45 protein-coding genes (1 of these 45 running past the window's edge) are annotated in these 57,671 nt (G+C 75.4%); 22 read left to right on the forward strand and 23 right to left on the reverse strand.

Features of this window, described 5'->3' with window-relative positions:
* The first annotated feature begins 750 nt into the window (after nucleotides 1–750).
* From GQ466_RS19305 to GQ466_RS19330, 6 genes are all read left to right on the forward strand, one after another.
* Nucleotides 751–2,211 carry a flavin-containing monooxygenase gene (locus GQ466_RS19305; protein WP_161104393.1) on the forward strand — a complete coding sequence of 487 codons (1,461 nt, stop codon included), beginning with the start codon at nucleotides 751–753 and terminating at the stop codon, nucleotides 2,209–2,211.
* Nucleotides 2,212–2,220: 9 nt separating this feature from the next.
* Entirely contained in the window at nucleotides 2,221–2,988 is a 768-nt protein-coding gene (locus GQ466_RS19310) for an SDR family NAD(P)-dependent oxidoreductase (RefSeq protein ID WP_161104394.1), read from the forward strand.
* 106 nt (nucleotides 2,989–3,094) lie between these two features.
* Nucleotides 3,095–4,039, forward strand: a complete 945-nt coding sequence (locus tag GQ466_RS19315) for a DMT family transporter (RefSeq protein ID WP_161104395.1) — start codon at nucleotides 3,095–3,097, stop codon at nucleotides 4,037–4,039.
* 9 nt (nucleotides 4,040–4,048) lie between these two features.
* Nucleotides 4,049–4,786, forward strand: a complete 738-nt coding sequence (locus GQ466_RS19320; protein WP_161104396.1) for a serine protease — start codon at nucleotides 4,049–4,051, stop codon at nucleotides 4,784–4,786.
* Nucleotides 4,787–4,795: 9 nt separating this feature from the next.
* Nucleotides 4,796–5,731, forward strand: coding sequence for an NAD-dependent epimerase/dehydratase family protein (locus GQ466_RS19325; RefSeq protein ID WP_161104397.1), 936 nt, complete (start codon nucleotides 4,796–4,798; stop codon nucleotides 5,729–5,731).
* A 10-nt stretch (nucleotides 5,732–5,741) separates the two neighbouring features.
* Nucleotides 5,742–6,062, forward strand: a complete 321-nt coding sequence (locus tag GQ466_RS19330; RefSeq protein WP_161104398.1) for a co-chaperone GroES — start codon at nucleotides 5,742–5,744, stop codon at nucleotides 6,060–6,062.
* Here the strand turns inward: GQ466_RS19330 and GQ466_RS19335 are convergent, their stop codons facing one another.
* Nucleotides 6,063–6,854, reverse strand: a complete 792-nt coding sequence (locus GQ466_RS19335) for a class I SAM-dependent methyltransferase (RefSeq protein WP_161104399.1) — start codon at nucleotides 6,852–6,854, stop codon at nucleotides 6,063–6,065.
* Nucleotides 6,851–8,014: an alpha-hydroxy-acid oxidizing protein gene (locus GQ466_RS19340; RefSeq protein ID WP_202420798.1), complete on the reverse strand. Its 1,164-nt coding sequence runs from the start codon at nucleotides 8,012–8,014 to the stop codon at nucleotides 6,851–6,853. Before GQ466_RS19340 ends, GQ466_RS19335 begins: the two co-directional genes overlap by 4 nt.
* Nucleotides 8,015–8,298: 284 nt before the next feature.
* Between GQ466_RS19340 and GQ466_RS19345 the strand changes: the two genes are divergently transcribed.
* From GQ466_RS19345 to GQ466_RS19355, 3 genes are all read left to right on the forward strand, one after another.
* The gene (locus tag GQ466_RS19345; RefSeq protein WP_161104401.1) at nucleotides 8,299–9,576 is read left to right on the forward strand and encodes an acyltransferase domain-containing protein; all 1,278 of its coding nucleotides are present in this window, start codon (nucleotides 8,299–8,301) and stop codon (nucleotides 9,574–9,576) included.
* Between the two features lie 5 nt (nucleotides 9,577–9,581).
* Nucleotides 9,582–14,999, forward strand: coding sequence for an SDR family oxidoreductase (locus tag GQ466_RS19350; RefSeq protein ID WP_161104402.1), 5,418 nt, complete (start codon nucleotides 9,582–9,584; stop codon nucleotides 14,997–14,999).
* A 96-nt stretch (nucleotides 15,000–15,095) separates the two neighbouring features.
* Nucleotides 15,096–16,202: an NsdA family TPR-like regulatory protein gene (locus GQ466_RS19355; protein ID WP_161104403.1), complete on the forward strand. Its 1,107-nt coding sequence runs from the start codon at nucleotides 15,096–15,098 to the stop codon at nucleotides 16,200–16,202.
* A 9-nt stretch (nucleotides 16,203–16,211) separates the two neighbouring features.
* On the opposite strand, the gene GQ466_RS19360 is transcribed toward GQ466_RS19355, so the two are convergent.
* Nucleotides 16,212–17,558, reverse strand: coding sequence for a hypothetical protein (locus tag GQ466_RS19360; protein ID WP_161104404.1), 1,347 nt, complete (start codon nucleotides 17,556–17,558; stop codon nucleotides 16,212–16,214).
* Between the two features lie 247 nt (nucleotides 17,559–17,805).
* On the opposite strand from GQ466_RS19360, the gene GQ466_RS19365 reads away from it, so the two are divergent.
* The 3 genes from GQ466_RS19365 (at nucleotide 17,806) to GQ466_RS19375 (ending at nucleotide 21,982) form a co-directional block, all read left to right on the forward strand.
* The gene (locus tag GQ466_RS19365) at nucleotides 17,806–19,194 is read left to right on the forward strand and encodes an NsdA family TPR-like regulatory protein (RefSeq protein ID WP_161104405.1); all 1,389 of its coding nucleotides are present in this window, start codon (nucleotides 17,806–17,808) and stop codon (nucleotides 19,192–19,194) included.
* A gap of 73 nt (nucleotides 19,195–19,267) precedes the next feature.
* The gene (locus tag GQ466_RS19370; RefSeq protein WP_161104406.1) at nucleotides 19,268–21,058 is read left to right on the forward strand and encodes an APC family permease; all 1,791 of its coding nucleotides are present in this window, start codon (nucleotides 19,268–19,270) and stop codon (nucleotides 21,056–21,058) included.
* A 57-nt stretch (nucleotides 21,059–21,115) separates the two neighbouring features.
* The gene (locus GQ466_RS19375; protein WP_161104407.1) at nucleotides 21,116–21,982 is read left to right on the forward strand and encodes a glycosyltransferase family 2 protein; all 867 of its coding nucleotides are present in this window, start codon (nucleotides 21,116–21,118) and stop codon (nucleotides 21,980–21,982) included.
* A 4-nt stretch (nucleotides 21,983–21,986) separates the two neighbouring features.
* Here GQ466_RS19375 and GQ466_RS19380 read toward each other — a convergent pair whose 3' ends face one another.
* The 4 genes from GQ466_RS19380 to GQ466_RS19395 all read right to left on the reverse strand — a co-directional run bounded on the left by GQ466_RS19380 (nucleotide 21,987) and on the right by GQ466_RS19395 (nucleotide 28,186).
* Entirely contained in the window at nucleotides 21,987–22,352 is a 366-nt protein-coding gene (locus tag GQ466_RS19380; RefSeq protein ID WP_161104408.1) for a hypothetical protein, read from the reverse strand.
* Nucleotides 22,353–22,427: 75 nt separating this feature from the next.
* Entirely contained in the window at nucleotides 22,428–24,014 is a 1,587-nt protein-coding gene (locus GQ466_RS19385; RefSeq protein WP_161104409.1) for a Na+/H+ antiporter, read from the reverse strand.
* Between the two features lie 24 nt (nucleotides 24,015–24,038).
* Complete coding sequence (locus GQ466_RS19390) at nucleotides 24,039–27,053, reverse strand: AAA family ATPase (RefSeq protein ID WP_161104410.1); 3,015 nt, start codon at nucleotides 27,051–27,053, stop codon at nucleotides 24,039–24,041.
* On the reverse strand, nucleotides 27,050–28,186 hold the full coding sequence (locus GQ466_RS19395; protein ID WP_161104411.1) for an exonuclease SbcCD subunit D: 1,137 nt from the start codon (nucleotides 28,184–28,186) through the stop codon (nucleotides 27,050–27,052). The genes GQ466_RS19390 and GQ466_RS19395 overlap by 4 nt, the downstream gene beginning before the upstream one ends.
* A 150-nt stretch (nucleotides 28,187–28,336) precedes the next feature.
* On the opposite strand from GQ466_RS19395, the gene GQ466_RS19400 reads away from it, so the two are divergent.
* Entirely contained in the window at nucleotides 28,337–29,023 is a 687-nt protein-coding gene (locus GQ466_RS19400; RefSeq protein ID WP_337193546.1) for a RibD family protein, read from the forward strand.
* Nucleotides 29,016–29,483, forward strand: coding sequence for a deaminase (locus GQ466_RS19405; RefSeq protein ID WP_161104412.1), 468 nt, complete (start codon nucleotides 29,016–29,018; stop codon nucleotides 29,481–29,483). The genes GQ466_RS19400 and GQ466_RS19405 overlap by 8 nt, the downstream gene beginning before the upstream one ends.
* Nucleotides 29,484–29,490: 7 nt before the next feature.
* On the opposite strand, the gene GQ466_RS19410 is transcribed toward GQ466_RS19405, so the two are convergent.
* From GQ466_RS19410 to GQ466_RS19420, 3 genes are all read right to left on the reverse strand, one after another.
* On the reverse strand, nucleotides 29,491–30,441 hold the full coding sequence (locus GQ466_RS19410; RefSeq protein ID WP_161104413.1) for an AMP-binding protein: 951 nt from the start codon (nucleotides 30,439–30,441) through the stop codon (nucleotides 29,491–29,493).
* 74 nt (nucleotides 30,442–30,515) lie between these two features.
* Nucleotides 30,516–32,030 (reverse strand): AMP-binding protein, encoded by a 1,515-nt coding sequence (locus GQ466_RS19415; RefSeq protein WP_161104414.1) that lies wholly within the window; start codon nucleotides 32,028–32,030, stop codon nucleotides 30,516–30,518.
* A 101-nt stretch (nucleotides 32,031–32,131) separates the two neighbouring features.
* A complete protein-coding gene (locus GQ466_RS19420; RefSeq protein WP_202420799.1) occupies nucleotides 32,132–34,609 on the reverse strand; it encodes a LuxR C-terminal-related transcriptional regulator in 2,478 nt (825 codons plus the stop codon).
* 184 nt (nucleotides 34,610–34,793) lie between these two features.
* Between GQ466_RS19420 and GQ466_RS19425 the strand changes: the two genes are divergently transcribed.
* Genes GQ466_RS19425 through GQ466_RS32880 form a run of 5 tightly spaced genes read left to right on the forward strand, consistent with a single transcriptional unit; the run spans nucleotide 34,794 to nucleotide 41,741 of the window.
* Nucleotides 34,794–36,005, forward strand: coding sequence for a hypothetical protein (locus GQ466_RS19425; protein ID WP_161104415.1), 1,212 nt, complete (start codon nucleotides 34,794–34,796; stop codon nucleotides 36,003–36,005).
* Complete coding sequence (locus GQ466_RS19430) at nucleotides 36,002–36,541, forward strand: hypothetical protein (protein WP_337193547.1); 540 nt, start codon at nucleotides 36,002–36,004, stop codon at nucleotides 36,539–36,541. The genes GQ466_RS19425 and GQ466_RS19430 overlap by 4 nt, the downstream gene beginning before the upstream one ends.
* Nucleotides 36,534–37,178 carry a DprA-like winged helix domain-containing protein gene (locus GQ466_RS19435; protein ID WP_161104416.1) on the forward strand — a complete coding sequence of 215 codons (645 nt, stop codon included), beginning with the start codon at nucleotides 36,534–36,536 and terminating at the stop codon, nucleotides 37,176–37,178. The genes GQ466_RS19430 and GQ466_RS19435 overlap by 8 nt, the downstream gene beginning before the upstream one ends.
* Nucleotides 37,175–40,195, forward strand: coding sequence for a chromosome partitioning protein ParA (locus tag GQ466_RS19440; protein WP_161104417.1), 3,021 nt, complete (start codon nucleotides 37,175–37,177; stop codon nucleotides 40,193–40,195). The genes GQ466_RS19435 and GQ466_RS19440 overlap by 4 nt, the downstream gene beginning before the upstream one ends.
* Before the next feature lie 37 nt (nucleotides 40,196–40,232).
* Complete coding sequence (locus tag GQ466_RS32880) at nucleotides 40,233–41,741, forward strand: nitroreductase family deazaflavin-dependent oxidoreductase (protein WP_161104418.1); 1,509 nt, start codon at nucleotides 40,233–40,235, stop codon at nucleotides 41,739–41,741.
* On the opposite strand, the gene GQ466_RS19450 is transcribed toward GQ466_RS32880, so the two are convergent.
* The 3 genes from GQ466_RS19450 to GQ466_RS19460 all read right to left on the reverse strand — a co-directional run bounded on the left by GQ466_RS19450 (nucleotide 41,738) and on the right by GQ466_RS19460 (nucleotide 45,266).
* Entirely contained in the window at nucleotides 41,738–42,232 is a 495-nt protein-coding gene (locus tag GQ466_RS19450; RefSeq protein WP_161104419.1) for a VanZ family protein, read from the reverse strand. The genes GQ466_RS32880 and GQ466_RS19450 overlap by 4 nt on opposite strands.
* Before the next feature lie 61 nt (nucleotides 42,233–42,293).
* A complete protein-coding gene (gene lon, locus GQ466_RS19455) occupies nucleotides 42,294–44,690 on the reverse strand; it encodes an endopeptidase La (protein WP_161104420.1) in 2,397 nt (798 codons plus the stop codon).
* Between the two features lie 183 nt (nucleotides 44,691–44,873).
* A complete protein-coding gene (locus tag GQ466_RS19460; protein WP_161104421.1) occupies nucleotides 44,874–45,266 on the reverse strand; it encodes a DUF2267 domain-containing protein in 393 nt (130 codons plus the stop codon).
* Nucleotides 45,267–45,410: 144 nt separating this feature from the next.
* Between GQ466_RS19460 and gad the strand changes: the two genes are divergently transcribed.
* Entirely contained in the window at nucleotides 45,411–46,784 is a 1,374-nt protein-coding gene (gene gad, locus GQ466_RS19465; RefSeq protein WP_161104422.1) for a glutamate decarboxylase, read from the forward strand.
* A gap of 4 nt (nucleotides 46,785–46,788) precedes the next feature.
* On the opposite strand, the gene GQ466_RS19470 is transcribed toward gad, so the two are convergent.
* The 4 genes from GQ466_RS19470 to GQ466_RS19485 form a co-directional block, all read right to left on the reverse strand.
* Nucleotides 46,789–48,048 (reverse strand): MFS transporter, encoded by a 1,260-nt coding sequence (locus GQ466_RS19470; RefSeq protein WP_161104423.1) that lies wholly within the window; start codon nucleotides 48,046–48,048, stop codon nucleotides 46,789–46,791.
* Between the two features lie 1,048 nt (nucleotides 48,049–49,096).
* Nucleotides 49,097–49,597 (reverse strand): GNAT family N-acetyltransferase, encoded by a 501-nt coding sequence (locus GQ466_RS19475; protein ID WP_202420800.1) that lies wholly within the window; start codon nucleotides 49,595–49,597, stop codon nucleotides 49,097–49,099.
* Nucleotides 49,594–49,932, reverse strand: coding sequence for a DUF3817 domain-containing protein (locus tag GQ466_RS19480; protein WP_161104424.1), 339 nt, complete (start codon nucleotides 49,930–49,932; stop codon nucleotides 49,594–49,596). The genes GQ466_RS19475 and GQ466_RS19480 overlap by 4 nt, the downstream gene beginning before the upstream one ends.
* Before the next feature lie 49 nt (nucleotides 49,933–49,981).
* Nucleotides 49,982–50,338 carry a hypothetical protein gene (locus GQ466_RS19485; RefSeq protein WP_161104425.1) on the reverse strand — a complete coding sequence of 119 codons (357 nt, stop codon included), beginning with the start codon at nucleotides 50,336–50,338 and terminating at the stop codon, nucleotides 49,982–49,984.
* A 341-nt stretch (nucleotides 50,339–50,679) separates the two neighbouring features.
* Between GQ466_RS19485 and GQ466_RS19490 the strand changes: the two genes are divergently transcribed.
* Together GQ466_RS19490 and GQ466_RS19495 are read left to right on the forward strand one after the other, a co-directional pair.
* Nucleotides 50,680–51,990, forward strand: a complete 1,311-nt coding sequence (locus tag GQ466_RS19490) for an SWIM zinc finger family protein (protein WP_161104426.1) — start codon at nucleotides 50,680–50,682, stop codon at nucleotides 51,988–51,990.
* Nucleotides 51,987–54,581, forward strand: coding sequence for a DUF6493 family protein (locus GQ466_RS19495; RefSeq protein ID WP_161104427.1), 2,595 nt, complete (start codon nucleotides 51,987–51,989; stop codon nucleotides 54,579–54,581). Before GQ466_RS19490 ends, GQ466_RS19495 begins: the two co-directional genes overlap by 4 nt.
* On the opposite strand, the gene GQ466_RS19500 is transcribed toward GQ466_RS19495, so the two are convergent.
* The 6 genes from GQ466_RS19500 to GQ466_RS19515 form a co-directional block, all read right to left on the reverse strand.
* Entirely contained in the window at nucleotides 54,582–55,484 is a 903-nt protein-coding gene (locus tag GQ466_RS19500; RefSeq protein WP_161104428.1) for an oxidoreductase, read from the reverse strand. It abuts the gene before it with no gap.
* A gap of 83 nt (nucleotides 55,485–55,567) precedes the next feature.
* Nucleotides 55,568–56,056, reverse strand: coding sequence for a glutathione peroxidase (locus GQ466_RS19505; RefSeq protein WP_161104429.1), 489 nt, complete (start codon nucleotides 56,054–56,056; stop codon nucleotides 55,568–55,570).
* 37 nt (nucleotides 56,057–56,093) lie between these two features.
* Complete coding sequence (locus GQ466_RS30905) at nucleotides 56,094–56,261, reverse strand: hypothetical protein (RefSeq protein ID WP_168212230.1); 168 nt, start codon at nucleotides 56,259–56,261, stop codon at nucleotides 56,094–56,096.
* Nucleotides 56,262–56,483: 222 nt separating this feature from the next.
* Nucleotides 56,484–56,639, reverse strand: coding sequence for a hypothetical protein (locus GQ466_RS30910; protein ID WP_168212248.1), 156 nt, complete (start codon nucleotides 56,637–56,639; stop codon nucleotides 56,484–56,486).
* A gap of 151 nt (nucleotides 56,640–56,790) precedes the next feature.
* Nucleotides 56,791–57,078 carry a hypothetical protein gene (locus GQ466_RS19510; RefSeq protein ID WP_161104430.1) on the reverse strand — a complete coding sequence of 96 codons (288 nt, stop codon included), beginning with the start codon at nucleotides 57,076–57,078 and terminating at the stop codon, nucleotides 56,791–56,793.
* 125 nt (nucleotides 57,079–57,203) lie between these two features.
* Nucleotides 57,204–57,671, reverse strand: the final stretch of a protein-coding gene (locus GQ466_RS19515; protein ID WP_161104431.1) for an LCP family glycopolymer transferase. Its footprint extends 591 nt past the window's final position; the window shows 468 of its 1,059 coding nt (coding positions 592–1,059); the start codon falls outside the window, past its right edge — the gene reads right to left on this strand; it ends in the stop codon at nucleotides 57,204–57,206.

Here is a 57,671-nt window from a genome sequence, read left to right on the forward strand (position 1 = left end):
CGCCAGCGTTCGTCCTGAGCCAGGATCAAACTCTCCATCAAGGCCTACACGACACACCCAGGGGGCGAACCCCGGACGCGCCAAACCTTAAGGGATCGAAATCCCAGCATGCCGACCCCGAGATCGGCTTGCCTCAAAGAAATCCCAGACCACCACGCGAACGCGGCGGTCTCGGGGACGGCCCGAACCAATGTCGGGCCGTATAAAGGCACTGGCTTTTAACACGCTGTTGAGTTCTCAAGAAACGGACACCCACCGCGCTCCCACCACTCACATGGTGTTCGCTCCGGGGCGACGTTTTCTACTTTATCAGATCCGCTCGGACTGTCAATTCCGGGCTTTTCTGATTCCTTTGCGTCGGGTTCGCTTTCGCGTTCCGTCCGCAACGGCTCCGCTATTTCACCAGAGATCCCGCGGATGTCAAACCCGCAATTCCCGGCGCACCACAACACACCAGACACGGCGCAAGCCGACACTGGAGAAGGTTGTCGTGGAGGTCCCTCGGGATCGGTCATCGCGATGCACGCGACGTCCCGCACCCCATCGGGGGACAAGCGATAAACCTACGCGCCCGCGCGGCCGATGTCAAGGCGGGGCGCGCGGGCGTTGTCCGGGCGTGTGTCAGGTGGGGTGGACGGCGGGGGCGGCGGCGCTGGAGGATGCCGCACCGGACGCGGGGGTCGCTTGGTGACCCAATGGTCACTTACGCTCGGGAGCGGCCGGGTCGTCCAGGAGCTGGGAGCCGCGAACATGGATGGACCGCACGAGGTCGTGATCATCGGCGCGGGGTTCGGCGGTGTCGGCATGGCGATCACGCTCAAACGCGCCGGCGTGGAAGACGTGGTCGTCCTGGAGCGGGCGGAGTCCCTGGGCGGAACGTGGCGGGACAACACCTACCCCGGTGCCGCGTGCGACGTCCCGTCCCATCTGTACTCGTTCTCGTTCGCACCGAAGACGGACTGGTCCCGGCGCTTTCCACCCCAGCGGGAGATCCTCGGTTATCTGGAGGACACCGCGCGGAAGCACGGCGTCCTGTCGCACATCCGGTTCGGCGCGGACGTGCGCGGCGCGCGGTTCGACGAGCACGCGGCCGTCTGGCGGGTCGACACGAGCGCCGGCGAGGTCGCGGCGCGGGTGTTGGTCTCGGCGTGCGGGCAGCTCAACCGGCCGGTCGTCCCCGCGATCGAGGGCAGCGCGGAGTTCCAGGGCACGGCGTTCCATTCGGCGCGGTGGGACCACCGCGCCGATCTGCGGGGCAAGCGCGTCGCGGTGATCGGGACGGGTGCGAGCGCGGTGCAGATCGTCCCGTCGCTGGCCGGACGCGTCGCGCGTCTCGACCTCTACCAGCGGACGCCCCCGTACGTCATCACCAAGGCCGACCGCGCGTACCGACTCTGGGAACGCACACTGCTGGGCGCGTTCCCAGGTGTCCACACCCTGAGCCGGGCGAAGACGTACGCGCAGTACGAGGCCCGCGCGCTGGGGTTCGTGGTGAATCCGAAGCTCATGGGGTTCATGCGCGGCCGGTTCCTGCGGCGGCTGGCGGAGCAGGTGCCGGACGCGGAACTGCGGCGCAAGCTCGTCCCGGACTACCCGATGGGGTGCAAGCGCGTCCTCATCTCCGACGACTACTACCCGGCGCTGACCCGGCCGGACGTCGATCTGGTCACCGATCCGATCGCGCGCGTCACCGAGCACGGCGTCGTCACCGAGGACGGGACCGAACGCCCCGCCGACGTCATCATCTACGCCACCGGATTCGCCGCCACCGACTTCCTCGCGCCCATGCGGATCGAAGGCCGCGACGGACGCGAACTCAGCGAGGAATGGCGACACGGCGCCCAGGCCCATCTCGGCATCACCGTGGCCGGTTTCCCGAACCTCTTCCTGCTCTACGGCCCGTACACCAACCTCGGCCACAACAGCATCATCTACATGCTGGAATCGCAGTTCCGCTATGTGAGCGCGTGCGTCCGGGCGATGCGGCGGCACGGACTGGCGTCGATCGAGGTGCGTCCGCGCGTCCAGGAACGGTTCGTCCGGGCGATGCGGAAGCGGCTGAGCGGGTCGGTCTGGGAATCGGGCTGCACGAGCTGGTACCAGACGGCGGACGGCACCGTCGTCAACAACTGGCCGGGGTTCACCTTCGCCTACCGGCGCGCGACGCGGCGGCCCGACCCCCGGCACTTCCGGGTGCGCCGCGCGGCTTAGGGTCGGATCATGCCGACTGCCTTCATCACCGGCGCGACCGCCGGGATCGGCGCCGCGTTCGCCCGGCGCCTCGCGTCCGACGGATTCGACCTCGTCCTGCTGGCGCGGAACGGCGAGCGTCTGGACGCGTCCGCGCGGGACCTGTCCGACCGGTACGGCGTGCGCGCCGAGACCGTCGTGGCGGACCTGGCGACGGACGCGGGAATCGAGACCGCCGAGAAGCGCGTCCGCGACGGCGTGGACCTGCTCGTCAACAATGCCGGGTTCGGCAACAAGGGGACGTTCCTGGACGTCCCCGTGAACGCCGAGACGACGATGCTGAAAGTGCACTGCGAGGCGGTGCTGCGGCTGACGCACGCGGCGCTGCCGGGAATGCTGGAGCGCGGCCGGGGCGGAATCGTGAACGTGTCGTCGGTGGCGGCGTTCGCGACGCGCGGCACCTATGGCGCGTCCAAGGCGTGGGTGGTGAGTTTCAGCCGCGGCGTCGCGCACGACATCGCCGCCAAGGGACGGCCGAACGTGCGCGTCATGGCGCTCTGCCCGGGATTCGTGCGGACGGAGTTCCACGAGCGCGCCGGAATGGACGTCCAGGGAATCCCCGAGTTCATGTGGCTGCCGCAGGACAAGGTCGTGGACACCGCGCTGCGGGATCTGCGGCGCGGCGTGGACATCAGCGTGCCGGGCGCGCAGTACAAGGCGATCGTCGCCCTGTCGCGAGTGGTGCCGCAGGGATTGGCGGGGCGTCTGTCGTCGCGGGCCGGGCGCCGGTACGACTGAAATTGCGGAATCGGCGACCGTGCGTTGTCATCCGGCGATCTAGCCGGGCGCGGGGGCGGCGGGCAGGCTGGACGGTCGCCGTCCGCTCGCCGAGAGGAACTCCCGCATGGGCGACTCGCTGGGCAATTTCGTCCTGGCACTGCTCGCGTCCAGCGCTTATTACGTGGCGTTCGTGATCTTCCGGTCGGCGGCGGAGAAGATGCCGCCGCTGCGCGGGAGCCGGCCGTTCACGGTGGCCCGGTCGATGCTGTTCAGCCCGGTGTGGGTCGGCGGCGGGCTGGTGCTGGTGATCGGGCTGGGGTACGAGGTCGTCGCGTTCACGGTGATGCCGATGACGCAGGCGCAGCCGGTGTTCGCGGTGAGCCTGGTGCTGCTGTTGGTCTACACGGCGTTGTTCCTCGGCGAGAAGATGAGCGGCCGGGAGTGGACGAGCATCGCGCTGTTCGTCGTCGCGACCGTGCTCATCGGGCTGTCGGCGCGGACGGACGGCGTCCTGCGCGTCCAGCTCCACGCGACGGACGTGCTGCGGGCGCCGTGGATGATGGTCGCGGTGATGGGACCGGCGCTGGTCATCGCGGGCCTGGTGTGGCTGGTCGGGGACCGCAGGGCCAGCGGACGGCACGCGCGGCGCCTCGCCGGGGTCGCCTACGGGATCGGGTCGGGGGCGTGCGCGGGGCTCGCCGAGGCGGGCATCCGAGGCATGGCGATCCTCTACCACGACACGCAGAGCGTCGCGGCGGTGGCGCGGTCGCCCTATCCGTATCTCACGGTCGTGTTCGCGGGCATCGCGCTGGTCCAGCTCCAGGTGGCGGTGCAGCGGTGCCGGCTGTCGGTGGTGGCGAGCGTCCTGACCGTCATCGGGCGGACGTACCTGCTGATCAGCAGCATGATCCTTTTCCAGGAGCGGTGGCCGGGCGATCCGGTGCCGTACGCGCTGCGCGGCGTCGGGCTCGTCCTGGCGCTGGTCGCGCTGCTGCTGTTCCCCCGGTATGAGAACGCTCCGCGCGGGGAAAACGCCGGAGCGGGTGCGGGGCGGCGGTCCGTCGCCTAGATTGCCGGAATGGACCTTCTCCCCCGGACCCTGGTCGCCCTGGGAGTCGCGGCGGGGGTCATGGGGGCCGCTCCGGCGGCGGCCGTGGTGGGCGGGGCGCCCGCCGACGCGTCCCGGTACCCGTGGCTGGCGTCCGTCGGGTCGCCGTTGTTCTTCGTCCGGCCGGGCGGGCAGTTCTGCGGCGGCGCGCTCGTCGCGCCGGACCGGGTGCTGACGGCCGCGCACTGCGCCTCCCTGTTCAAGTTCGCGCCGGGGCTGATGACCGTGACGTTCGGACGGTCCGACCTCGCGTCCGGCGGCGGCGAGCGGATCGCCGTGAAGAAGATCCGCATCGACGCGCGGTTCCGGGAGAGCGACTTCCGGGGCGAGACCGTCGAGCACCACGACCTCGCGGAGCTGACGCTGACGCGGCGGGTCGCGCGGACGCCCGTCCCGGTCGGCGCGGCGGGCGGGACGGGCCGGGTCCTCGGCTGGGGTCTGCGCAGCGAGAAGGACCTGTTCAACACGCGTCTGTACGCGGCGGACGTCCCGCTGCCCGGCGACGCGGCCTGCCGCCGGGCCTACGGCGGCGCGTACGACGCGTCCGACATGCTCTGCGCCGGGTCCCCGGCCGCCGACACGTGCCAGTTCGACAGCGGCGGGCCGCTGCTCGCCGGCGGGCGGCTGGTCGCGCTGACGTCGTGGGCGTACGGGTGCGCGCGGCCCGGCTACCCCGGCGTGTACGCGCGGGTGGCGCCCTTACGGTGAGGAGTTGACATGCGGGTCCTGGTGACGGGCGCGGGCGGTTACGTCGGGTACGCGGTGGCGCGGCGGCTGGCGGCGGACGGGCACGAGGTGTCCGGGCTCGTCCGGGACGTCCGGCGGGAGGTGCCGCCGGACGTGGCGCCGGTCGCCGGGGATCTGCTGGACCCGCCGGGGCTCGCGGCGGCGCTCGCCCGGTCGTCGTTCGACGGGGTGTGCCATCTCGCCGCCGCCACCCGCGTCCGCGCCTCGTTCGAGAACCCGCTGGGGTTCTTCGCCGTCAACGCGACCGGGACCGCGAACCTGCTGGCCGCGCTGCCCGCCGGGGGACGGCCGCCGCGCGTGGTGTTCGCGTCCACCGCCGCCGTGTACGGGCCGTCCGGCGGGGAGCCGATCGGCGAGGACCGGGTGCCCGATCCGCGCAGCCCGTACGGGGCGTCCAAGCTCGCCGCCGAGCACCTGCTGCGGTTCCACGCGCGGACGGGCGCGATCGGCGTGACGGTGCTGCGGGCGTTCAACGTCGCGGGATCGGTCGACGGCCGTCCCGACCCGGACCGGACGCGGCTCGTCCCGGCGGCGCTGGAGGTCGCGGCGGGCCGTTCGGAGCGGCTGGCGGTGCACGGGGACGGGTCGGCGGTCCGCGCGTTCGTGCACGTGGACGACCTCGCCGCCGCGTACGCCGCCGCGCTGTCGGCGACCGTGCCGGGCGCGGACCGCGTCTACAACGTGAGCGGGGACGAGGCCGTCGGCGTCGCGGCGGTGGTCGCCGAGGTGACGGCCGTGACGGGACGGCCCGTGCCGGTGGAACATCGTCCGGCGCGGCCCGAGCCGTCCCGGCTGGTGGGCGACGCGTCGCTGATCCGCCGCGACCTCGGCTGGCGTCCGCGCCGGTCCGCGCTGACCTCGATCGTCACGGACGCGTGGTCCGCCGCGGTCGCGCGCCGCGGCTAGAATCTGCCGCGTGTCCGCCGCCAAGTTCGAGATCCAGATGCTGCACGACCGCGTCATGATCCGGAGCGAGAAGGACGCGGGCGAGCGCCGCAGCAGCGGCGGCATCGTGATCCCCGCGACGGTCGAGCAGTCCAACCGCCTCGTGTGGGGCGAGGTGTGCGGCGTCGGCCACCACGTCCGGACGGTGAAGGTCGGCGACCGCGTCCTGTACCACCCCGACGACCAGTTCGAGGTCGAGGTGCAGGGCGAGAGCTACCTCGTCATGCGGGAGCGGGACCTGCACGCCGTCGCCAACGAGCGCCCCGAGCACGGCACCGGCCTGTACCTCTGATCAGCGGGTCGCGGTGACGGTGACGGTCGCCATGCCCGGTTCGATGAGGCCCGGGCGCGACAGCCGGTCGATGACGGTGGTCACGTCGTCCGGGCCGATGCCGGGCAGGGCGCTGATCGCCGGACCCAGGTGCTGGATGGTCATCCGCCAGAACCGGCCCATCGGGGTGTCATGGACCGCGGTGGGGCACGTGATGCGCATCTCGACGTCGGTCAGGCCGCGACCGGCCACGTCGTAGGGCAGGTCGAGCGGCCACTCGCAGTCGGTGCCGATCCGCTCCGCGAGCACCGTGAACACGCCCAGGGACACCTTGCGGTAGGCCTCGTCCCGTGCCGCCCACAGCGGGAACAGGGCCGACTCCTCCAGGACCAGCCGGCCGCCGGGGGCCAGCCATCGGGCGATGTCCGCCAGGACGCGGTCGCGCTCGGGGAGGTGGACCAGCAGGTAGCGGGCATGGATCAGGTCGAAGGACGCGTCGGGGAACGAGTCGGACGTCACGTCGTGGCGGACGTACTCCAGGTTGGGGTGGTCGGAGGCGTCCAGGAACCGCAGGTCCAGGTCGGTCGCGGTGACCTGCGCGGCGGGGTGGCGTTCGGCCAGGCGGCGCGCGACCGATCCGGTGCCCGCCGCCAGTTCCAGGCAGCGGCGCACGGGACGGCGCGGCAGCGCGTCCAGGGTCGCGAACGAGACCGGATCCAGCGCCGCGCACAGCGCCTCCAGGCGCTCCCGCTCGTCGGCGTCTTCGTGGCCGAAGACCGTGTCGCCGTAGCGTTCGGCGTTGCGGGTCGTCATGCCGTCATTCCTTTCTCGGTGGGCGGAACGGCGCGGACGTCGGCTTCCGACAGGGACGCGCAGGTCCGGTGGCCGGTCAGCGCGAGCGCGCCGGTGAACTCTTCGCGCAGGCTGCGCAGGACGTGTTCGACGCCCGCCTGTCCCCCGACGGCGAGGCCGTACAGCCAGGGGCGTCCGATCATCACGGCGTCGGCTCCGAGCGCCAGCGCGATCAGCGCGTCGGTGCCGGTGCGGACGCCAGAGTCGAACAGGACGGGGACGCGTCCGCCGACCGCCGCCGCCACCGGGGGCAGGCAGTCCAGCGCGGCCACTCCGGCGTCGAGCTGCCGGCCGCCGTGGTTCGACACGATGAGGCCGTCGACGCCCTCCGCGCACAGGCGGGTCGCCTCGTCGGGGCGGCACACGCCCTTGACGACGATCGGGAGGCTGGTCCACGACCGGAGCAGCGCCAGGTCCTCGGGCTGGAGCGCGGGCTTGGTGAAGACGCGGTTCCACGTCTCGGCCGCCGCCGCGACCATCTCCGGGGTAAGGCCGTCGGGCACGGATCCGAACCCCGCCAGCTCCCAGAACCGGCGGTCCGAGACGTAGTTGCCGAGGCCGTGCGCGTGCTGGAAGGGGAAGAAGCCCGAGGACAGTTCCCGCGTCCGCCACCCCGCCACGTGGCAGTCGCCCATCACCACGATCGCGGTGTATCCGGCGGCCTCGGCCCGCTCGATCAGGGAGCGGGCCAGTTTCTCGTCGTCGGGCCAGGCGAACTGGAACCATCGTTGCCCGTTCGGTGCAGCCTCGGCGACGTCCTCCAGCGGGGTCGACGTCACCGCCGACAGCACCTGGACCGCTCCGACCCGCTCGGCCGCCCGCGCCGCCGCCGCCTCGGCCTCGGGGTGCGCCAGCTCGGCCACCCCCGCCGGGGCCAGCATCACCGGCATGCTCATCGGGGTGCCCAGCACGGTGCGGGACGGGTCGGCGGGCGCTCCGTCGCGCAGCACCCGGTAGGTCAGCCCCCAGCGGCCGAACGCCGCCTCGTTCGCCGCCACGGTCCGCTCGCGGCCCGCGCCGCCCGCGATGTAGTCGAAGTGTTCGCGCGGCATGTCGCGCCGCGCCGCCTCTTCCAGTCCTTTCGGGGTGAAGGGGAACGGACTCCCTCCGGCGGCGAACACCTGGGTTTGGTAACTGCCCGTATAGGCCACAGCACCGTCTCCTCTCGTTGACGTCTTCCACCCCAGTAGTTCGCCGACCGCCGGGCGGATCAACGAGATCCCGCACCCTGACATGTCACGCCTTGGGAGAACGTCACGCCTTCTCGTCGGGCGCTCGTCCGCGCAGGGCGTGACAACCGGAAAAGGCGTGACATGTGGACCGCGCGACGTCCTGGCAAGGAAATCCGGGGGCGGAGTAGGCAGGGAAGAAGAACCCCCTGCCGTCATCGTCATGAAGGACACGCATGCCAATCGAAGCGAAAACGACCATCGCCGGCTCACACGTGAACGGGCACGGATTGCCCGGGAAGGCCGTCCGGCGGAGAACCGCCGTCGTCTTCCCGGGGCAGGGCGCTTACCGGCCGGGCATCCTCCAGGAGCTGCGCACCGCCTCGCCCGAGTCCGGCGCCGTCCTGGAGGAGATCTCCGCCGCGCTCGACGGCGGACTCGACCGGCTGCTCGGCAGGGACAGGGACGCGTCGCCCGAAGACCTCGCGGCCGACGCGCCGGACCTGCTCCAGACGGCCGTCTTCGCCGCCTCGGTCGCGCTCTGGGCGGCACGCCACCGCGACCTGCCGGACGACGCCGTGCTGGTCGGGCACAGCCTCGGCGAGATCGCCGCCGCCACCTGCGCGGGAGCCTTCTCGATCGCCGACGGCGCCCGGATCCTCCAGGCGCGCAACGACGCGCTCATGGACCTCACCGTCCGCGACGGCGGCATGGTCGCACTCGGACTCGACGACGCGCGGGCCTCGGCCCTGCTCCGTTTCGTGGACGACCCCACCCTCGCCGTGGCGTGCCGGAACGCGCCGGACCAGACGGTGGTGTCCGGCTCGTCCGGCGCCCTGGCCCGCGTCGGGGAGACCGCGCGGGCCCTGGCCGTGCCCGCCGCCGCGCTCCCCGCGCCGTTCCCGTTCCACGGACCGCGCATGGCGCCGGTCGCGGCCCGGCACCGGGAGCTCATCGACGGCATCCCGCAGCGGCCCCTGTCCTGGAACCTCTACTCCACGCTGCGCCGCCGGCACCTGACCGACGCCGACGACATCGGCGCGACGCTGGTCGACCAGGAACTCGTCACCGTGGACTTCCTGGACGCGGTCCGGACGCTCCACGCGCACGGCGTCCGCGACTTCGTCGAATGCGGGGCCGGCGAGACCATGGTCCGGGCCGTGCGCCGCAGCGTGCCCGCGGTCGACTGCCGGACCTGGGACGAACGGCAGGAACACCGGCCGGCACCGCCGGTCGAGCGGTCCCCCGCGCCGGACGAGCCGCCGGAGGACGTCCTCGACGCCCTGCGCGCCCTCTACGCCGAAGTCCTCGGCTACCCGGTGGAGGTCATGGCGGACGACGCCGACCTCGAAGCCGACCTCGGCGTCGACTCCCTCAAGCAGACCGAACTGCTCGTCCGGGCGGCCGGGCGGTTCGGGCTGCCCGAGACCGGCGATCTCAAGGTGTCCGACCTCCCCACGCTGGCGTGCGTGGCCGACGAGGTCCGCCGCCGCCTCGACCACGGGACGCGGTGAGGGCCATGTCGGAGTTCGACGGCAGGACCGTGCTCGTCACCGGGGGTGGCCGCGGGATCGGCAGGACCATCGGCGCCCGCTTCGCGCTCGACGGCGCCCGCGTCTTCCTCAACTACTTCCACTCCCGCGAGGCGGCCGAGGCCACGGCCGCCGAGCTGACCGAGGCCGGGGGCCGCGTGGAACTGCTCCACGGCTCCGTCGCCAAGCCCGACGACCTGTGCCGCATGATGGACCACGTCCGGGCCGCGGCGGGCGGCCTCGACGTCCTGGTCAACAACGCCGCGCTGGGCACGCTCGCGCCCATGCGCGAGCTGACGGAACGCGCCTGGACGCAGAGCTGGCAGACCACCGTGCAGGGGACCGTCGACTGTTCGCTCCTCGCCGCCGAGATCATGCGGCCCGGCGGCGCGATCGTCACGATGTCCTCGATCGGCGCCGGTCTCGTCCTCGGCAACTACGCGGCGCTGGGCATCGCCAAGGCCGCGGTGGAGTCGGCGACCCGCTACCTCGCGGTCGAGCTGGCCCCGCTCGGGATCCGGGTCAACTGCGCGTCGTGCGGCATCATCGAGAGCCCGGTGCTGGGGAAGTTCCCCGAGTCGGACGAGCTGCGCGACGTCGTCGCGGCGGCGACGCCGTTCGGCCGCCTCGCCGAGCCCGACGAGTACGCCGACCTCGTCCTGTTCCTCGCCTCGGAGCGGGCGCGGTGGATCACCGGTCAGACCGTGCTCGCCGACGGCGGGCTCAGCCTCGGCGCGCCCCTGCTGACTCCGCCGACACACCGGGCCCCGAAACCGGCTCCCGTCGCGTCGCCCGAGCCGGTGGACGCGGGCGAGGCGATCGCCATCGTGGGGACGGGCTCGGTGGTGCCCGGCGCGGACGGCTCCGACGCCCTGTGGAAATTGCTCACCTCCGGGGATCCGGTCTTCCGGGAGCCCGGACGGCGGTGGTCGGACAGCTACCACGCGCCCGACCTCATCTACGCGCGGGAGCTGGGGTTCGTCACCACCGACGAACCGGACCGTGCCGAGGACTACAACACCACGTGGCTGCGCAGGGCCCTTGCGGAGGCCTGGGACGGCGTGGTCAGCCGTCCGGACGACAGGACCGCGCTCTACGTCGGGGCGACGCCCGACGGGAGCCAGCACCTGGAGGAGTCCGTGGTCCTTTCCGCTCTGCGCCGGGGCCTCGCCGGAGCGCCGGGCGCCGAGGAGGTGATCCGAGCGGCGCGCGAGCACCTGCGCCATGCCGCGCCGGATCCCGTCCGCTGTCTTCCGCACGTCGCGGTCACGGCGGCGGCCGAAGCCGTCCTGCCGCCGCGCTCCGACGTCACGGTCGTCGACACGGCGTGCAGTTCGTCGCTGTACGCCGTCGACCTCGGCATGCGCCGCCTGCGCTCGGGCGCCTGCGACGTCGCCGTCTGCGGGGGCGCCTTCGCCCTCACGCCGCGGTCGGTGGCGCTGTTCGCCGCGCTGCGCGGGCTCAGCCCCACGGGCGCCGTGCGCGCCTTCGACGGCGCCGCCGACGGGACGCTGTTCGCCGACGGCGCCGCCGTGGTCGTCCTGAAGACCCTGGAGCGGGCGCGTGCGGACGGGGATCGGGTGCTCGGCGTCCTCACCGGCCTCGGCACGTCCTGCGACGGCAAGGGCAAGGCGATCTACGCGCCCAGCAGCCGGGGGCAGGTCCTGGCCGTCCGGCGCGCCTACCGGGCGGGCCCGTCGCCGGAGGACGTCTCGTGGATCATCGCGCACGGCACCGGGACGCGGGCCGGGGATCAGGCCGAGTTCGCCACGCTGGCGTCGGAGTTCGCGCACGGTCTCGTGCTGACGTCGAACAAGTCGCTCATCGGGCACACCGGATGGCCGTCGGGCGTGCTGTCGGTGATCCACGCCGTGGAGGGGCTGCGGCGCTCCGCGATCCCCGCCCAGCGGCCCGCCGTCACCGCGCCCAGCCCGGACCTGCCCGCCCGGTTCACCGTCCCGGACGGCGAGGTGCCCTGGCCCCGTCCGGACGCCGGTGTCCGGACCGTGGCCGTCGACTCCTTCGGCTTCGGCGGCACCAACGCCCACGCCGTGATCACCGAGGACCATCCCGGGCTCCAGGCGAACCCGAGGCCGGCCGAGCGGGATCCGGTCGTGCTGGTCGGCTGGAACGCCGTCGTGCCCGGACGGCCGTCCCGGCAGGACGTCGCGGACTGGCTGGTCTCCGGCGCGGGCGAGACTCCGGCGGCGTTCGCGACGGTGCCCCCGGTGCCGTTCCGCATGCTCCGGACGCCCCCGGCGACCCACCGGACCCTCGACCCGGCGCACCGGCTCGCGCTGCTGGCGGTCGACGGGCTCCACGACGAACTCGGCGCGTTCTGGTCCGAGGTCAAGGACACCTGCGGAGTGATCGGTGCGCATTGCGGTCTCACCTCGCATGCGGCGCGGCACACCGTCCGCTACGCGCTGGACGACCTCCGCGGCGCCGTGGGGCGCGCCGCGTCGTTCGACCGCTTCGCCGCCGAGGCGCGCGACGCCGTCGAAGAGGCCACCGAGGACTCCTTCCCCGGCGGCATGCCGTCGGTGATGCCGGCGCGCGTGGCCGCCGCGCTGGACTTCCACGGCCTGGCGATGAACTGCGACACCGGCACGTGCTCCGGCGTGGACGCGCTGCGGGCGGCCTGCGATCACCTGGCCTCCGGCGACCTCGACCTCGCCCTGGTGGTCTGCGTCAACGCCCACAGCGACGCGGCGTGGGCCGACCTCGTCCTGCCCGCGTTCGACGACGGCGTCGCCGAGCTGGGCGAGGCGGCGGTGTGCTTCGCGCTGACGCGGCGGTCCCACGCCCTGCGCAACGACCTGCCGGTGCTCGCCACGCTCGGCGATGCGACCGGCGTCAGTGCGGAGGGCTCCCGTCCCCGGCCGCTCGAACGGCGCAGCTACATGGCGGCCGACTCCGCCTTCGCGGTGCTGGCCCACGTCCTGCGGCGGGAGGACGCGACGGTGTGCTGGACGGACCCCTTCACCGGCCGCACCGCGCGCCTGGCCGTCGCCGCTCCCGCTCCCCCGGCGTCCGAGGTCGTGCATCGTTACGCCCTCGCGCACCGGCCCGTCCCGGCCGTGGCCGCCGAGACGGCGGTCGAGATGTTCCCCGACCACTGCCTCGTGCTCACCAACGGCCCGGAACCGCCCGCGACGCTCCCGCCGCACACGCTCGTCGTCTCCACGGCGGACGTTCCGGGGCGTCCCGGCGTGCACACGGCCGTGCCGGACGAGGGCGTCATCGCCGGCCTGGTCACGGCGACGGGCTGGCGGCCCCGGCACCTGCGGATCGTCGCCGACGCCGACGCCGACGTCCTGGACCTCCACGACCTGGCCTTTCTCGCCCTCAAGGAGTGCTTCGACGACCTCGGGCGCGGCAGCGTGGCGACGCTCGTGCACAACGCGGTCGCCCACGGGCAGCCGGTCGCCCGGGCCGGACTGTTCACCGGCTTCGGCAGGACGGTGGCCTGCGACCTTCCGGACGCCACGGTCCACTGCGTCCTGTCCGACGCCGACATGCCGGAGAACGGCCTGCGCCATTGGGCCGAAGAACTCGGACGGCACTCCACCACCGGGACCGTTCTCCGCATCGGCGCCGACCGGTTCGAGCCGCTGCCCACGCCCGCGCCCGAACCACCGGCGACGCCGTCTCCGCCGCTCGACGACTCCAGCGTCATCGTCGCGGCGGGCGGGTCGCGCGGCATCACGGCGGCGCTGCTGGACGATCTGACGCGCGCCGTCCGGCCGAAGATCTGGATCCTCGGGCGCGGCGAGATCACCGGCGGCCCGGCGCTGCCGCCCGGCACGTCGCGCAGCGACCATCTCCGCGCCCGCAGACGCGACGACCCGTCCGTCTCGGTCGCGGCGGCCAGCCGCGAATACGACCGGCACGTCGAACGGCAGGAGACCCTCGACACCCTCCGGGCGCTGCGGGACCGGTGCGGCGCCGACCGCGTGACGTACCTGACGTGCGATGTCCGGGATCGGGCGGCGGTCCGGCGGAGCGTCGAACAGATCCTGGCGGAGGACCCGGTCATCGACCTGCTGCTGTTCGCGGCGGGCGTCAACCGGTCCACCGAGACGCGCCGCAAGTCGCTGGAGGAGTTCCGGCTCGTCCGGGACGTCAAGGTCCGCGGGCACGCGCACCTGCGCGACGCCTTCGGCCCGCGCCGGCCGCGGACATGGATCGACATGGGCTCGGTCTCGGCGTTCACCGGCCAGCCCGGCAGCACCGACTACACCTCCGCCAACGACTACCTGGCGACCGCCGCCCAGCAGGCGAACGCGGAGGGCTTCGACCACCGCACCATCGCCTGGCCCATCTGGAAGGAGACCGGGCTCGCCTCCGGCGCGATCATGCGCGAGCAGCTGGCCCGGCAGGGCTACACCGCGATCACGACGGCGGAGGGCGTCCGGCAGTTCCGGCACGTCCTGGCCGGGCCGTCGCATCCGCCGTGCACGCTGCTCCTCGGCCCGCTGGACGCGGAGGTCGCCGACCGGCGTTTCCCGGGCGTCATGGCCGCGGCCGACGCACCGGACCACCCGCTCCTGAGCGAGGCTCCGTCCGGGGCGGGCGACGTCGGGTGCAGCCTCGACGTCGCGCGCCACGCCTACCTCGACGACCATCTGGTCGACGGCAGGCCGACCGTTCCGGGCGCCTTCCTCGTGGAGGCGGCGGTCGAGGCCGCGGCGGCGGTGTGCCCGGGGCGTCTCCCCGTCCGCGTTCTCGACGGGATCTTCGAGGGCTTCCTCAAGGCGCACCCGCGCACCGGCACCGTCGACTTCCGGATCAGGACCGCGATCGACCGCTCCGACGACCGGGAGACCCACGTCGCCGTCACCTTCCACAGCGACCTTCCCGGCGGGCTCGCGAGCCGTCGGCACGCCCGCTGCACCGTGGTCCTCGCCGACGCCGCACCGGACGCGCCACGGCATCCGATCGTCGTCCCGCCCGGCGCCGTGCCGCTGCCCGACCCGTACCACCTGCCGAACGGCTCGATCGTCCTGCGCGGGGCCTTCGCCACGACCGCCGCCACCTCCGTGCACGACGGCACCGCCTACGGCCGCTTCGCGCCGCCCGAACACGTCCACCGGCCGCCCTTCACCGGCTTCCGCACACCGGCGCTCCTGCTCGACGCGCTCGCCCGGATCGCCGTTCTGCTGGAAGGGACGGCGACCGACCTCCCGGTCCACGCGCTCAAGTCCTTCCGGGAGATCACCTTCCACCGGACGGGCAGCGATCGCGACGTCGCGGACCGGGCCGTCCTGCTGAGCGCCGTGCGGGACCACGGCTGTTCGTGCACCGCCGCCGACGAGGAAGGGGAGGTCGTCCTCACGATCCGCGGTCTCGAAGGCCATCCGAAGGGCGTGGCCCGCCTCGACCCGGCCCCGGATCGTCCTTGACAGATTTTGTTACGTCTGCCAGAAACGAGAAGGACGGCCCGCGCAGGACGATGCCGCGTTCGCCGAGGCCGCCTCCTCCGACTCGGGAGCGTTGCCATGACGCTGTCACGTCCCCCCGGCCGAGGACCGAACGGCGCGTTGCGGAGACTGCTCGCCGAGGCGCTGGCGCGCGGGCTGGGCCGACGGGTCACGGCCGCCGCGCCGACTCGGGACCCGGTGACCGTCGACGCCCCGCCGGGCGGCCCGATCGCTCCGACGGCGCCGCCGCGCGGCACCGGCCGCGCCCGCGCGCACCCGAGCACGCCGGCGCCCGACGCCGAGGCCATGGTGCGCGCGTTCGCCACCATCGACGACGGCTTCGGCGGCGGCCACTCCCGCGTCGCGCTGGCCGCGTACCTCGCCCGCGACATCGCCCCCCGGCTCGGCGACATCGGCGCCGGCGGGGCGGCGCGCAGCGGGCTCTGGTCGGCCGCGACCCGGCTGACCTACCGATGCGGGTTCATGTGCTTCGACGAGGAACTCCCCGATCTCGCGCAGCGCTACTACCGCGTCGCGCTGGACCTGGCGTCCGCGGCCGGGGACGCCGCCGCCCGCGCGGTCGTCCTGCGCACGATGTCGAACCAGGCCCGGCTGCTCGGCCACCGCCGCCGCGCGGTCCATCTCGCCGAGGCCGCCGTGGTGACCGGCGGACGGGCGGTCCCCCCGGCCCGCAGCGCGTTCCTGCTCGGCCAGGTCGCCGTCGCGTCGGCCGCCGCCGGTGACCGGACCAACGCGGTGTCGTCGCTGAGCGCGGCGGAGCGCCAGTTGAGCCGCGCCACGTCGCAGTCGGCGGCCGAGGACGCGGCGATGGGCGGCTACCATCTCGCCGCGCTGTGGCACCAGCAGGCCGCCGTCCGGGCCCTGCTGGGCGACCGGGCGGGCGCCGTCTCGGCGCTCGCCGTCTCCCTCGCGCACCGTCCGGCCCAGGAACGACGGTCCCGCACGATCACCCGGGCGCGTCTCGCGGAACTCCAGCTCGCCCAGGGCGAGGTCGAGCAGGCGGTCGGGACCTGGCACGCGTTCCTGGACGACTACCGCCACCTGCGCTCGGCCCGCGCCACCACCGCGCTGCGCACCCTGCGCTCCCGGCTCGCCCCGCACGCGGCCGACCGGGACGTCGCGGGGCTCCTGGCGCGCGCCGGCGCCGAATCCCGGCCGCGCTGACCCGGGCGATCAGACGAGCGAGTCGGGACGTTCCGCGACGGCACCGCCCGCCGGAGCGTCCTCGACCGGCCCGGCGGCCCGGACGGGGTAGGGCGTGGTGTCGACGGAGCGCCGCCGGCACGTCAGCGGCCCGAGGCCCGCCAGCGCCGCGACGACCTGCTCCCGCAGCCCCGCCGGGGCCGACCGGGTGACGACGAGCCCGAGCGCGGTGGCACCGGCCAGCGGCTCGGCCTCCAGATCCGCCAGACGGGTCACCACCCGCACCGCGGGGAAGCGGGCCGAGCGGCGGGCGACCCGCACGTCCGGATCACGCTCGTCGGCGGCGAGGACGAAGGTCAGCTCGCTGCCGGACGACACCGAGGCGATCGTCTGCGCCCGGTCGGACGCGGCGTCGCACAGCACGTCGAAGTGGTGCCCGGCCAGCTCCGGGACGTGGTCGCGCAGCGCCGTCACGATCGGCAGGGCGTCCTCGACGGCCATGCCGGGGTCGATCACGAAGGACACCGCGTCGCGCGCCCGGGCCGCCGCCGGGACGTCCGCCACGTCGTGGACGACCTCGGCGGCGGGGCCCGCGCAGGCCGTCAGGACGGGGAGCGACGCGTGGCGCCGGTCCCCGATCACCACGACGCGATCGCCCCGGGCCGCGTAGGCGGCGGCGTCGGCCTGGACGGCGGTCACCAGCGGGCACGTCCCGTCGATCACCCGCAGCCGCCGCCGGGCCGCCTCCGCCCGGACCGCCGGGGGCACGCCGTGCGCGGGGAACGCCACCGGGGCTCCGTCGGGCACCGCGTCGAGGTCGTCGACGCAGACCACGCCGGCCTGTTCCCACCCCGTCGGCCACGGCGCGCCGGTGACGGGACGGCCGACGACGAACACCCGGCCGCCGTCCGATCGGGTCGCCGCGCGCGCCATGCCGTCGATCATCCGCGCCGCGCGCCGTCCGCCCCGGCACAGGGCCGGCATGTCGGTCACGAGCAATCGGCGGCTCCGCAGCAGCGCCGTCCATCGCCCCATCGCCGCGCTCACCGCGGCCGAGGCGACGCCGTCGTCGCGATGGGCCACGAGCGCGAATCCGCCGACGCCGCCGTCGCGGCCCACCCACGAAACCGCGGACAGGACACCGGCGGCCGACGGCCCCGCGCCGATCTCCCCGCCGCCCGGCACCGCGCGCAATTCCACGACGCGATCATTTCCGGCGCCGCGCGCGAGCGTTTCGGACATCCATTCGACCAGCAAAGGGGCGGCGTCACAGCGGACCACGCCGCGTTCCGGATCAGTGAACCACGGCAGGACCAGCACGCACCCGATCCGGCCGTCGGGGACCCGGACCTGCCGCCGCTGCAGAGTTAGTTTCATCACGCTCCACTGAACGCGCCAACGTTAACACGGGCCCGCGTTGATCACATTGCACGGCACAAAGAGCAGGGAAGGTATAGCGCATTCACGCCCGGCGGCCCAGAAATATGTCTCGCTTGAACGGCATGTCTCGCCTGCGGTCGACGCGACGGAGGATTGAACGCAAAGAATCCAGGTACGATCCGCCCATGACTCCCAAGGCGAAGAACCGTCGGGAGCGCGACAATCCCCCTAGTGGAGCACGGAAATGGCGGATTCCCGGATCCCCAACCCTTTGCTGCGCGCCCTGCTCGACGAGACCGGATGGAGCGGTGCCGAGCTGGCGCGGCACGCCGCCGCGGTCGCGGCCGAACAGGGCTCCCCGCACACCTTCGACCGCAAGACGGTGTCGTTCTGGCTGACGGGGCGCCGTCCGCGACCGCCCGTTCCGGCGATCGTGGCCGAAACCTTCTCCCGTGCCCTCGGCCGCCGCGTGACCGTCGCCGAGACCGGTCTGGCCCGCGCGGCGCCGCGCCCCTCGGCCGCCCGCACGAGCCCGCACGCCGGACCGTCCGACCCCGCGGCGGCGCTGCGCGACCTCGGCCGGACCAAGCATCACGGGCCGGCGGACGCCGCGTACCGCCTCGCCCTGCTCGACGTCCCGACGTGGACCCGGGCCGCGGGCGGACGGACCGCGCCGACCATCCCGACGGACCAGGCCGAGACGGTGACCGCGCCGCAGGTGGAGACGGTCGAGCAGATGGTGCGGCTGTTCCTGGACAACGACGGCGCGTTCGGCGGCGGCTACGCCCGCGGGCCGCTCGCCGCGTACCTGGCCCATGACGTGGCGCCCCTGCTTCGGGCGTCCGCCCCGCCGCCGCTGCGCCTGCGGCTGCTCCGCGCCGCGACCCGGCTGACCTATCTGTGCGCGTTCACCTGCTTCGACGACGAGGAGCACGCCCTCGCCCAGCGCTACCACCGCGCCGCCCTCGACCTGGCCGTCGAGGCGGCGGACCCGGCGGGCTACGCTGTCGTCCTGCGGGCCATGTCGGTCCAGGCCCGCTCGCTCGGGCACCACCACGAAGCCCTCGTCCTCGCCGAGAACGCCGCCGCCACCGGGCAGCGGAAGGCGGGCCCCGCCCGGCACGCGTTCCTCCTCGGCCAGGTCGCCGTCGCCGCCGCGGCCGAGGCCGACCGCTCGACCGCGCTCTCGGCCCTCGCGGCGGCCGAACGCCTGCTGGACCGGTCGACCTCGCGGTCCACGGCCCACCAGGTCCGGCCGTCGCAGACCGCGCCCGGGCCCGCGGACGTCATCGGGGGCTACCATCCGGCCGCGCTCGCCCACCAGGAGGCCGCCGTCCGGGCGCTGCTCGGCGACCTCCGGGGCGCCATCGCGGCGCTGAAGACCTCCCTGCGGCACCGGCCGTCCGACGAGCGCCGGTCCCGCGCGGTCACCACCGCCCGCCTGGCCGAACTCCAGCTGCGGACCGGGCACCTCGACCAGGCCGTCTGCACCTGGCACGCGTTCCTCGACGACTATCCCCATCTGTCGTCCGGCCGGGTGACCTCGGCGTTGCGCACCATGAAGGCCCACCTGCGTCCCCACGCCGACAACGCCGGAGCACGCCACCTCCTCGCCCGGGCCGCCGAGCTGTAGGCGGCATGGGCGCGGGTCGTCCCGGGTACATGATCATCGCCGCGCCGGGGGGCGCGCGGCGGGGGGTGGCCGCATGCCGGGACGGATCGCGCCGCGCGTGCCGCCGCGGCGGGCCGAGCGGGAGCGGCTCGGCGCGTTCGGCGGGCTGGCGGCGCTCTCGCTGGACGCGCTGAGTTCGGTCGCGTACGGGCCGGAGGCGATCGTCCTCGTGCTCGTCGCGGCCGGGACGTCGGCGGTGCGGCTGACGCTGCCGGTCGCGGGCGCCATCGCGGTGCTGCTGGCGGTGCTCGTCGTGTCGTACCGGCAGGTCATCGCCGTCCATCCGAACGGCGGCGGCTCGTACGCGGTCGCCAAGAGCGAGCTGGGCGGGCCGGTCAGCCTGCTGGCGGCGGCGAGCCTGGTCGTCGACTACGTCCTGACGGTCGCGGTGAGCCTGTCGGCGGGCGCGGCGGCGGTGGTGTCGGCGTTCCCAGGGCTGTCGGGGCACATGCTGACGCTCGCGCTCGGCGGGCTCGCGGTGCTGACGGCGGTGAACCTGTGGGGCATCGCCGAGAGCGCGCGGGTGCTGATGCTGCCGATGGCCGCGTTCGTCACGGTGATCCTCGCGGTGATCGTCACCGGGCTGGCCCGGGGGCATCCGGCGGCGGCGGTCGGCGGGGCGCCGGCCGTGCACGCGGCGGAGGCGGTCGGGTTCCTGCTCGTCCTCAAGGCGTTCTCGGCGGGCTGCTCGGCGCTGACGGGCGTCGAGGCGATCGCCAACGCCGTCCCGGCCTTCCAGGAGCCCCGGGCGCGGCGGGCGCAGCGCACCGAGATGATGCTCGGCGCGCTGCTCGGGACGATGCTGCTCGGGCTCGCGCTGCTCATCACCCGCGACCACGTCGCGCCGCGCGCGGGCGTGACCGTCCTCGCGCAGCTCACGGCGGGCGCTTTCGGGACGGGCCCGCTCTACTACGCCGCGAACCTCGTCACGACGCTCGCGCTCTGCCTCGCCGCGAACACGAGCTTCGGCGGGCTGCCGGTGCTGCTCAGCCTGCTCGCCAAGGACGGGCGGCTGCCGCACCTGTTCGCGCTGCGGTCGCGGCGGCCGGTGTACCGGTTCGGGATCGTCGCGCTCGCGGTGTGCGCGGCGGTGCTGCTCCTCGCGGTGGACGCCGAGACGTCCCGGCTCATCCCGCTGTACGCGATCGGCGTGTTCATCGGGTTCACGGTCAGCCAGACGGGCCTCGTCCGGCACTGGCGGACGAGGCGTCCCCCGCGCTGGGCGGTGCACGCCGTCCTGAACGGCACCGGGGCGCTGCTGACGGCGACGGCGGCCGTCGTGTTCCTCGTCACCAAGTTCCTTGAGGGCGCGTGGGTCGTCGCCGTGATCATCCCGCTGCTCATGCTGCTGTTCTCGCGGATCCAGGGCTACTACCACGCGGTGGAACGGGAGCTGGCCGCGGGCGAGATCGTGCCGCCGCCGCGCGCCACCGCCGGGCTGGTGATCGTCCCGGTCGGCGGCATCGACCGGCTGACCGCGCAGGCGCTGCGGGCCGCGCTGACGCTCGGTCCTGAGGTCGTCGCGATCGCCGTCCACGACGACCCCGAGCGCGGCGCGGCGTTCCGGGACCGGTGGAACCGGTGGGGCCCGGGCGTGCGGCTGGAGACGCTGAGCAGCCCGGACCACACGGTCGTCCACCCGATCGTCGGCTACGTGAAGGAGCGGCGGGACCGGCAGGTCGCGGTGCTCGTCCCGGAGGTCGAGCCGCGCCGGTGGCGGTTCCGGCTGCTCCAGGACCCGCGTCCGGTGATCCTCGCGACCCTGCTGCGCGCCGAGACGGACGCGATCGTCTGCACCTACCCCTACCGGCTGACGTCGCGGTGACCGTTTCCGGCGCGCGGGCGCCGGGTAGGCGGCCGGTCCGACCTGGAGGGAGCGACGATGACGGCCGCGACGACGATCGTGATCGCGACCCGGGACCGCCGCGACCCGCTGCTCCGCACGCTCGGCGAGCTGACCGCGCTGCCGGACCGGCCGCCGGTGATCGTGGTGGACAACGGCTCGCGCGACGGGTCGCCGGACGCCGTGCGGGACGCGTTCCCCGGCGTCCGGGTCGTCGGGCTGCCCCGCAACCACGGCGCGTGCGCGCGCAACGTCGGCGTCCGGCTCGCGACGACGCCGTACGTGGCGTTCAGCGACGACGACTCGTGGTGGGAGCCGGACGCGCTCGGCGCGGCGGCGCGGCTGATGGACGCCCATCCCCGGCTGGCCGTGCTCATCGGCCGGATCCACCTCGGGTCCGGGGACGTCGACGTCGTGTCGCGGAAGATGCGCACCGCGCCGATCGGACGCGCGCCGGATCTGCCCGGGCCGTCCGTGCTGGGCTTCCCGGCGTGCGCGGCGGTCGTGCGGCGCACGGCGTTCCTCGCGGCGGGCGGCTTCGACGACCTGCTGTTCTTCGGCGGCGAGGAGAGCCTACTCGCGCTGGACCTGGCGGCGGGCGGCTGGGGCCTGGCGTACGCCGACGAGGTCGTCGCGCGGCACTCCCCCGCGTCCGGACGGGACGAGACCCCGCCCGAACGCTGGGCGCTGCACCGCCGCAACGACCTGCTCGTGACGTGGATGCGGCTGTCCGGTCGACGCGCGCTCGCGCGGACGCTGGGGCTCGCCGCGCAGGCCGTCCGGGACCCGGCGGCGCGCAGCGCGTTCGGCGGGCTGCTGCGCCGGCTGCCCGCCGCGCTCGCACGGCGGCGCCCGGTGCCGCCGGCCGTGGCCGGGGGCGTCCGGGCGCTGCGCGAGCTGGAGTGACGCCCTAGTCCTGCCGGTTCGGGTTCTCCAGCCGGAAGAAGTTGCTCGGCGTCCCGTCCTTCTTGTGCTCCTGGTAGAGGAAGTTGAGCCTGCGCTCCTCGAACGTCCGGAACCAGTCGTCCCAGGAGATCTCCTGGAGGTCCTGGCCGCCGTAGCCGGGGAAGTCCAGCAGCAGCCGCCCGGGACGGCCGTCGTACTCGCTGCCCGGGACGGTCGCCGGACGCGCCCCGCGCTCCTCGGCCCACTGGCGGATCACGCCGTGGTCGGTGGTGATCAGGCTGCGGCCCTCCCGCTCCTCGTGCTCGTCGGGGGAGGTCACCACCTGCTGGTACGCGTGCTCGCCCTGGATGTCATGCCCCTGTGCGGACATGGTCGTCCTCCTCTCGCGGTGCTCCGGACGCCGCCCCTCCCCGGACGCGGCGCTCGGCAAACCCCGCAGGGCCGCTCAGGGCCGCTCGGAGCGCAGGTCGAGGCGGCGCATCAGCCGGTCGACCAGATCGGGCGGCATCGCGCCCTCGCGGCGCGCGGCGAGGGCCTCGCGGCGGCCGGCGGCCAGGACGTCCTGCTGGATCTCGCGCATCATCCCGGCCTTGCGCATCGTCCGGCGGGCGCCGGCGAGAACCTCCTCGTCGGCCGCCTCGGGGTCGGCCTGCGCGAGACGCTGGACGAACGCGCCGCGCAGCCGCTCGTAGACCTCGTCGGGGATGTCGTCGCGGGACCCGGCGATCTCCTTCAGCCGGGCCAGCTCGGCGCGCAGAACCCGCGTCATCAGCTCGCGCTCCAGGCGGCGTTCGACGGCCGTGTCGGCGGTGACGCCCGTCCAGCGCACGACGAGCGGGAGCGTCGGACCCTGGACGAGCAGCGTGAACAGCACGACGCCGAACGCCGTCACCATGATCTCCGAGCGGTACGGGAACGCGGCGCCGTGCTCGGTGGTGAGCGGCAGCGCGAGGGCCAGCGCGACGGACGCGACGCCGCGCATCCCCGCCCACCACGTGACGATGGTCTCCTGCCAGGTGTACGGCTCGTCCACGGTGTGCTCGCGCCGGCGGCTGGTGAACGCCCACCAGGTGACGAGCAGCCACGCCAGCCGCAGCAGCACGACCACGGCGACGACGGCGGCGGCGCTGCCGAGCATGCCGGTCCAGGACGTCCCGGTCGTCGCGAGGACGGTCGCCAGCTCCAGCCCGATCAGGCCGAACGCGAAGCCGCTGACGAGCAGTTCGATGACGTCCCAGACCGAGTCGCCGACGAGCCGGTAGGAGCTGTCGTCGGTCGCGGCGGCCTGCTCGGTCAGGTACAGCGCGGACACCAGCACCGCGAGGACGCCGGACGCCTCGAACGCCTCCGCCAGCCCGTAGGCCGCGAACGGGACGAGCAGGCTGAACGCGACCTTCCACACGGCCTCGTCCAGGTGCTCCATCAGCCGGCTCGCCGCCCAGCCGAGGACCGTTCCACCCGCGACCGCGATCAACGCCGACAGCAAGAACGCGCCGACCGCGTGCCACGCCGAGAAGTGGCCCGTCACGACCGCCTCGACCGCGACGCCGTAGACGACGATCGCGGTGACGTCGTTGAACAGGCCCTCGCCCTCCAGCACGGACACCAGGCGGCGCGGCAGGCCCAGCCGGGACGCCAGCGCCGTCGCGGCGATCGGGTCGGGCGGGGCGACCAGCGCGCCGAGCGCGACCGCCGCCGCGACCGGCACCGCCACGTGCAGGGCGTGGAACGCCGCCGCCACGGCCGCCGCCGTGACCAGCACCAGCGCGACCGCCCGCGCGGTGATCGCCTGCCAGCTCGCCGCGAACTCGCGGAACGACGTGCGGCGCGCCGCCGCGTACAGCAGCGGGGGCAGGACGAGCGGCAGGATGAGCTTCGGCTCGATCCGGATGTTCGGGACGGCCGGGATCACCGCGAGCACGCAGCCGAACACCGTCATGGTCACGGCCGGGGCCAGGCCGATCCGGCGGCTCAGCGGCTCGGCGAGCACGGCGCCGAACAGCACGACGAACAGCAGGGCGAGCTGGTCCACGTGATCAACCGTAACCCGGACGGGTCAGACGCGGACGTCCGTGGTCGATCCGGCGCGCTCCTTGCGGACGTGGAGCTGCGCGGGCACGCGGGCGCGCAGCTCGGCGACGTGGCTGACGACGCCGACGGCCCGGCCGCCGTCGCGCAGGCCGTCCAGGACGTCCATCACCTCGTCGAGGGTGTCCTCGTCGAGGGTGCCGAAGCCCTCGTCCACGAACAGCGTGTTGATCTCGGTGCCGCCCGCCTCGTCGGTGACGACGTCGGCGAGGCCGAGCGCGAGCGCGAGCGAGGTGATGAACGACTCGCCGCCGGACAGGGTGGCGGGGTCGCGGGTCTGGCCCGTCCAGGCGTCGGCGACGCGCAGGCCGAGACCGCCCGCGCCCCGGCTGCGGTCGCCCGCGGCCTTCTCGACGGTGTGCGCGAGGACGTACCGGCCGGACGACATGCGGCCGAGCCGTTCGTTGGCGGCGTGGACGACCTGCTCCAGCCGCGCCGCGAGGACGTACGCCGACAGCGACATGTCGCGCCGGTTCGCCGGGTCCTTGCCGGACGCCAGGCCCGCGAGCCGCGCCGCGACGGCGTGTTCTTCGGCGGCCGGACGCCAGGCGTGGAGCGCCGCGCTCAGCTCGGCGCGGAGCTGGTCGAGGCGGGCGCCGCGGCGGCGGGCCTGGTCGGCGGCGGACGCGGCGGCGGTGCGGGCCGCCTCGGCGACGGCGAACGCGTTCTCCAGCGCGGGCAGGTCGGGGGCGGGGCCGTCGGCGGCGGCGCGCAGCTCGGCGTTGTCGAGTTCTTCGCGGACGAACGCCTCTTCCCGGTCGAACCGCCGCTGCCGGTCGCGCAACGGGGCCTGCTGCTCGTCGGTGAGCGCCGCCGCGCGGGCGTCCTCCGGGGTGCGGAAGCCCTCGTCGGCGAGGGCGGCGTCGGCGGCGGCGCGGGCGGCGGCCCGTTCGTCGCGGGCGATCACGGCGTCGCGGGCGGCGTCGGCGGCGGCGCGCAGCGCGTCGGCCTCGTGGCGGAGGCGGTCGACGCGGGCGTCCAGGGACGGGTCGTCGCCGCGCGCCCGGTCCAGCTCGGCCCGCAACCGGTCCTGCTCGGCGGCGTGCTCGGCGGCCCGGGCGCGGCGCGTGGCGAGGGTGCGCGCGATCTCCTCGGCCTCGGCGCCGGCGGCTTCGAGTTCCTTCTCCTCCGCGCGCAGGGCGGTCTCGTGGGCCGTCTCGTCGGCGGCGCGCCCGGTCGTCTCCGTCAGCTCGGCGCGCGCGTCGGCGAGGACCGTGTCGAGGTCGGCGACGGACGCGTCGCCGACGCTCTCCACGAGCGCCGCGTGCTCGGCCGACAGTCGGCTGACCTCGTTGTGGGCCGCGTCGCGGGCCCGGTCGGCGCGGGCCGTCGCCTCGCGCGCCCGTTCGATCTCGTCCTCGTCGGGGATGACGGCCGTGGACACGGCGGGCGCGGGGTGCTCGGCCGAACCGCACACCGCGCACGGCGTCCCCTCGCGCAGCTCGCCCGCGAGGACGGCGGCCATGCCGTCCAGGCGCGCCTGGAGCAGGTGTTGCGCGACGTCCTTCACGCGCTGGGCCTCGTCCACGGCGGCGCGGTGGGCGTCCTCGGCGGCGGCGAGGTCCAGGGCGACGCGGTCGCGGCGGCGGGCGTCGTCGCGGCGGCGTTCGGCGTGCTCGGCGGCGGCGCGCAGGCCCGGGACGGACGCGGCGGCCCGCTGCGCCGCCGCGAGCGCCGTCCGGCGCTCCTCGACGCGGGCGGGCAGCGCGGCGAGCGCGGCTTCCGCGCGGCGCGCCCGCTCGGTCAGCGCGGCGATCTCGCGGTCGGCGCGCTCGCGCTCCCCGGCGAGTTCGTGCAGGCGGCGGACGGCGGAGCGGCGGGTCTCCAGCGCGGCGACCTCGTCGCGGCGGTCCCGTTCGGCCTTGCCGAGGACGTCGTCGGACGCGCCCGGCGGCAGCAGCACCGCGACCCGCTCCCGCGTCTCGTCTTCGCGCCGGGCGGCCTGCACGGCGCGGTGGCGGCGGTCCTCGGCGGCGCGCAGCAGCGGGAGGACGCGGTCGGCGCGGGCGGCGGCGTCCAGCCGGGACGCCAGGTCCGAGCGTTCCGCCGCGCGCTCCTCCAGCGCCTGTTTGCGGGCGAGGGCGGCGGCGCGGCGCGTCTGGGCCTCGGCGCGGACGCGCGCCGCGTCGAGGGCCGCGCGCGTCGCGTCGAGCGCGGCGGCCGACGTCCGAGCGGCGTCCGCAGCCGCGTCGGCGGCCACGGCGAGGTCGGCGGCGAGGCCCGCCGCCCAGCCGGGCAGGACGTCCAGGTCCAGCGGGACCGCGTCGCCGGGCCGGGGCGCGGGCACCTGGCCGCGCGGTCCGAGCGGCGCGGGCGACCCGGTGGTCTCGGCGATGCGGTCGGCGACGGACTGAGCGGCGGCGCTCAGCTCGTCCGCGCGGCGGTGCGTCGCCTGGCGGCGGTCGGCGAGCCACTTCTCGACCTGGGTGAACACCTCGGCCGCGAACAGCTTCTCCAGGACCTTGCGGCGCTCCTCGGCGCCCGCGCGCAGGAACCCGGCGAACTCGCCCTGCGGCAGCAGCGCGACCTGGCAGAACTGGGCGGGGTTCATGCCGAGCAGCCGGGTGACGACCTCGCCGGCCTCGTCCAGCCGGGTGGACAGGGCCGTCCACGCGCCGCGCTCGAACTCCTGGAGCAGGACGCGCGCCTTCTCGCTCGTCGTGCCGGTGCCGCGCAGCTTCGGGCGTTCCCACGCGGGCGACCGGGTGACGCGCAGCCGCCGTCCCCGGATCGTCGTCTCCAGCGAGACTTCCGGGGCCGTGCCGGGGGCGGCGTGGTCGCTGCGCAGGTTCTTCGCCGCGTTCCGGACGCCGGGGACCTGGCCGTAGAGCGCGAAGCACACCGCGTCCAGAACGCTGGTCTTGCCCGCGCCCGTCCGGCCCCGGATGAGGAACAGGCCCGCGTCCGACAGCGCGTCGAAGTCGATGTCCTCGGTGCCGGAGAACGGGCCGAACGCCGTGATCGTGAGCCGGTGCAGCCTCACGCGCGGGCCTCCTTGCGGCGGACGTCGCCGAACGCCTCGTCCAGCAGCGCCCGCTCGGCCGGTCCCGCGGCGCTCCCGGTGACCTCGGCGACGAAGTCCGCGGCGAGGTCCAGGGCGGTCTTCTCGCGGTGGCGCTCGGCGAACGTCCGGACGGGGCGGTCGTCGCCGCCGCGCGGTTCGTAGCCGAGGACGAGCGTGTGCGGGAACCGGCGGCGCAGCTTCTCCATCGCGCCGGACGGACGGTCGGCGTCGGTCAGCGTGATCTGGACCCAGCGGTCCTCGTGGTCGGCATAGCGGTCGTTCGACAGCAGGTCGTCCAGCGTGCCGGTCAGCCGCCCGAGACGGCGCGGCACCGGCGCCTCCACGAACTCGGCGGCGACCTCGCCGTCCGCGCCGAGGTCCACCAGCCACGAGCCCTTCACGTGCCGGGCCTCGGAGAACGAGTACGCCAGCGGCGAGCCCGAGTAGCGGACGCGGTCGGTCATCGTCTGCCGACCGTGCAGATGCCCGAGCGCGACGTAGTCCACGCCGTCGAACACCCCGGCCGGGACGCTCGCCGCGCCGCCGACGCTGATGTCGCGCTCGCTGTCGCTGGCCTCCCCGCCCGTCACGAACGCGTGCGCGAGCACCACCGACCGCGTCCCCGGACGGGTCGCGAGGTCGGCGCGGACGCGGCGCATCGCGGCGGTGAGGGCGGCGGTGTGCCCGCGCTCGTCCAGTTCCCACGGCGCCCGGACGAGTTCCGGTTCGAGATACGGGATCCCGTAGAACGCGACGCCGTCCACCAGCACCGGTTCCCCGACCGTCGCGAAGTCGGTGCGGACGTGCACGCCCGCCGCGTCCATCAGCGCCGACCCGAACCCGAGGCGCCGCGTCGAGTCGTGGTTGCCCGCGATGAGCACGACACGGACGTCCAGCGAGGCGAGCCGGGCCAGCGTCTCGTCCGCGAGCTTCACCGCCTCGACGCCCGGCAGCGCCCGGTCGTAGACGTCGCCGGAGACGACCACGCAGTCCACCCGTTCCGCGCGCACCGTGCCGACGAGATGGTCGACGAAGGCCGCCTGCGCGGAGAGCAGGTCCTCGCGGTGGAACGAGCGGCCGAGATGCCAGTCGGACGTGTGGAGGATTCGCATGTCGGGACGACACCCTAGGGACCGCCGCCGACAGTCGCTCGGTGAAACGCCGATCGCCCGCAAAGCCGGGGAAATGTCGGATTTCCCGTACCGCGCGGCCGGGCGTGAGAATCTCTCCTGATCAACGGGCGGTTCCCCTACAGTGATCACGTGAGCGACCGCCCCTACACGCTGCTGAGCTGCGCGATGTCGGCCGACGGCTACATCGACGACGCCTCCCCCGAGCGGCTGCGGCTGTCCAGCGCCGCCGACTTCGACCGCGTGGACGGCGTCCGCGCCACCTGCGACGCGATCCTCGTCGGCGCCGAGACGATCCGCCGCGACGACCCGAAGCTGCTGCTGCGCTCCCCCGCGCGGCGCGAGCGGCGCGTCGCGCGCGGCGTCCCCGGCGACCTCGTCAAGGTCACGCTGACGTCCGGCGGCGACCTCGACCCGGCCGCGCGGTTCTTCACCACCGGGGACGTCGCCAAGCTCGTCTACACGCGCGCCGACGTCGTCCCGGCGCTCGCCGAACGGCTCGGCGACGCGGCCGAGGTGATCGACGCGGGCGACCCGGTGAGCCTGCCGCGCGTCCTCGCCGACCTGTGGACGCGCGGGATCCGGCGGCTCATGGTGGAGGGCGGCGGCGGCATCCACACCCGGTTCCTCACCGAGGACCTCGCCGACGAGCTGCAGCTCGTCGTCGCGCCGTTCTTCCTCGGCGACCCGGCCGCGCCCCGGTTCGTCCGGCCCGGCGTGTTCCCGCAGAGCCCGCGCCGACCGATGCGGCTGGACGCCGTCACGCGCGTCGGCGACCTCGCGCTGCTGCGCTACCTGATCGGCGGTGCCCGTGGCTGAACCGCAGGCCCCCGGCTCGACCGACGCCGACCTCGTCTGGCTGGACCTGGCCTGCGACCTCGCCGCGCTGTGCCCGCCGTCGGAGTCGGCGTTCTCGGTCGGCGCGGTGATCGTCGCGGCGGACGGCACGCGGATCGCGCGCGGCCACTCCCGCGAGGACGACCCGAAGGACCACGCCGAGGAGTCCGCGCTGCGCCGCGTCCCGGCCGGGACCGACCTCGGCGGCGCGACCCTGTACAGCAGCCTGGAGCCGTGCGGGCGCCGCGCGTCGCGGCCCCGGCCGTGCGCGGACCTGATCCTGGCCGCCGGGATCCGCCGCGTCGTGTTCGCCTGGAGCGAGCCGGACGTGTTCGTCCCCGCGACCGGCGCCGACCGGCTCCGCGCGGCGGGCGTCGAGGTCGTGGAGATGCCCGCCCTCGCCGCCCGCGCGAAAGAACCCAACGCCCACCTGCTCGGCTGAGCCCGGTTCAGCCGATCGACACGACGATCCAGCCCCGGCGGGCGCGGCACGCGGCGAGGACGTCCGGGTCGGGGCGCCCGGTGACCAGGAGCCGGACGTCCCCGACCGGGATCTCGGCGTGGCCGAAGGCCAGCGCCCGCAGTTTGGCGGGAGTGACCACCGCCGTCGTGGCCCGGTGCCGGCCGATGGCGGCCAGCAGCTCGGGCAGACCCGGCTCGGGCACGGCGACGAGCGTCGCGCCGTGCAGCAGGCACAGGTCGACCAGGCCCGTCCACGCGGGGGTGGAGCAGTCCCCCGGGTGGCAGGCCAGGACGTCATCCACGCCGAGCCCGGCCGTGCCGCCGAGGCGGTACAGATCGGCCAGTCGCTCGGCGTGGGTGATCCCCTCCGGTGGGTCGCAGAGGCGCAGCGCGAGGTCGCGCAGCGGGTCGGCGGGCGCGATCGGACCCGGTCCCGGGTCGGGCGCGACGGGAGGCGCGCCCGCCTCGACCAGCCGCGCGAACGGCGTCGCGCCCGGGACGTTCCCGAACGCGAACACCTGCCGGACGTAGGACCGCTCGGTCGCGGCCAGCGCCTCGGCGGCCGTCGCGGCGCCGGTCAGCAGGAAGCGGGCGCCGCACTCGGTCATCATCGCGGCCAGCTCGGGGACCTCGGCGTTCGCGGGCAGCGGCGCGGGCACGGCGCCCGCGGCGGCGACCGCGTGGACGGCGAGCGCGTGGTCGCAGACGCCCGTGACGTGGATCGCCGCGACGTCCCCGGTGCGCACGCCGAGGCGGCGCAGGCCGGTCGCGGCGGCGGGCACCGAGGCGGCGAACCGGCCGTAGTCCAGTTCGCGGTGCGGGTCGACCAGGGCGGGACGTCCCGAGCCGCGCTCGGCGTGCTCCCGGGCCGCCGCGAGCACCGCCTGGGTCACCGTCGTCTCGGATACGGCCGCGTGGCCGAACTGTCCGTCGAACATGCGCCGAACGTACGCGCGGCGCCGTCGCCACCACATCCGCAGAAGTGTGTAAGGGGGTGTGTAGGTCAGCGGTGTCATGATCCGAGTCCCGCCCGCTCCAGGAGGGCGCGGCGGCGGACGCGCCCGCCGGGGCCGCGCGGGATGGCGTCGACGACGTGGACGGCGGCCACGCCCCGGCTCGGCGGGACGTGCGCGTTGACGTAGGCGAGCAGGTCGGCGGCGGGCACCGGCTCGGCGAGGACGGCGAACGCGTGCGGGACGAGCCCGAGGTCCAGGTCGGGGGCGGGCGCGACGGCCGCGTCCCGGACGGCGGGGTGCGCGGCGAGGACGGCGTCCGGTTCGGGCTGCGGCTCGGGCCGCCGCCCGCCGATGCGGCCGAGGACGAACACGCGCCCGTGCTCGTCGGCGAACGCCGAGTCCCCGGCGGGCAGCCAGCGCGACGCGTCGCCCGCCGCCGGGACCCGCACGCACAGCTCGCCCGGCTGGTAGGCGGACTGGTCGTCGCCGGTGGCCGGGTCCACGACGCGCCAGGACACGCCGGGCAGCCCGCGCCCGACCGAGTCGGCGGTGCACTCCTCGGCGGCGCGCAGGTTGAGGTGGGTGAGGCCGCCCGCCTCGGCGAGCCCGTACGCCTGCCGGACGGGACAGCCGAGCCGCTGCGCGAGGGCGCGGGCCGTCCGCGCGTCGAGCGGCCCGGCGGTGACGACGATCGCGCGCAGCCGCAGCCGGTACCGGGAGACGGCGCGGTCGTAGGCGAGCATCGTGGCGCGTCCGGGGTCGAGGAGCGCGACGGTGACGTCGTGGTCCTGGAGGGCGCGCAGCAGGTCGTGGTGGCCGCCGCCGGGCAGCGCGACGACGGTCGCGCCGAGCCGCAGCGCCGGGTTCAGCAGCCCGTTGAGCGCGAGGACGTCGGCGAACGGCACCGCCGACAGGACGGTGTCGGCCGCGCCGATCATGCCCGCGTCCGCGACGCGCAGCAGCCCGGCGACGACCTCGGCGTGGGTGAGCGGCACCGGGCGCGCCGGCCCGCCGTCGCCGCGCGTGCAGACGAGCAGCGCGGTGTCGCGGGCGGCGTCCACGTCGACGTCGGGCGCGGCGCCGCCGGTGAGCAGCGCCGCGAACGGCTCGGTCCCGGGGACCGAGCCGAAGCAGAACACCCGGCGCAGGCCCGGGACGGTGCGCGCGGCGGCGCGGACCTGGTCCAGCGGCGCGCCCGGCCACGTGACGAGCGCCTGCGCGCCCGCGGCGTTGAGCAGCCGGGACAGTTCGGTGCACGTCGCGGTGACGCGGACCGGGAACGGCACCGCGCCGGCCGCCGCGACGGCGTGCAGCGCGAGCGCGAACTCGGGCCCGTCGGGGAGGTGCAGCGCCACGACCGTCCCCGGGCCGACGCCCTCGCGGGCCAGTCCGGACGCGGCCGACCCGACGGCGGCGGCCAGTTCGGCGTGGGTCGGTCCGTGGCCGGTCACGGCGTCGAGGACGGCCGTCCGCGCGCCCCGGACCCGGTCGTCCGCGGCGCCGAACACGGCCCGCGCCATCGTCATGGTCATCGTCATCAGGGCGCCCCCGCCCGAACCGAGGGAGATCATGGGGCGACCGTAGGCGCGCATCCGCACGGTGCGCATGCTCCAGAGTGCGCAACCGGTTGCGTATTCGGCGGCGGGTGCCGTGTGTACGCATATCCGGCGGGTTAGCTGCGGGTTTCCTCGGAGATATGGTCCACTGCCCAGGCGGCGACCTGAGCACGCGACGTGAAGCCCAATTTGCCGAGAATGTTGGTGACATGCCGCGCGACGGTCGCCGGACTGATCACGAGTTCGCCCGCGATGCCCCGGTTACTGAGGCCGCGCGCGACGAGCCGCGCGATCTCCCGCTCCCGGGCCGTGAGCGTGCTGGCGGGGGTCGCGGCCCCGGCGGGCGCGTCGCCGGGGGCGTCCGGGACCACGCCCCCCGAACCGCCGCCCGGACCGTCGCCGGGACCCGCGAGCGCCCGCGCGATCGCGTCCTCCGGCGTCGTCACCCGGCCCTGACCCCAGAGCTGCGCGACGACCGGCTCGCCGAGCCGCCGCCGGATCGGCTCCAGCAGCCCCTCGACGCGCGCGCCCCCGCCGGGCCGCGGGTCCGGCGCGGCGGCCTCCTGCAACGCCGCGCCCGCCCCGGCCAGCAGCACCGCGCCCCGCTCGTCGCCCTCGCGCGCCGACAGCTCGGCGAACGCGATGAGCGAGCGCGCGACGTCCGGGCGGATGCCCGCCGACCGGCTCAGCTCCAGGCTCTCCCCGAGCGCCGCGCGCGCGGCGCCGGTGTCGCCGCGCGCCAGCGCGACCCGGCCGAGCCCGGCCAGGGCGCGGGCGCGCTCGGGCCGCGCGCCGACCGCGACCAGCGCGGGCAGCGCGGCGCCGTAGCAGGACCCGGCGGCGGCCAGGTCCCCGCGCAGCGTCGCGACGCGGCCGAGCCCGATCAGCGCGTGCGCCGCGCCCCAGAGCTGCCCGATCTCCCGCATTCCGGCCAGGCCCTGTTCGAGCAGGTCGCGGGCGTCGCGCAGGCGGCCCTGCCGGATCCGCAGCCGCCCCCGGACGATCCGCCCGTAGGCGCGGTTCCACTCCTGGCGCTCGCCGCGCGAGACGGCGTCGGCCTCGTCCAGCCGGACGGTCGCCTCCGCGAACCGGCCCGCGACGATGTCGGCCTCGGCGAGGGTGTTCAGCGCGACGGCCGTCATGAAGTCGTCGCCCGCCTTGCGGCACGGCTCCAGGGCGCGGCCGGCGAACTCGGCGGCGGTGCGGTAGTCGCGGGCGCCGATGGCGAGCTGCGCGCGGCCCGCGAGGCCCGGCCCGTGGACGAACGCGGGCGCGTCCAGGGCGCCGACGAGGAACCGGTCGGTCATCTCGATCCACTCGCCGAGCCGTCCCCGGACGATCCAGAAGGTGCGCAGCGCGGTGCAGAGCCGCAGTCCTTCTTCGTACTCGTGCCGGTCCAGCGACCAGGACAGCACCGCCCGGACGTTCTCCATCTCGGCGTCGTAGCGCTGGAACAGCGCGACGCGCTCGTCCCACGTGGCGGGGATCTCGGCGAGGGCGATCTCGGCGTGGCGCTCGGCGTCCTCCAGGACGGCGTCGCGGTGCCGGGTGCGGACCTCGGCGTCCTCGCCCGCCGCGACGAGCCGTTCGGCCGCGTACTGGCGGATGCTGTCGGGCAGCCGGAACCGGGTCTCGCCCGCGACCTCGTCGGCGACGACGGCGAGGGACTTGTCCGACAGCGCGGTGAGCAGGTCGAGCGGGTCGTGCCCGTCCAGGCCGGTGAGCGCGGGCGGGTCGTCGCGGCACACCTGCTCGACGCGGGTGAGCGTCCAGCCCGCGAACACCGACAGGCGGCGCAGCAGGACGCGCTCGGCGTCGCCGAGCAGTTCGTAGCTCCAGTCGATCGCGGCGCGCAGCGTCCGCTGCCGGGGCGGGGCCGTCCGGTCGCCCGCGCTGAGCAGCCGGAACCGGTCGGTGAGACGGTCGGCGATCTGCTCGGCCGACAGCACCCGCACGCGCGCGGCGGCCAGTTCGAGCGCGAGCGGCACGCCGTCCAGCGCGCGGCTGACGGCGGCGACGGCGCCGGTCACGGTGAAGTCGGGCCGGACGGCCCGCGCCCGCTCCACGAACAGCCGCTCGGCCTCCGCCGGTTCCAGCGGCGGGACGCGCCACACCGTCTCGGCGGCCATCCGCAGCGGCTCCCGGCTCGTCGCGAGGATCCGCAGCCCCGGGCAGCGGTTCAGCAGCACCCCGGCCAGCGCCGCGCAGTCGTCCACGAGGTGCTCGCAGTTGTCGAGGACGAGCAGGACGCCGCGCGTCCCGATCGTGTCGGCGATGACCCCGGCGGGGGCGCGGTGGTCCTCCTCGGCGATCTCCAGCGCGGCGGCGACGCGGCGGCCGACCGTGCCGGGCGGGCCGTCGGCGGGCGCGTCGGACAGGTCCACGAACCACGTCCCGCCGGGATGGTCGGCGCGCAGCGACCGCGCGACGCGCACCGCGAGCCGCGTCTTGCCGATCCCCCCGGGCCCGCACAGCGTGACGACGCGCAGCGACCCGAGCAGGTCGCGCAGGTCGGCGACGTCCCGGTCGCGACCGACGAACACGTCGGTCTCGGCCGGGAGGCTGCTCCCGCCAGGAGGTTTCTGCGTCGTCATACGCCCAGTTTCCGCGGCCCGTGCGTGCGCACCGCCGAGTCTTTCACCGCGCGCGGGTGATCGTCTCCCGATTCGGCGGGCCGGTTGCGGATTCCGTGCCGGGCGGGCGGCGCGGGACGGGCGGAACACGCCGGTCAGGCGGCGATTCCCGTTCTGTCGGCGGGCGGGTCTACGGTAGGTCGCCGTGTCCGCAGTCGATCCCGAACCCGTCCCGAGCCTGGACGACGCGCTGGAGGGCGAGGCCGTCCTCGGCGTGTACCGGCAGATGTTCGCGGCCCTCGCCCGCGACGGCGGCGCCGTCGTGGACGACCCCGAGCTGGTGGACGTCGCCGAGACGCTGCTGGCCGCGTTCGCCGACGCCGGCGAGGACGGCCTGAGCCGCGAGCAGATGCGGTACGTGTGCCGCCGCTACCCCGCCGAGGTGTTCGAGAACCGGCTGCGGGTGCTGAAGGGCCTCGGCGCGGTGCGGGAGGTGTTCCCGAAGCCGAACCAGCTCCGCTACCGGGCGTCGTTCACGAGCGTGGTCGGGCTGATGTTCGTCCGGCGGATGATGCTGGACGGCGGCCAGAGCGAGATGCACCGCCTGCTCGCGCTGGAGCAGCTGAACGTCGCCGACCCGCGCATGACGCCCGCGCAGGCCCGCGCGGGCGCCGAGGGGCTGGCGCGCGCGTTCCGGCTGTGGAGCGTGGAGCTGCTGACGCTGACGAACGGCACGATCGAGGAGCTGCGCGAGCAGGCGCCCAAGCTGTGGGGCGCGGACGAGATCCTGGCGGGCGCCGAGCGGCTGCACGGCGCGATCCTGCGCCGCTGGCCCGAGCTGGACCGCACCTGCACCGAGCTGCGCGCCGCGCTGTACGCCTACGGGGACGCGTCGCGGCGGGCGGCGGCGCGCCTGTCGGACTCGGCGGGCCTCACCCGGAACCTGACGCTGCTGCCGCCCGAGACGTGGCGGACGTTCGCGCGGACGGCCTCGCGGGACGAGCTGGCCGCCGTCCTGGACGGGTTCGTGTTCGACGCGCCCGCCCCCTGGCACGAGCCGTCGGCGGTGGTCGCGGCGGTGGCGGACGCGCCGCGCGCGGTGCCGGTGCGTCCGGCGCCGCCGCGTCCGTCCGGGCCCGACCCGGGGCTCGCCGACCGCGCCGACGCCGGGACCGCCGACGCCGACCGGCTGCGCGAGGTCGCCGAGCAGGCGCTGCGCGGCCGGGACCGCGCCGACGTCGCGGACCTGCTGGACGGCGACTGGCCCGCCGCGCGACGGCTGCTGGCCGACCTGTCCTCGGCGCACCTGCATCCCGCGCTGCCGTACCGGCTCGTCTGGGGCGACGGGCTGGCGGCGCGGCCGGGCGCGGCGCCGTCGTGGGTGTCGCCCGGCGTGTTCGAGCGGACGGACCGGTGAGCGACGAGTGGGCGCCCGGCATCCTCGCGCGGGCCCGGGCGCGCGTGACCGGCGCGGTCTCCGTCCCGGCCGCCGAACCCGTCCCGCCGGGGCTGGCCGCCGTGCCGGACGGGCCGCGCACCTGGCTGCTGCCGTCCTGGCCCGACGGCGCGACGCCCGCCGTGCTGGAGCAGTACGAGCTGGCGCCGATGCCGCTGGACCGGTCCGGCCAGGCGCGCCGGGTGCTGGCCGCCGCGCTGCGCTGCTGCTGGGCGAACCTGGACGACGCGCCGTGGCCGGGCGTCCCGGCGCCCGTCCCGGCGGTGCTGGACGTGTACGCGGGGATGACGCGCGGGGACGCCGCCCTCGCGGGCCGCTGGGCGACCGGGGAGCTGCGGCGGCTCGCCGACACGGGCTGGCTGGTGCTGGACGAGGCGCGCGGCGTCGTCCGGACGGGTCCGCGCACCGCGCTGTGGCCGCACGAGGCGCTCGGCCCGCTGCGCGACCTGCTGCGGCGGATGCCGGGGCCGTCGCGGGAGGCGCTGGGCGATGAGTGAGCTGTTCGACCCGCTGCTCGCGCCCTACGACGAGCGGCGCCGCGCGGAGCTGGTCGCGGCGTACATGGCGGTGGAGCACGCCGCCGCGCCGGTGCCCGAGGTCCGCTTCCCGGCGCTGCGCGAACCGGCGCTGCGCCGGACGGTCGCGGCGATGCTCGCGCTGTCGGGCCGGACGCTGGTGCGCGGCGCCGACCGGGACTGGACGTCGGGCTACCACGACGACGTCGCCGCCGCGCTCGCCGCCGACCCCGCCTGCGTCCTCCCGGTGGAGGACCGGGCGGTGCTGACGCTCGTGCTCGTCCACTCGGTGGCGATCCCGCGCGCGACGGGCACGCTCGGCGAGGACACGTGGCTGTCGCCGTACCCGGCGGCGGCCGACGAGCTGCGCCGCCGCTCGCAGCTCCCGGTGGGCGAGCTGGAGGCGGCGCTGCGGCGGCTGCGGACGGCGGGCCTCGTCACGCAGGTGAAGGCGGGCGGGGACGAGGCGGGCGGCTACGTCCCCGGCCCGCAGTTCCACCGGCTGACGCCGGGTGCGCGCCGCCGTCTGCAAGAGGAACTGATCCTGGCGGCCGGGCCGGACTCGCCGCTGGCCGCCGCGATCCGCGCCCGCCGCCGGAGCAACGAGGAGGCCTCATGACCGCCGTCACCGACGCGCTGGTGCCCGAGCCCGCCACCGGGGGCGAGGACGTCGTCGGCGACCGCGTGCTCGTCGCCGTCCAGGCCGTGAACATCTCGCGGCTGTCCACGCATCCGGTGCCGACCGTGCCGGGGACGCTGATCGTCGTGGCCGGGCAGGGCCCCAAGGACTCCAACGGCGCGGGCAAGTCGTCGTTCATCGCGGCGATCACCGCGCTGCTCGGCGACGAGCAGTGGCGGTTCGCGTCCGGCGCCCGCGCGGTCTCCGAGCTGCTGTTCAACGCCGAGCTGGCCACGCAGGGCGACAGCGCGTGGGCCAGCGCCGACCACGGCTACATCGCGGGCGTGTTCGACGGGGACGGCGGCCCGCTGACGGTGTGGCTGCGCGTGAACGCCGACGCGCCGCACCTGGAGGTCCGGTGGCGCCCCGGCGTGCACCTGGCGGCGGCGCCGTCGGAGGCCGAGCGGGTGACGCTCGCGGACGGCGTGTGGGCGTCGCTGCCGCGCGGCGCGGGCCGCCGGGACGTCGTCGCCAAGGACCTCGGGCGCGTCCTGTACGGCGGGCGGGTGCGGTGCGTGTCGTTCCTGTCGACGTCCGTCCGGTCCAAGGTCGCGACGAACCTGCTGTCGCAGCCGCTCAACGAGATCCCGCCGGAGCGGATCTTCAACGCCATCGCGGCGCTGACCGGGCTGGACCGGGAGCTGGAGGCCGAGCGGGTCGCGCGCGCCGAGGAGCACCGCGAGCGGGCCGGGGCGGCCGAGGCCGCCGAACGGCTCGCCGCGTGGGAGCGGGACGCGGCGGCGCAACTGCGGGCGTTCGACCGCCGCGACCGGGCGCGCGCGGACGCCGAGGCGGCGCTGACCTGCTGGCGGACGCGACGGGCCCGGCTGCTCGCCGACGCGATCGAGGCGGACGCGGCGCTGGCCGCCGAGCGCGCCCAATGGGAAGCTGACGAGTCCGACGCGCGGGACGCCGTCGCGGCGGCCGAGCGGGAGATCGAGCAGCTCTCCGGGGAGACGCTGGACGCCGGGCTCGCCGCCGCCGCGTCCGCGCTCGCCGACGCGCGGGCGCGCGCGGAACGGCTCGGCGCGGACGCGGCCGTCGCGCGGGACCGGGCCGAGGAGCTGCGGCGGCGCGTCCCGGCCCTGGAGGACCGGCGGCGCGAGGCCGACGGCCGGGACGAGGCGGCGGCCCGCGCGGAGCTGGCGGCGGCCGAGACCCGCAGGGACGAGGCGCAGCAGGCGTTCGGGCGGGCGCGCGGCGCGGTCGCGGCGGCCGAGCGCGCGGCGGCGGAGGCCGACGCCGGGGCGAGCAGCGCGCCCGCGCAGCTGCGGGCGCTCGCGGCGGCGGGCATCGCGGCGGACGGCCTGCTGGACGCGATCGAACTGGACGAGGCCGTCCGGGACACGTGGGAGACCCGGCTGTGGCCGTACCGGGAGGCGGTCGTCGTCGCGGCCGACGCCCTGGACGCGGCGGCGGAGGCCCTGGCCGGCCTGCCCGGCTCGATGATCGTCGCGGCGTCGGACGGCGACCTGCCGGACGGCGTCCGCTCCACCGTGCCGATCGCGGGGTTCCTCAGCGGGCTCGGCGGCGACGGCGTCATGGTCGTCGGCGGCTTCCCTGATCCGGTGACGGGCCGCGCGGCGCGCGTGAAGGCGGCGCACGCCGCTTGGGAGGCGGCCCGGGCGGAAGAAGAAGCGGCGCGGCGCCGCGCGGACGACGCCGCCGCCGACGTGGCCCTCGCGACGAGGCGCCTCGCGGGCGCGCGGGCGGGCACCGAGCTGGACGCCGTCCACGCCGACCTCGCCGCGCAGCGCGACCGGCTCGCCGCGCTGACCGCGCAGGAGGCCGCGCTCGCGCCCGAGCTGGACGCCGCCGAACGCGAGGTCCGCCGCCGCCAGGCCAGGGCCGACACGCGCGCGCTGGAGCTGGACCGGCTGCGCGGGCGCCGCGAGGCCCGCGAGCGCGACCGGGACCGCGTCCGCGCCGCGCTCGCCGACCTGGACCGGCGCCGCGCCGCGCTCGGCCTCGCCGCCCTGGAAGAGGACTGGGGCGCGCCGCGCGAGACGGCCGCCGACCTGCTCGCCGGGCTCGACGCCGACGCGGCCACCTGGACGCCCGACGAGTGGTGGCAGACCGCCGAGAAGCACCTGTCGGAGGCGCTGCGGCACGCGTTCCCCGACGGCCCGTCCGACGCGGACGCGCCCGAGGAGATCCGGTTCCTGCTGCGCGAGCGCGCCGAGGGCGAGGGCCGCCGCACCGAGCGCGAGCAGGCCACGTTCCCGCGCCTGGCCGCCGCGCTGGACGGCCATCTGCGCCGCCAGGCCGACTACGAGCGGCACCGGCGCCGCCAGATCGAGGTGCAGCTCGCGGCCCGGCACGCCGACCTGGTCACCGCACGCAAGGGCGCCGAGGAGGCGGCGGGCGCGGCCGAGGCGCACCGGACGGCGCTGACCGCCGCGATCCGCGCCCGGCTCCAGCGCGTCGCCGAGGAGTTCGACAAGCTGGACACCGCGTTCGGCGGGTACGGCGCGACGCTGGAGTTCCCGACGCCCGAGCCGCCCGCCGACCCCGGGCAGGAGTGGCGGTGGCGGGTCACGCCGAAGTGGCGGCGCGCGGACGGGCAGCGGTTCGTCCCCTACAACCGGCGCGCCAACACCGCGCTGATGGACGAGAAGGCCGTCAAGCTGGTGTGCGCGGCGGCGCTGGCCAGCGCGGGCGGCGGGCGGCTGTGCCTGGTGCTGGACGAGCTGGGCCGCAACCTCGGCAAGGAGCACCGGAAAGAGGCCGTCGCGCTGTTCCGCAAGATCGGCGAGACGCACGGCATCACGGTCATCGGCGCCCTCCAGGACGACATGGAGCCGTACGCGATCGACGCGTGCGGGCAGTATGTGAAGCTGCGCCGCTCGTCGGACGCGATGCCCTACAACGAGCCGCCGGTCGTCGTCGGGTACGACGAGCACGCCGAGCGCGTCCGGCTGCTGGCCGAGCAGGTGACGGCGGCGCGCCCGGAATGAGCCGCCGCCGGGGACGGCCGGACGTTAGGTTCTAAGCGTGCGCGTCTTCCTCACCGGTGCTTCCGGTTTCGTCGGGTCCCATGCCGTGCGGGCGCTGGTGGAGGCGGGGCACCGGCCGCGCGCCCTCGTCCGCGACCCCGCCAAGGCCGTCCGGGTGCTCGGGGCGCTCGGCATCGCCGCCAAGGACATCGAGCTGGTGCGCGGCGACATGCTGGACGCGGCGGCGGTGACCGCCGCGCTGGAGGGCTGCGACGCGGCGATCCACGCCGCCGCCGCGCTCGGCGTGACGGGCCGCGCCCCGGCCGATCTCGACGCCGTCAACGTCACCGGGACGCGGAACGTGGTCGGCGGCGCGGTCGCGGCGGGCCTGTCGCCGGTCGTCCACGTGTCGACGGTCGCGGTGTTCGTGCCGACGTCCGCGCCGGTCATCACGGCCGAGACGCCGCTCGCCGGGGGCCGCACCGGGTACGGCCGGTCCAAGCTCGCCGCCGAGCAGTACGTGCGCGGGCTGCAAGAGGAGGGCGCGCCCGTCACGATCGTGTACCCCGGCGGGGTGTGCGGGCCGGACCAGCCCACACCGGACGCGCTGATGGAAGGGCTCGCCGCCGCGCTGCGGGTCGCGTGGCCGCTGACGGCGGGCGGGGTCTCGGTGCTGGACGTCCGCGACCTCGCCGAGGCGCTGGCCCGGACGGTCACCGGCGGCAAGACCGGCGAGCGGTGGGTGCTCGGCGGGCACTACCTGACGTGGCCGCAGCTGGCCGCGCTGTGCGACGCGGTGACCGGCGTCCGGTCGGTGAAGATCCCGCTGCCGGGAGCGGTGGTGACGGGCGCGGGCGCGGCGCTGGACGCGGTCCGGCGCGTCCGGCCGGTCCCCTATCCGCTGACGCGCGACGCCGCCGAGTTCATGGCGCGGCTCGTCCCGACCGACGACCGGCCCGCGCTGGACGCGCTCGGACTGGAGCTGCGCCCGGTGCGGGAGACGGTCACGGACGCGCTGCGGTTCCTCGCCGCGTCCGGCCGCCTGGACGCGCGGCACGCCGGACGGCTCGGCGGCGCGCGGCGGCCGACGCTCGTGCAGCGCGGGCTCGGGCCCGCCGTCCGGCGGATGGCGGCGGCGCCGTGGTTCCGCAGGGTCGGGCCCAAGGTCGTCCCGCCCGTGGACCGGGCGCTGAACCGGCTCACCGGCGGACGGTTCCTGCTGTCGCAGGCGATGGTCCCGAGCCTGCTGCTGACGACGCGCGGCGCCGTCACCGGCCAGCCCCGGCGCACCCCGCTGGCCTGCCTGCCCGACGGCGACGGCTGGCTCGTCGTCGGCTCCAACTTCGGGCGGGCCGCGCATCCGGCGTGGACGGGGAACCTGCTGCGCCACCCGTCCGCCCTCGTGACCTGGCGGGGGCGGACCGTCCCCGTCACCGCGCGGCTGCTGGACGGCCCCGAACGCGCGGCGGCGTGGCCCCGGCTGGTCGCGGTGTGGCCCGTCTACGACCGGTACGTCGAGTCGTCCGGACGGACGCTGCGCGTGTTCCGGCTGAGCCCGCGCCGCTAGCGGCGTCCGCGCAGGGTGCGCGACAGGCGGCGGCCGAGCACGAGGTAGGCGAGCAGCACGCCGGCGGTGTTGAGGATGATGTCGTCCACGTCGAAGGCCCGTCCGGTGACCGCGAGGCCCTGCGTGCACTCGATGACGAACGACACGAGCGCGCCGAGGAACACGAGGCGCAGCGGCCCGCGCAGCCGCACCGACGCGACGGGCGCGAGCACGCCGAGCGGCGCGAGCAGCAGCAGGTTCCCGCCGATCTGGAGCGCCGCGTCCTTGAACGGACGGTCCCAGTAGAAGCGGAGCGAATGGCCGGGGTCGGTGTTGCCGCCCGCCTGGCCGTGGTCGGCGACCGGCGTGAGCGTCAGCCGGTACGCCGCATAAGAGAACGCCGCGAGCCCCGCGAGGGCGATCAGCACCGCGACGACGCGCAGTGCCCTGACGTACCACCGGACCGGCTCGCGGGGCTTGGCCGGCTGCTGGAGTTCGATCGTTCCCGACACGCTCGGCTTGTCCCCCGCCCCGCGCGGTTCATTCCACGCGGGACGGGGGACCGTGGCCGGATCAGGCCGCGACGGCCGTCGTCGCCGACTCCAGCGCCAGGTCCAGGACCTCGCGGACGTCGCTGACGGTGAAGACCGTCAGGTTCTCCAGCACCTCGGCCGGGACGTCCTCCAGGTCCGGCTCGTTGCGCTTGGGCACGATCGCGGTCGTGATCCCGAGCCGGGACGCGGCCAGCAGCTTCTGCTTCAGCCCGCCGATCGGCAGCACCCGCCCGGTCAGCGACACCTCACCGGTCATCGCCACGTCCGCGCGGACCGGACGGCCCGACAGCAGCGACGCCAGCGCCGTCGTCATCGTGATGCCCGCGCTCGGCCCGTCCTTCGGGATCGCGCCCGCCGGGACGTGGACGTGGACGCCGCGGTCCTTCAGGTCCCCGACCGGCAGCTCCAGCTCCGCGCCCCGCGACCGCAGGTAGCTCAGCGCGATCTGCGCCGACTCCTTCATGACGTCGCCGAGCTGGCCGGTGAGCGTGACGCCCGTCCCGCCGGTCTCGGGGTCGGCCAGCGACGCCTCGATGTAGAGGACGTCGCCGCCCGCGCCCGTCACGGCGAGGCCGGTCGCGACGCCCGGGACGGCCGTGCGGCGCTCGGTGCGGCTCAGCTCCGCCTCCGGCGTGAACCGGGGACGGCCCAGGTACTCCTTCAGGTCGGCCGCGTCCACCGTGACCGGCAGCGCCGTCTTCTCCAGCGCGACGTTCGCGGCGACCTTGCGCAGCACCCGCGCGACCGCCCGGTCCAGCGACCGGACGCCCGCCTCCCGCGTGTACTCCGACGCCAGCAGCCGCAGCGCGTCGTCGGTGACGGTGACCTCCGCCGCGTCCAGCCCGGACTTCTCCAGCTCCCGGGGCAGCAGGTGGTCGCGGGCGATCGTGACCTTCTCGTCCTCGGTGTAGCCGTCGAGCTGGACCAGCTCCATGCGGTCCAGCAGCGGGCCGGGGATCTGCTCGACGACGTTCGCGGTGGCCACGAACAGCACGTCGCTCAGGTCCAGCTCGACCTCCAGGTAGTGGTCCCGGAAGGTGTGGTTCTGCTCGGGGTCCAGGACCTCCAGCAGCGCGGCCGTCGGGTCGCCCCGGTAGTCGGCGCCGACCTTGTCGATCTCGTCCAGCAGCACGACCGGGTTCATCGACCCCGCCTCGCGGACCGCGCGGACGATCCGGCCCGGCAGCGCGCCGACGTAGGTGCGCCGGTGGCCGCGGATCTCGGCCTCGTCGCGGACCCCGCCGAGCGCGACCCGGACGAACTTGCGTCCCATCGCGCGGGCGATCGACTCGCCGAGCGAGGTCTTGCCGACCCCGGGAGGGCCGCCGAGCGCCAGGACCGCGCCGCTGCGCCGTCCGCCGACGACGCCGAGGCCCCGGTCCGCGCGGCGCTTGCGCACGGCCAGGTACTCGATGATGCGCTCCTTGACGTCCTCCAGGCCGGTGTGGTCGGCGTCCAGGACGGCGCGGGCGCCCGCGATGTCGTAGGCGTCCTCGGTGCGCTCGTTCCACGGCAGGTCCAGGACGGTGTCCAGCCAGGTGCGGATCCAGCCGCCCTCGGGCGACGCGTCCGACGACCGCTCCAGCTTGTCGACCTCCTTGAGCGCGGCCTCGCGCACCTTCTCCGGCAGGTCGGCGGCCTCGATGCGGGCGCGGTAGTCGTCCTCCTCGTCGGCCGGGTCGCCCTTCAGCTCGGCCAGCTCCTTGCGGATGGCCTCCTGCTGCTGGCGGAGCAGGAACTCGCGCTGCTGCTTCTCCATGCCCTCCTGGACGTCCTTGCGGATCGTCTCGGCGACGTCCAGCTCCGCGAGGTGGTCGCGAACCCAGCCGATCGCGAGCGTCAGGCGCTCGTCGGTGTCGGCGGTCTCCAGCAGCTCGGTCTTCTGCTCGTCGGTCAGGTAGGGGGCGTATCCGGCGTTGTCCACCAGCGTGGACGGGTCGTCGATCTGCTGCACGACGTCCACGACCTGCCACGCGCCGCGCTTCTGCAGGACGGCGCTCACCAGGCCCTTGTACTCCTTGGCCAGCTCGTGCGTGCGTCCGGTGGGCGCCGGGACCGGGATCTCGGTGCCCTCCACCCACAGCGCCGCGCCCGGCCCGGTCGTCCCGGTGCCGATGCGGACGCGCGCGACGCCGCGCACGACGGCCCCGGGCTCACCGCCGGGCAGCCGTCCCTCCTGCTCCACGACGGCCAGCGTGCCGACGGCGGTGTACTGCCCGCCGCGGCGCGGAACGATCAGCACCCGCGGCTTGGCGGCCGACCGGATGCCCGGCCCGCGGCTCTGGGCGACGGCCCGCGCCGCCTCGATGGCCGCGCGCACCTCGGTGCCGTCGGACAGGTCGAGGGGAACGACCATGCCCGGCAGAACGGCCCCGTCGTCCAGGGGCAGCACCGGCAGCGTCAGGGTCTCGCTCATGCTCAGCTCCGTTCTCCGTCCGTGCGGCCCTCCCGGACCGCTCCGGATGACCCGCCCCAGAGGGTTGAGTCATACACACTCAAGAAAACGTAGCCGAGTTTTGTTTCCTCCCCGCGTTCGCTCTCAGCGATCAGGCGCGGGGACCGTACCCCGGGGAACGCCCGGGGGGCGGGGGCGCTTCCCCTAGTCGTTCAGTTCGTGTTCGCCGAACAGGGGCGCGTAGCCGGACGGGAGCTGGCTCAGGACGTGGTTCAGCTCGCCGCCCGAGACGGTCGCCGCGACCGTCGAGAGGACGGCGCTCGCGTCCATCTGGGCCGTCGTGCCCGCCGCGTGCGTGCGTTCGGCGATCCTTCGGCAGAACTCGTCCACGCCGAACGACTCGGGCAGGTCGGGGTCGTCGGCGAGCAGGACGTCGTCCAGCGGCTCGGGGAGCTGGGCGGCCAGGTGCGCGGCGCCCTCGGGCGTCATCCGGCTGCGCAGCACCTCCAGCACCGAGACCGTGACGTGCTCGGCCTCCCGCCGGTCGGTGTACTCCCCGTTCTCCCGCACCGTCTTGATGAACTGGCCGTACTTCATGTCGTCCCTCCCTCTCCGGAGAGCCTCCGCTACCCGCCGCGCCGCCCGGTGAACCCCGCCGCCGGTTCTTTACGCGCATGGGGGATTCTGGACGGAACGTCCGGCGGAAGGATCACCGGAGACCGCCGGAGACGAGGAGGCGTGATGCCGCTCCACCGTGTGGCGACCGGGACGTCCGGGGCCGACGACGTGTTCACCGCGCCGCTGGCCGAGCAACCCCTGCCGAAGTCGCGCATTCCCGACGATCCGAGCGACCCGAAGGTCGTCTACGACCTGCTGCGCTCCGAACTGCTGCTGGACGGCAACTCCGCGCAGAACCTCGCCACCTTCTGCACCACCTACAACGGCGACGAGGTCAAGCGGCTCATGGCCGACGCCCTCGACAAGAACATGGTGGACAAGGACGAGTATCCGCAGACCGCCGAGATCGAGCGGCGGTGCGTCCGGATCCTCGCCGACCTGTGGAACGCGCCCGGCGGGCCGGACACGATGGGCTGCTCCACCACCGGGTCCAGCGAGGCCGCCATGCTCGGCGGGCTCGCGCTGAAGTGGCGGTGGCGCAAGGCGCGGGAGGCGGCCGGGAAGCCCGCCGACAAGCCCAACCTCGTCTGCGGGCCGGTGCAGGTGTGCTGGGAGAAGTTCGCGCGGTACTTCGACGTGGAGCTGCGGCAGATCCCGCTGGAGCCGGGCGCGACGGGCATCCGCCCGCACCAGCTCGCGCACTACGTGGACGAGAACACGATCGGCGTCGTCGCGATCCTCGGCGTCACGTTCACCTGCGACTACGAGCCGGTCGCGGAGATCGCCGGGGCGCTGGACGCGATCCAGGCCAACACCGGGCTGGACGTGCCGATCCACGTGGACGCGGCGAGCGGCGGGTTCGTGGCGCCGTTCGTCCGGCCCGACCTCGTCTGGGACTTCCGGCTGGACCGGGTCGCGTCGATCAACTCGTCCGGGCACAAGTACGGGCTCGCGCCGCTCACCTGCGGGTGGGCCGTCTGGCGGGCGGCGGACCTGCTGCCCGAGGAGCTGATCTTCCGGGTGGACTACCTCGGCGGCGAGATGCCCACGTTCGCGCTGAACTTCTCCCGGCCGGGCGGCGAGGTCATCGCGCAGTACTTCAACCTGCTGCGCCTCGGCCGGGAGGGGTACCGGCGCGTCCAGCAGAGCTGCATGGACACCGCGCAGTACCTCGCCGGGCGGCTGCGCGACATGAAGGTGTTCGAGCTGCTGTACGACGGGTCGTCCGCGCTGCCCGCCGTCTGCTACACGCTGCACGGCGACCCCGGGTTCACGCTCTACGACATCACCGAGCAGCTTCGGACGCGGGGCTGGCAGGTGCCGTCGTATCCGCTGCCCGCCGGGCGGAGTTCGACGGTCGTGCAGCGGGTGCTCGTCCGGCACGGCATCAGCCGGGACGAGATCTCGCTGCTCGCCGACGACATCGAGGCCGTCCTGGCGAAGCTGCGCGCGGGCGGCGGACGGGGCGGGCCGCAGGAGCCGTCCTTCCACCACTGACCGGTCAGCCGGCGACCGCCAGATCGGCGGCGGGCCCGAGCGCGGCCCGGTCCCGCTCGGGCCGGACCAGCGCCCCGGCCAGCAGCCCGCCCGCGACCAGCAGGACGGCGGCCAGGTCGAACGCGTGCCCGAAGCCCTCCGCCGCATCGGGCGCGCCCTCGACCAGCGCCCCGGTCACCGCCGGGCCGAACGCGCCCGCCGTGGACGCCAGCGCGATGACCGCGCCGAGCAGCGGCGCCCGCTGCCGCACCGGCGCGATCTCGGCCAGCGCGGTCTGGGTGAGCGTGATGAACGTGTGGGCGCCCGCGAACGCGACGAGCAGCACGAGGACGAGCGCGGCCGTCCCCTCGACGCGGGTGAGCAGCGCGACCGCCAGCCCGGACGCCGCGATCGCCGACCCGCCGACCACGCCGCGCGCGATCCGGCTCGGCGCGCCCGCATGCAGCATTTTTCGCGACGCGACGGCGACGCCGAGCACCAGCGCGATCGACCCGGCCTGTGCGACCGCCGCGACCATGCTCGCCCGGCCCAGCGAATGGCCGTGGACGCGCTGGAGGTACTGCGGCAGCCACGTCGTCGCGACCGCGAGCATCCAGTACGCGGCGAAGCACGCGGCCAGCGCGGCGAGGACGCTGCCCCGGCCGAGCAGCCGCAGGTAGGGGACGGCGCGGGCGTCGGCCTCGGGGGCGCGGGCCGCGTGCGGGCCGTCCGCGCCGAACCGCAGCCACGCGACCGTCCAGGCCAGGCCGAGGACGCCGGTCAGCGCGAACGCCGACCGCCACCCCCACTGGCCGATCGTCAGCGCGAGGACGGGCGCGCCGACCGCGACGCCCGCCGCCGCGCCGATCGGCAGCATCGCGCCCGGGACGGCGCGCTCGCGGTCGGGGAACCAGCCGAACGCGGTGTGGTTGGCCAGCGGGAACGCCGGCCCCTCGGCCGCGCCGAGCACGACGCGCGTCGCGACCAGGGCCGCGAATCCCGCCGCCGGGAGCGCCGCCACGAGCTGCGCGCCGCTCCACAGCAGGACCAGCGCGGCGAGCAGGCCGCGCGCCGGGACGCGGTCGGCGAGGAACCCGACGATCCCGCCGGACACGCTGAACAGCAGGTAGAACGCGCTGCCGACCGTCCCGAACGCGGTGTCGCCGAGGCGCAGGTCGGCCTGGATGTCCCTGCCCGCCAGGCCGAGGACGGCCTTGTCGGCGAAGTTCACCACCATGAACAGGAACAGGAGCCAGACGATCGTCCAGGGACGCCGTGCCGTCATGGACACCCCCCGTGGCCGATCGTGACGCTGCGTGAGCGTCCACCTTCGCGGGCGGGTGGGCGCCGCCGCAAGACCCCCGGACGTCTTGTGGCTTGACGGCGACTCCTCGGTGGCGTTTCCCGGCCGGTTTTCTGGCGCTCCCGGTCGGGCGCCCGTCCCGGCGGCGGACCCGGCGTCCGGCGGCCCACGCGCCCCGGGCGTCCCGCCAACTTCTTCCTTGACCTGGGTTTACGCCCGCGATGACGGCGGGTACCTTCCGCATGGAAATCGTGACGCTGGGTGACGGTCAACGTCGAGGTCCGGTCAAGGGGACTTCGCCTGATCCCACCGGAGAAAGGGGGTTTCGATGCCGTTCACTCGCGGGGGCGACGCCCCTGCCGGCAGCGTCGCCGTTCCGGGCGCACGATCGTCCGGTTCCGTCCCGGCGGCCGAGGACGTCCCCGACGGGCCGTCCCGCGACGCGCACCGGCCCCCTTGCCCTCCGGTGCGCGTCGCGGCGACGGTCGCCGGGTGCACACCTCGGGTCCTCGGCCGTCCAGGACGCGCACCGGCGAGCACCCGACGGCCCTCGACCGGCCCGCCGCCGCGCGTGCGCGGAGCGGCGGCGGGCCGCTCCAGTCCCGCCCCAGTCCCGCACCGGCCCCGGGGTCGCGGCGCCGTGCGCCCCCGCGGCACCGTGACCAGCCGGGCCGGCGGCGCAGGCGAAGCGCAGCGCCGCCCGCCGGTCCGGCCTCCTCGCCTCCGGCGGCGGCACGCCCGCCCCGGCCCGCCCCCGACCCCGTCCGGCGCGCCCCGCGCCCCGGACGCGAGGGGGTGAGGCCCCGGACAGACCATCCGGCGCACGCCGGCGCGGCCCCGGGCGTCCGGTTCACGTCCCGACCCCCGTCCCGGACGGCCCGCGGCCCCAGTGGAGAGACACTGCCCACCCGTCCCGGGCGGCATCGATGACCGCCCGGGACGGGCCGCGCCCCACCCACGCGGGCGCGGGCGTGGCGGCGGGCGGGTTGTGTCCGCCCGGTCGCGCGTGTGCGTCGGCCGGTGGGGCGGGTCAGAGGGGACGGGCCCAGAACTGCCCGTGGATCTCGTCGCCGAAGCGGCGGGCCGGCGGGTCCTCGCTCGTCAGGCGGAAGCCCGCGCGCTCGTAGAGGCGGATCGCGGCGCGCTGCAGGACCGTCGTCCACAGCGTGATCTCCCGGTACCCGGCCTCCCGGGCGAAGGTCACGCACGCGTCGATCAGCGCGGTGCCGACGCCGGCGCCGCGCGCGAACGGTTCCACGTGCAGGATGCGGAGCTGCGCGACGTCGCCCTCGCGGGGCGAGCAGAAGATCGCGCCCGCGCGTTCGCCGTCGAGTTCGGCGATCCAGCCGTTGGAGCGCGCCGGGTCCCGGTTCAGCACATAGGCGGACAGGACGCCCGCCACATGCGCCTCGTACGTCTCGTCCCAGTTGCACTCGGCCGCGTAGAGGGCGCCGTTGCGGGAGATCACCCAGCCGAGGTCGCCGGGCGCCAGGGCGCGCAGGCGCAGCCCCGGCGGAGCCTGCGCCGTCACGCCTGGACCGGCGCGGACGCGGCCTCGTTCCCGGCGGCCAGCTCGGCGCGCGCCGCGCCGACGATCTTGTGCTCGATGTAGAACGCGAGGAACGGGATCAGGCCCGCCGTGACCATCAGCGCCATCCGCGGCAGCGGCCACGAGAACCGCCGCCACAGGTCGTACGCCATGACGAGGTAGACGATGTAGAGGATGCCGTGGATCGGCGAGATGATCCCCGACGGCGTCGCGTTGCCGCCGATGTAGCGGATCGGCATCGCCACGAAGACGAGGAGCAGCAGCATCACGCCCACCGTGAAGGCGAGGGCGCGGTAGCGGGTGACGGCCGCTTCCACAGGTTCACACCTTTCTCGACGCGCCCGGCGCGCGGGCGGCCACGACCGGTCAGGCGCGCTTGCCCTGCGCGTTGAGCCGGGCCAGATAGCGGTTGTAGGCGGCGAGCGCGGGGTCCTCTTCCTCCTGCCGCCGGATGATCTCCCGGGTCACCTTCGCCTCGGCGGGCTCCTCGATCGGCTCGGCCGACGGGGGCTTCACGCCGTTCAGCTCGTCCCGGATCATCTTGATCCACATCACCACGACGAAGACCGAGAACACCGGCCACTCGAACGTGTACGCCCAGCTCCGGTCGTTGCCGCCCGTCGCCCGCTCGAACTGCCACCAGCCGAAGAACAGGAACGAGAAGAACAGCACGACGGCGATGGCATGGAGACCGAGCCAGCCGGGGGTGAGGAACCTGCGCACGTCACCCACCGTACCCCCGCCCCCACCGAGCCCGCGCCCGCCCCCGCACTACCGCGTCTCCCGAACGTCGCGGGCACGCAGCCGACTCCACCGCGCGCACTCCCCAGCACGTGCGCGAGCCGACCGACGGTCCGGGCGACGGCGAGCCCGCGCCGCGGACGAGGCCGAGCGGGCACCCGCCGCGCGTCGCCGGACCGGTACACGGCGTGCCCGAGGCCGGGGATTCGCTTGCCCGCGCAGAGCCGTCCGGCGAGTCGTCGCGCGCTGCCCGGACGGGCTGGCGCTGGCGTTTCCTGAGCAACTCGCCTGATTTGTCGGTCGTCTCCCCTACGGTGACGGGCATGTCGATCACGGCACCGGCCCACGGGTACTCGTACGCGCGCCCGTCGGGGCTGTCGGACGGGCGGCTCGGCCTGTCCACCTCGGGCGGGCGCACCGCCAAGGGACCCGCGGCCCGGCCGCACTTCTTCAGCGGCGTCGTGACCCGTCCGGCACCGGCCGCCGCCGCGCTGCTGGCCGTCGCCGACGTCGCGACGACGCGCTACCACCGGCCCGGCGGCGCGTCCCGCGACCCGGTCGTCACGTGCAACGGGGACCGGCTGCGGCTGGAGGCGTTCTCCGGCTGCGGCGGCGTCTACGCGCGGCTCGACCTGCTGGCCGGGGCGCTGGACGGCGACGTCCACGACCTCGGCACCACCAACGTGGACGTCAACCCGCCGCTGCGCACGGCGCTGGCCCGGGTGGGCGCGGGCGACCCGCTGCACTTCGCGGTCGGCGCGGACGAGCTGGTCGTCACCACCGGCGACGGCGCCGCCGTGGAGAAGAAGGTGCCGCTCCCCGACCGGTGGCTGCGCGGGTTCGCCGAGGTCCAGGTCATCACGGCGGGCTTCGACCCCCGCGCGGAGCTGCGCGGCCCGGAGGCGGTCCGGTTCGTCCGGTCGCTGCGGTCGGGCGGGGCGCCGTGGTTCGTCCCGGCGGGGCGGACGCTGCGGCCGGCGGCGCGTCCGGTGCCCGGCGCGGTGTGCGCGGCGGCGCCCGAACGGCTCCGCACGATGCTGCCGCTGCTGCGGTTCGCGACGGCGCTGCGCGCGTACGGACCGCCCGCGCCGGACGGCCCGGCGGCGAGCGTGTGGGAGCTGGAACTGCCGGGGATGCGGTACGTCCTCGCCCTGTCCCCCGAAGTCCACCGGGGGTTCTCCGGCGAGGGCGCGGTGCTGGACGCCCTCGCCGGGGACGACACCGCCGACGACGCGGACCTGGTCGGCGCGCTGCTGGCGTTCGAGCCGCGCCTGGACACCGATGTCCTCGCCGAGCGCTCCGGACTGCCCGCCAACCGCGTCCGCGCCGCGCTGACCTGCCTCGGGACGGCCGGACGCGTCGGCTTCGACGCCGCCGAGGCCGCCTACTTCCACCGCGAGCTGCCCTACGACGGCACCCGCGTCACCGCGCTGAACCCCCGGCTGCGGGCGGCGCGGGAGCTGGCCGCGTCGGTGCGGTTCGCGACGGACGGCACGGCGCTCGTTCCCGGCTCGGAACGCGAACACCGGGTGCGCGAGACGTCCTGCACCTGTGAATGGTGGACACGGCACGGCGGCGGGCGCGGTCCCTGCAAGCACGTCCTGGCCGTCCGGCTCGCCGGGGAGGCGCGATGAACGTCGGCGACCTGATCGAGGCGGGCGACGCGGCGGGCGTGGTGCGGCTCGTCCAGACGATGCCCGAGGACGAGCGCCGCGCGACCGCCCGCGAGCTGCCCGTCCTGCTCCGCGAGCTGAAGAAGGGCGACTGGCACCCCTGGGGCAAGGACGGCGACCGCGCCGACGCGCTGGCCCTCGCCGGGGCGGGCTGCATCGCCGGGGCCGCGGCGGCGGCGACGTGGCTGTGCAAGAACGACATCGCCGACGTCGGGATGCGCGAACGCGGCTACCCGGCGCTGATCGTCGCGGCCACCGAGCACCGGACGCCCGCGTGGCGCGCGGACGTCGCCGCGCGCATGACCGGCCGCCTGCGGTTCCGCGAGGACCCGATGACCTCCGTCGGACGCTGGCGCGCGGCGGCGGCGCTGACGCTCGCGGCGGACGCGGAACCGCCCGGGGACGACGCGTTCGTCGCGGGCTGGGCCACGTGCGCGCTCACGCTCGCCGACGACCCGTTCCTGCCCGCCCTGCTCCCCCGCCTGTTCGAGGCCGACGGCGTCGGCGCGGCGCTCCAGTGGGACGCGGGCGAGACCGCGCAGGTCTGGACGGGCGTCTCCCGGGTCGTACGGCCGTCCTGGCTGGCCGCGCTCACCGCGCTGGCCGACACGGGCCGCGTCGACCGCGACCTCCTGCTGGACGGCTGCCTCGGCAGGTTCCTGCGCGGCGGGCGCCTGATCGACCTCCAGTGGTTCGTCCGCCTCTACGACGCCCTCGCGCCCGGCCCGGACGAGACGACCGCGCGGCTGCGCGACCATCTGCGGCTGCTGCCGTCCGCGCCCGTCCCGGTGGCGGAGCGGGCGCTTGCGGCCGTCCGGACGGCCGACGAGGCGGGCGCCCTCGACCCGGCGGCGTTCGCCGAGGCGGCCGACGCGCTGCTGTTCCGGCCCGAGAAGAAGCTGGTCAAGGCGGCGCTCACCTGGATGGACCGCACCGCGCGGAGCCGCGAGCGGGTGGACGCCACGCTGCGCGCGCTGCCCGTCCTGTTCTCCGCCGAGGCCGCCGACCTCAGGGACCGGGCCGTGCGGTGCGCGGTGAAGCACGCCGCGCACGCCGGAGCCGACGTCCGCGCTGAGATCCGGGACGCCGCCGCCGAGCTGCCCGCCCCGTCCCGCGCGACGATCGCGACCGCGTTCGGCGAGGTCGCGGCACCCGTCACGATCGCGTTCCCCGACCTGCCCGCCTACACGCCCCGCCCGTTCCCCGCACCCGCCGAGTCCGCCGCCGAGCTGGCCCACCGGCTCGCGGCGGTACGGTCCGACACGGCGGCCTGGCAGGACGTCGAACGGCTCGTCGCGGACGTCGTCGCGTTCGCCTGGCGGGACGGCGCCGCCCTGCGCGCCGCGCTGGACGGCGTCGTGCCGCGCCGCCCCGACACCCGGCTCGCGGCGGACTTCGGGACGGCGACGACCTGGCTCGGGCTCGCGACCGCGGCCGTCCTGGACGGGCGCCTCCGGCCGCGTCCGAAGGAGGCGCACGGCCGCTTCCGCCGGGACCGGCCGCACGGCGCCGGCGCGAACCGCTGGCTGCCGCCGATCCTCCAGCGGTTCCTGGCGTGGCGGATGCGGGAGGCGGCGGACGCGGTGGGGCGCGTCCCGCTGCTGCTCGCGACGCCGACCGACGCGTCCGGGGCGCTCGACCCGGACGTCCTGCTGCGCCGCCGCGCCGAGCTGGACGCCGCCGGGGTGCGGCCGGGCCGGGCCGACGCGGTCCAGGCCGTCCTGCGGCTGCCGCGCGAGGCCGCCGCCGTCGCCGAGCGGCTGCTGCCGGGCGCGGGCGCGTGGTTCGACGCCCCGACGGTCGCCTGCGCGGTGGAGCCGGTGCGGGTCGGGCGCGGCGACGGCGAGTACGCGCCGCGCCTCGCCGGACGGGTGACGCTCAAGGAGAAGGTGCCCGACGAGCTGGACCGGGCGGCGCGGCTGCCGTCCGGACGGTCCTTCGGCGACGCGTTCGCCACCGGCTACACGATCGGCGTCGGCCAGTGGCCCGGGATGTTCCCGCACCACCGCGAGGTCGCCGCCGCGCACCTGCTGCCGTCCCTGCCGCTCGGCATGACCGTCGACTGGTTCCCGTCCGGGGTGACGGCGGGCCTCGCGGCGGCGGGCGGCCCGCCGGGACCCGCGACCGCCGCCGTCCTCGCCTGCGGCCTGAGCGGCACGCCCGCCGCGCGCGCCGAGGCGGTGGACGCGCTGCTCGTCCTCGCCGCCCGCGACGCCCTCGCCGCCGCCGACCTCGGCGCGGCCGTCGTCACCCTGACCGGCCAGGCCATCGTCAAGGTGAACCGCGTGACCGAGTCACTGGGGCAGGCGGCGGACGCGGGCGCCCACCGGCACGTCTTCACGGCGATCACGACGGCGCTGCCCGGCCTGCTGCCCGCGCCGGGCGCGCGGCCCGCCACCGGACTGCCCGACCTGCTCGCGCTCGCCGCCCGCATCGCCGAGACGGCGGGGCTGCGCGCGGACCTGCCGGAGGTCGCGGCGGTCGCGGCGCGCGGCGGATCGAGCCGGCTCGTCCGCGAGGCCGCCCGGCTGCACCAGGCGACGAGCGCCTGATCAGGCGAAGGTCACGCCGGTCAGGCGCTCGGACGTCTCCCACAGGCGGCGGCCGAGGTCGGCACGGTCCGCCGTGCGGCCCATCGGGACGCGGCCCGGCGCGCCGCGCAGGTTGAACACGCCGCGCGGGCCGTAGCAGGCGCCGGTGGTGACGTCCGGGGCCGTCGCCGCGTACAGGGTCGGCAGCGCGCCGCCCGCCGCGGACTGGCCGATCAGCGTGTTGCCGAGGACGGCGATCCGGTCGGTGACGGCGTTGCCCTCCATCTTCGGACCCGCCTGCTGGAGGTTCGTGGACGCGTACCCGGGATGCGCCGCGACGCTCACGACGTCCGGATAGCGGCGCGCCAGCTCCTTGGCGAACACCAGGTTCGCCAGCTTGGAGTCGGCGTAGGCGACCCACTTGCGGTAGCGGCGCTCGCTCTGCAGGTCGTCGAAGCGCAGCCGCCCGACCCTGGCGAACCCGCTGGTGACCGTCACCACGCGCGGCGCGGCGGTCGCGCGCAGAGCGGGCAGCAGCAGGCCCGTCAGGGCGAAGTGGCCGAGGTGGTTGGTGCCGAACTGCATCTCGAAGCCGTCGGCGGTCGTGCGGTGCGGCAGCGCCATCACGCCCGCGTTGTTGACGAGCAGGTCGAGCGGCCCGTCGTGCGCGGCGGCGAACGCGCGGACCGACTCCAGGTCGGCGAGGTCGAGCGCCGCCAGCTCGACGGCGGCGTCCGGGACGGCGGCGCGGAGCCGACCGAGGGCCTCCGCCCCGCGTTCGGGACTGCGGCAGGCGAGGACGACCGCCGCACCGTGCCGCGCCAGTTGCAGCGCGGTGTGATACCCGATCCCGCTGTTGGCGCCGGTGACGATCGCGCGCCGTCCGCCGAGGTCGGGAATGTCGTCCGCCGTCCAGTCCGTCATGGCCCCTCCGCCGTCGCTCTCGGTTCTGGTGACAACGACCGGCGCTCCGGATCCGTCCCCGGGGCGCCGGATCGGCCGCCGGATCAGGCGGGCAGCGCCGCCTCGACGGCCGCGACGACCTCCGCCGACTCCGGTTCGGTCTGCGGGGAGAACCGGGCGGCCACGGCCCCGTCCGGTCCGACGACGAACTTCTCGAAGTTCCACCGGATGTCGCCGGTGTGGCCCTCGGCGTCGGGCACGTCGACCAGCTCGCGGTACAGCGGGTGCCGGTGCTCGCCGTTGACGTCGACCTTCTCCGTCAGCGGGAACGTCACCCCGTAGGTCGCCGAACAGAACGCGGCGATCTCCTCGGAGGTGCCCGGCTCCTGCCCCATGAACTGGTTGCAGGGCACGCCGAGGACGGTGAAACCGCGCTCGGCGTACCGCTCGTGCAAACGTTCCAGGCCTTCGTACTGCGGGGTGAGGCCGCACTTGGACGCGACGTTCACCACGAGGACGGCCTTGCCCCGGTACTGGCCGAGGTCGGCGGAACCGCCCTGAAGGGCGTCGATCTCTACATCGAAGACAGACATGCGGCCGATCCTAGAAGACCGGCCCGCAGGCCCCGCGTCAGCCTCCCAGCACGCCGATCGACGTCACGAACGTGCCGAGCTGGTTGCCCGCGTCGCCGAGCCGCGCGAAGGCGTTGTTCACCACGTCAGCCGCCGCACGGGGCGAGCTGAGGAGATAGAAGATGACAAACGCGATGGCGACAAAGCGGCCGTACTTCTTCATCATCTGGCAACGCCGTCCTCGTAGTAGCGCAGCGACACAGGGACCCGATCACATTGTGCCCCGCTGCTGTGATCTGCAAAGCGGGATTTTACTGTGACCTGACGGCAACCGCTGGCTGTCCCGCGATACCCGGACTTGACGGATCCGACCGCGTCCGGCACGCTCCGCTCCGCCGCGACGCAGCCCCGCGCCCGCCGGGGGCACGGGGCGCCGGGCCGGCGGGCGTCAGGGAATGGCGCTCATGAACTGCGCCAGCGAGTCCGCGGCGTTCCCGAGCCCGCCCAATCCGCTGTTCACCAGGCTGGCCGCACCGTCGGGACGACTGATGACGTACCAGGCGATAAACGCGATCGTGGCCATTTTCAGGTATTTCTTGTTCACGTCCCCCACCCTCTGCGGTGACTTGCCTACAGAGAGTAATTCCCTGGGGCCGGGGACGTCAGGCGCACCCAGGGTAAAGACACGGCGACAGAACGTGATCGCCGGGACGGGCCGCCGGGAACGGGCAGCTCAGCGCGCCGCGCGCCGCCGGTCAGCCGCCGTGCTCGGTGAGATAGCTCACATACACGGGCCGCAGCGCGTCGGCGATGTCGCTGTCCCCCGCCTGCCGGAACTCCTCCAGCAGCGACATGACGTGCAGCATGTCGAACTCGGCGCGGTCGACCTCCCCGGTGGCCGCGGCGGCGGCCGGGATGGCGCGCAGCAGCTCCCAGAGAAAGCCGAGGTCGCGGCGCTCGCGGGCGCGCGCCACCGCCCGGTCGTGCAGCTCCGCGGTCGGGAGCAGCTCCAGTTCGGCCGCGTCGGGCGTCTTCTCGGACATGCCACCGACTCTAACCGCTGCCCCCGTCACTCCCGCGCCACCCGCCCCCGCGCCCGGCGAGCGGGCCCAGGCCGAACCCGCGCCGCCGCCGCGCCCGGGCGGGCGTGGCGGCGGTGCGGGCGGGTTCAGTTGCTGATCGCGCTCGCGGGGACGGGCTCGTCGTGGGCGAGGGCGCCGAACAGCTTCCCGGCGCGGGCGCCGTCCCAGGTGATGTAGGCGCCGACGGACGGCGTCGAGCCCATGCCGCCGATCGGCACGGTCGTCGTCCGCCCGCTCCCGCCGCTGACGCCGCGCATCGCCCACATCATCCGGGCGAGGTCGTACAGGTGGTCGTGGTCGTCCACCAGGAAGTTGCTGGTGGCGTTGAGCGCGAGCGGGACGCTGCGGAACGGGTTGAGCAGCACGCCCGGCCCGGTCGACTTCTTCATCAGGGCGCCGAAGAACTGCCGCTGGTGCTCGACGCGCTCCAAGTCGGCGCGGGCGTAGGCGCGGGACCTGACGTAGCCGAGCGCGTCCTTGCCGTCCAGCGTCTGGCAGCCGGGCTTGAGGTCCAGCTTGGCCTTCGGGTCCTTCATCCGCGACTTGACGCAGAT

It is taken from the genome of Actinomadura rayongensis (genome assembly GCF_009831215.1).
GTDB classification, from domain to species: Bacteria; Actinomycetota; Actinomycetes; order Streptosporangiales; family Streptosporangiaceae; genus Spirillospora; species Spirillospora rayongensis.

Coding starts and splice junctions, on each gene's coding strand:
- GQ466_RS19470 (WP_161104423.1), bottom strand. CDS start 48,048: ATGACGGCACGGCGTCCCTGGACGATCGTCTGGCTCCTGTTCCTGTTC.
- GQ466_RS19410 (WP_161104413.1), bottom strand. CDS start 30,441: ATGTTCGACGGACAGTTCGGCCACGCGGCCGTATCCGAGACGACGGTG.
- GQ466_RS19380 (WP_161104408.1), bottom strand. CDS start 22,352: ATGTCCGCACAGGGGCATGACATCCAGGGCGAGCACGCGTACCAGCAG.
- GQ466_RS19495 (WP_161104427.1), top strand. CDS start 51,987: ATGAACGTCGGCGACCTGATCGAGGCGGGCGACGCGGCGGGCGTGGTG.
- GQ466_RS19510 (WP_161104430.1), bottom strand. CDS start 57,078: ATGTCCGAGAAGACGCCCGACGCGGCCGAACTGGAGCTGCTCCCGACC.
- GQ466_RS19420 (WP_202420799.1), bottom strand. CDS start 34,609: ATGACGACGCAGAAACCTCCTGGCGGGAGCAGCCTCCCGGCCGAGACC.
- GQ466_RS19440 (WP_161104417.1), top strand. CDS start 37,175: ATGACCGCCGTCACCGACGCGCTGGTGCCCGAGCCCGCCACCGGGGGC.
- GQ466_RS19490 (WP_161104426.1), top strand. CDS start 50,680: ATGTCGATCACGGCACCGGCCCACGGGTACTCGTACGCGCGCCCGTCG.
- GQ466_RS19320 (WP_161104396.1), top strand. CDS start 4,049: ATGGACCTTCTCCCCCGGACCCTGGTCGCCCTGGGAGTCGCGGCGGGG.
- GQ466_RS19365 (WP_161104405.1), top strand. CDS start 17,806: ATGGCGGATTCCCGGATCCCCAACCCTTTGCTGCGCGCCCTGCTCGAC.
- GQ466_RS19305 (WP_161104393.1), top strand. CDS start 751: ATGGATGGACCGCACGAGGTCGTGATCATCGGCGCGGGGTTCGGCGGT.
- lon (WP_161104420.1), bottom strand. CDS start 44,690: ATGAGCGAGACCCTGACGCTGCCGGTGCTGCCCCTGGACGACGGGGCC.
- GQ466_RS30905 (WP_168212230.1), bottom strand. CDS start 56,261: ATGATGAAGAAGTACGGCCGCTTTGTCGCCATCGCGTTTGTCATCTTC.
- GQ466_RS19310 (WP_161104394.1), top strand. CDS start 2,221: ATGCCGACTGCCTTCATCACCGGCGCGACCGCCGGGATCGGCGCCGCG.
- GQ466_RS19345 (WP_161104401.1), top strand. CDS start 8,299: ATGCCAATCGAAGCGAAAACGACCATCGCCGGCTCACACGTGAACGGG.
- GQ466_RS19375 (WP_161104407.1), top strand. CDS start 21,116: ATGACGGCCGCGACGACGATCGTGATCGCGACCCGGGACCGCCGCGAC.
- GQ466_RS19350 (WP_161104402.1), top strand. CDS start 9,582: ATGTCGGAGTTCGACGGCAGGACCGTGCTCGTCACCGGGGGTGGCCGC.
- GQ466_RS19460 (WP_161104421.1), bottom strand. CDS start 45,266: ATGAAGTACGGCCAGTTCATCAAGACGGTGCGGGAGAACGGGGAGTAC.
- GQ466_RS19315 (WP_161104395.1), top strand. CDS start 3,095: ATGGGCGACTCGCTGGGCAATTTCGTCCTGGCACTGCTCGCGTCCAGC.
- GQ466_RS19500 (WP_161104428.1), bottom strand. CDS start 55,484: ATGACGGACTGGACGGCGGACGACATTCCCGACCTCGGCGGACGGCGC.
- GQ466_RS19505 (WP_161104429.1), bottom strand. CDS start 56,056: ATGTCTGTCTTCGATGTAGAGATCGACGCCCTTCAGGGCGGTTCCGCC.
- GQ466_RS19435 (WP_161104416.1), top strand. CDS start 36,534: ATGAGTGAGCTGTTCGACCCGCTGCTCGCGCCCTACGACGAGCGGCGC.
- GQ466_RS19355 (WP_161104403.1), top strand. CDS start 15,096: ATGACGCTGTCACGTCCCCCCGGCCGAGGACCGAACGGCGCGTTGCGG.
- GQ466_RS19370 (WP_161104406.1), top strand. CDS start 19,268: ATGCCGGGACGGATCGCGCCGCGCGTGCCGCCGCGGCGGGCCGAGCGG.
- GQ466_RS19395 (WP_161104411.1), bottom strand. CDS start 28,186: ATGCGAATCCTCCACACGTCCGACTGGCATCTCGGCCGCTCGTTCCAC.
- gad (WP_161104422.1), top strand. CDS start 45,411: ATGCCGCTCCACCGTGTGGCGACCGGGACGTCCGGGGCCGACGACGTG.
- GQ466_RS19415 (WP_161104414.1), bottom strand. CDS start 32,030: ATGATCTCCCTCGGTTCGGGCGGGGGCGCCCTGATGACGATGACCATG.
- GQ466_RS19360 (WP_161104404.1), bottom strand. CDS start 17,558: ATGAAACTAACTCTGCAGCGGCGGCAGGTCCGGGTCCCCGACGGCCGG.
- GQ466_RS19325 (WP_161104397.1), top strand. CDS start 4,796: ATGCGGGTCCTGGTGACGGGCGCGGGCGGTTACGTCGGGTACGCGGTG.
- GQ466_RS19335 (WP_161104399.1), bottom strand. CDS start 6,854: ATGACGACCCGCAACGCCGAACGCTACGGCGACACGGTCTTCGGCCAC.